The sequence below is a fragment of the Streptomyces sp. NPDC026092 genome, assembly GCF_040638605.1.
Taxonomy (GTDB): Bacteria; Actinomycetota; Actinomycetes; order Streptomycetales; family Streptomycetaceae; genus Streptomyces.
Window position 1 is genome coordinate 1 of the sequence record NZ_JBEZYN010000037.1, and the last position, 41,749, is coordinate 41,749.

Below are 41,749 nucleotides of genomic sequence, written 5' to 3' on the forward strand. Positions count from 1 at the left end.
ACCTGCTGGCCGCCGAGCAGCTTGGCGCCAAGCCGGAGGATTGCCTGGTCATTGAGGACGCGCCGTCCGGAGTCGAGTCCGGGCTGCGGGCCGGCATGACGGTGTGGGGAGTCAACACGCCGGCCCCGGTGGACGGCGTGCACCGCCATTTCGCGAGCCTCCGCGAGGCAGTACCCGACATCCTCGCCTTCGCGACGGGCTCGCACCGGGACTCCACGGTCTGAGCGCGCACCGGTGTCGGCGGCCCGCAGGACTGGAGCCTGTCTCTTGGAAGTGCTGTGCGTGGGGTGCTGCATGCTGGGTCGATATCCTGTGTCGGCGTCCGCGGCATGGTGTGAAACTTCGGGCCATGACCTCACCCGAGCTCAGTGACCTGGACTGTCTCCGGGAGATCGAGCGCCTTGCCAACCGCGTCAGTGTGGAGGCATCCAACGATGGATGGCTCTCGTTCCAGGCAGACCCGGGAGCGGCAACACCACTCCAGCGCAGCGGAACGCCGTTGCTCGGGCTCTGCGCCAGTACCACTTCGACGGGGATGGTTGTCTGGACGAGGACCGCCCTCTGGTCCGCCTCGTGCCCGCGGCCGGTGTTCCTGGCCGCTGAACAGGGGCGTGTGCGCTTCCTCAGGCAGCGGGGAACCGCGAGTCGCCCCCTGCTGTATGACCGAACTGTCACAAGATCTGCGCAGTGGAACATCACCGCCTCGGTACACGTCTCGGGAGGTGGCGGGGCTGCCGGCCCCCGAGAAACGTAGTGCGAGCAGGCAGGGCTGACCAGGATGACGACGGATGCAGTGACGGGCGGAGGCGCGGGGTCTCCGGAGCGCGAGAACGAGATGGAGACAGCGGGTGCGGCTGACGACCGTCGGACGCGCGCGAGTGACAGCGTCACGGGTGCGGAGCACCCCGCCGAGGAGCCGTCTGAGTCCGCAACGGCCCGCAAGCAGGTGGCGGAGGAAGCTCCGGACTCTCCCGACGACGCTGCCCTCGTGCAGGGCGTCACCGACAAGGACGACGCGCACCCCCGTACGGATGCGGGTGTGCTGAAGGCCGATCGTGGGGCCGCGAGACCCGCCGACGCCGGGGAGGACAGAGCCCGGCCCGGGGCTGACTCCCGCACGGAGGGTGTCCCCGTGTCCGCGGACGGACCCCACGTCCCGGGCCGGTCCGGCGTCGAGGACCCGCCCCGGGGCGAGGATCGGACCGGTTCCGAGGAAGCGTCCGGTGCCGTCCAGACGACCTCGGCGGAGAGCGGGACCGGATCGCCTGGTCCTGCACCCGCCCGGCCACTGGCAGCCCCGGCCGACGACGAGCCCGAATCGTCCCCCGGCACCGCCTCCCTCACGGAGCCCGGCACCGGCCCCTCCGTGGCTGACCCTCGACCGGCCGTGGACCAGGCCACCGCCGTCCTGCGCACGGTAGCCCCTGCTTCCGGACGGAGTGCCGCGCCGATCGGCGACGCGCGAGCGGCGGACGCACCCGGCCGGCCCGTTCCCTCGTGGGCGCGGTCCGCAGAGGGCGACCATCGAAGCGACGCCGTCGCCGTGCCCGCGACCGCGGACACCCCGACCGCGAACTTCGCCGTCCCTGCGGCCCCCGCACCGAGCCCTTCCGAGCCCACGGCCGTTGACGCACCGGCGACCGCGCACTCTGCCGACGCCCCGCTCGACCTCCTCGCCCAGCTCACCAACACCCCACCCCCGGCAGAGACTCCGCGCCGCACCGCGGCAAGGCGAGTGAAAGTGTGGGGCCCGCTCCTGGTGCTCCTCGCCGGCGCGGTGGCCGGTGCCCAGTTGCTGCGTCCGCTGCCCGAACCCCGGTTCGTCGCGACCGAGCAGAGGCACACCGTGGAAGGGCAGCTCTCCCTGCCCTGGCCCGGGGCAGGCCAGGGGGCCGTACGCCTCCCCGGTACGGGGACGATCAGCACGTTCGGCGAGCAGAAGCCCGTGCCGACAGCAAGCGTCGCCAAGATCATGACCGCGTACGTCGTGCTCAAGGACCATCCGCTACGCAAGGGCGAGACCGGTCCCACGATCACCGTCGATGCCAAGACCGTCGCGGAGGGCCAGTCGACGGACGAGTCCCGGATCACCGGGCTCACCGAGGGCAGCACCTACAGCCAGCTCGACATGCTGAAGATGCTGATGATCCCCTCCGGGAACAACGCGGCCCGACTGCTGGCACGCTGGTCCACCGGCAGCGGTTCCGAGGCTGCCTTCGTGGACAAGATGAACGCCGCCGCCCGCGAACTCGGCATGAACGACACCACCTACACCGACCCGAGCGGCCTGGACGCGGGGACCGTCAGCACGGCCATCGACCAGCTCAAGCTCGCCGAGGCGGTGATGAAGCACGACGTGTTCCGCTCCGTGATCGCCCTGCCGGAGGCCGAGATCAAGAACCTCTCCCAGCGGCTGATCAACAACAACACCCTCCTCGGCGCACCCGAGTTGAGCGTCCGCGGCATCAAGACCGGTTCGAGCACCCCGGCCGGCGGAGCGCTGGTCTGGGCGGGCTACAAGTCCGTCGGCGAGGAGACCCCACTGATCCTGGGCGCTCTGATGGACCAGCGCGCGGACGGCCCGGATCCCAACGCGACCAGGAGCCTGGCCCTGGTGCTGGCCAACAGCAAGAAGGTCATCGAGTCCGTCCGCGGCGCCCTGACCTCCGCACAGGTGGTCCAGAAGGGCGACACGGTCGGGTACGTCGACGACGGGCTCGGCGGCCGCACACCGCTCGTCGCGGCAGCGGACCTGACCATCGTCGCCGCCCCGGGGCAGACACTGCGCCTCACCCTCGGCACGAGCCCCAAGAAGGGTACGAAGGCCACGGTTCCGCGCACGGCCGCAGCGCGTACCGAGGTGGGCGTGCTGACCGTCGGCGAGGGAGCGGGGGCCAGGAGCGTGCCGGTCGTGGTCGGCCGCGAACTCTCCGAACCGTCCATCGGCACCCGACTCACCCGCACTGGCTGACCGGATCACCGCTCTCAGCGGAAGGGGACAGGGCTGGCGCGGCGATGACGACCAGCCCGAGGTCCCCGGCCGACCGTACGACAGCAGGGCACGTCCGCGTTCCCGCCCCAGGAAGACGTCGTCTTCGCCGCGGGCATGACCGCTCGTGGTGCAATGTCGCCCATGGCAACCCTTCTCGACATGGCACAGCTGTTCCGTTCCCTGCACGAACCAGGAACGCCGCTGGTCCTGCCCAACGCATGGGACGGCGCTTCCGCCCGCGTAGTCGCGGACGCGGGCGCTCGGGCGATCGCGACCACCAGTGCCGGGGTCGCATGGTCACTCGGCCACGGCGACGGCGACCACCTCACCCGCGAGCAGGCGCTCGGCGCGCTCTCCCGGATCACGGCCGTTGTCGACGTGCCTGTCACCGCCGACATCGAACGCGGCTACGCGGCCGACCCTGCCGGTGTCGCCGAGACCGTGCGGGGCGTCCTCGCCGCCGGAGCCGTGGGCATCAATCTGGAGGACACCCTGCGTCCCGTCGCCGAGCAGGCCCAGCGGATCGCGGCGGCCCGCGAGGCCGCGGACGATGCCGGCATCCCGTTGTTCATCAACGCCCGCATCGACACGCATCGCCTGCCGCCCGGTGACCGCTCGGCCTGGCTGGGCGAGACGCTCACCCGCGCACGCGCCTACGGGACAGCCGGCGCGGACGGCATCTTCGTTCTCGGGACACCGGACGCCCAGACCGTCCGCACGCTCGTCGACTCTCAACCGCTGCCTGTGAACGTCCTCGCCGGACCCGGCGCACTGCCCGTGCCCGAGCTCGCCGACGCCGGAGCCGCACGCGTCAGCGCGGGATCCTCCATCGCCGAGGCAGCGTACGGGCTGGTGGAGCGAGCGGCTCGCGAACTGCTGACGAAAGGCACGACAACCTCGCTGGAGGGCGGCTTCGACTACGCCGACCTCAACACCCTGCTCCTGTCCCGACCCGCGCGCTAAGTCCGAGCGGGCCACCGGAACTGGGCCCAGTAGAAGCGGTCATGGTGTGCCGTCGACAGCGACGGTTGATCGCCGCCGCGGAACCCATGGCGAATTCTGGGTGGTGGCCGGCGACGGCCCTGGCCCCGACGTCACCACGGCTGTGCCGTTGGGTGACTCGATTGGCCATAACGGCGAAGCGGTCGGCATCCCCCTTCATACGGAGGGATCTGTGACGGTTGCCCTCTCCGGGTGGGAGGGGGTACCTCCTGACGGGCGCGGCTCCCTGCTCGGAACCTGTGTGATCAACGCTGCCGACAGGGAACTTTCCCTGATCAACGTCGAGGACACCAAGGCAGGAGGTCGCCGACCGGGCGGCACGGGGCGGTGGGTCAGGTGAGGTGCACCCGGCGGGCCTCGGCGTGGGCGGTGATCCCGTCCGGGCCAACGGTGACCTCGGTGGGCCTCAGGCCCAGCGGGAGCGGCGGCAGTTGCCGGTGCTCGCGGGACAGGGCCCCCGCGATGGCGGGCGCGGTTGGATCGAGCGTGCGGCCAGCCAGAGTTGCGCTGTCCGCGTGCAGGGTGACCACGCCCGCGTCGAGGCGGGGTTCGGCCGTGATGACCAGGGGCATACCCAGCACGCCGCTCTCGATCCGCAGCCGGCCGCCGCCGGCGTCGGAGAGCCGCATCTCCCGGTCGCCGGCCGTGCCGAGCGCGTCGAACGGTGCGGTGAACGCGGCGTCGACCGAGTCCGCCGCGTAGCCGCCGGGCTGTTCGGACACCCGGTGGAGGTCGACTACGGCCTTGACGGGGATGCCGTTGGACGTTTGGGCATCTCCCGTGACCCGGACCTCGGGATGGTGCCCCCGGGCGGCGTGCATCAGGAACGGATGGCCGTCGATGGTGACCTCCGGCGAGGTCAGAACACCGCCCGGGCGGGTGGCGATCCGGTCGGCGAACTGCTCTTCGCCGAGCCGGCGGGCCAGGGCGTCGGCCGTGAGCAGGAGGGCTCCCACGAGTACGGTCACGGTCGCCATCCGCCGGTACGGGCGGCCAGTGCGGCCCCTGCGTAGGTTCCGGCGCTCGGGGGCGGGTGGGGACGCGGGCGCGTGCGGGGTGCGGAACGGCATGGGTCAGTACCTCGGGGTCGGGCCGGAGTCGGGGTGGGGTGGGGTGCGGTGGGGTAGCGGCGATGGTCGGGGCGGGGTTGAGGATTCGGGGGGTTCGGTCGCGACGGGGGCGGATCAGGGTGCGGGAAGGTGGTCGGCTCGGGAACCGGCGCCGGCCTCGGACGGTTGGGCCGCGGGCTTCGCCGTGTGGGCGCGAGCGCGCGGGGCGGGCGTGGGGGTGCCCTCTATGTCCACGCGCGGCAGGACCCGGTCGAGCCACGCCGGCAGCCACCAGTTGCGCGACCCGAGCAGCACCATGCTGGTCGGGACGAGGAGGCCGCGGACGACGGTGGCGTCCAGGGCCACCGCCGCGGCCAGTCCGATCCCGAACATCTTGACCACCGGGTCTTCGGACAGCAGGTAGCTCAGGAAAACGCAGAGCATGATCAGCGCAGCCGAGCTGATGATCCCGGCCGTACCGGTCAGCCCGTCCACGACCGCGCGCCGGTTGTCGCGGTGTCGCAGGTAGGACTCGCGCACGGCAGTCAGCAGGAACACCTCGTAGTCCATGGAGAGCCCGAACAGCACGGCGAACATCAGCAGCGGGACGTAGCCCGGGATCGGCACCGGCCCGTCGAGGCCGAGCAGGTCGGCTCCCCATCCCCACTGGAACACCGCGGTCAGCACGCCGTACGAGGCCGCGACCGAGATCAGGTTCATGGCGGCCGCCTTGGCCGCGACCACGGGCGCGCGGAAGGCGAGCAGGAGCAGCAGCCCGGCGACCAGGACGACGGTGGCGATGATGACCGGCATCCGGTCCGCGAGCCGGGCGTTCAGGTCTGCCTGGGCGGCCGTGGGCCCGCCTACGTGGGTGGCGGCCCCCGTACCCGCGGTGGCCTCGGGCAGGGTGGTCCCGCGCAGCTGCTCCACGAGGGCGACGGTCCGCGGGTCGCCGGGACCGGTGGTGGGGGTGACCTGCCAGAGGACGGTACGGCCGTCCGGGCCGATGCGTGCCGGGCCGACCGCCTCGATCCCGGGGGTCCGCGCGAGGGCCTCGGTGACCGGGGCGACGCGGTGATCGGAGGGGCCCTCGGCCGCGGTGGGCAGGGTCTCGGTTACCTGGACCGGGCCGTTCGCGCCCGGTCCGAAGGCCTCGGCCAGCTGCTCGTACGCGGTGCGGCTCGCCGTGCCGGTCGCCTTGTCGCCCGCGTCGAGTTGGCCGAATGTCAACCGAGCGGCCGGCGCTGCCAGGACGGCCAGCAGGACCAGGCTCGCGAGCAGGTAGCGCCAGGGCCGGTCGGCGACGTGCGCGGCGAACCGCCGCGCACGCGCGTGCACAGGCTCGGTGATGTCGGCGGCGCCCTCGATGTGCTCGATGTGCTCGTCGCGCTCAATGTGTTCGGCGCCGGATGGCCCGGAGCGAACGGCGGGCGAAGCGATCGGATCCGCCGGGCCCGGCGTGGGCCTCGTGGCCGCGGGCTTCGCCTGGGCCCGCCTGCCCTCGCGGCGCCCGCGCGTGCGGTGACCCAGGCGGTGGCCCAACAGGCCGAGCAGGGCCGGGAGCAGAGTCAAGGCGGCCAGGACCGCGACGAGTACGGCGATGCCGGGGGCCAGGGCCAGGGCATGCAGCAGCGGCAGCCCGCCGAGCGCCAGCCCGGCCAGCGCCGCCGCCACCGCGCCGCCGGCGAAAGCGGCGGCCTTGCCGGTGCTCGCCGTGGTGTGCCCGACTGCCTCCGGCACCTCGTGACCCCACGCCAGGAGTCCACGGAAGCGCGTGAGACAGAACAGGGTGTAGTCGATGCCCACGCCGAGGCCGATCATCGCCGCGATGGTGGCCCCGGACGAGGGCATGTCGAGGAGGTGTCCCACCAGCCCGATCACCGACAGCGAGACCACCAGCCCGAGGACCCCCACCAGCAGGGGCAGCCCTGCCGCGAGGATTCGGCGCAGTGTGAGGAAAAGGATCACCGCGGCCGCCGCGAGACCGATCAGCTCACTGTGTGCGGTGGACCGCTTGTCGACGGCCGCCGCGAGGTCGCCTCCTGCCGTGACCTCGATACCGGCCCCGCGCGCGGGTTCTGCGGCCGAGAGCACGGCCTCGCTGATCTCCGGGGTGATGTCACGCCCCGTCACGTCCAAGCCGACGGACAGGTAGGCGGTGTGCCCGTCCGCGCTCATGGCCGCGCCGCCCGAGGGCCCGTACGGCGTGGCGACCGCGACCACATGGTCCGCCGCGGCCACCTCGGCCGCGGCCGCCTCCACCGCCCGTCGCGCGGCCGCGGAGGTCAACTCCGGGCCGTCCGGCGTCGTATGCAGGACGATCGGCTGGTTGCCGGACGCGGGTCCGGGGAGGGTCTCGGCCGCGTCCCGGGCCGCCTGACTGTCGCTGCCGGGGATGACCACGGCCTCGGTGGTGACGCGACCCTGCAGGGCCATGGCTGCCACCACGGCGATCACCACGGCCGCCCACACGGCGAGGACGCGTACGGGTCTGCGGGCGCACCATCGGCCCAGGGCGAAGAACATCGTGCTGCGTACCCCTCCACGGATCCACGAATGAAGTTGCACTCTGAGTGCAGATTTACGGTTGCACTAGGAGTGCAATAATGTCAATCGGAGAGAGGAGCCCAGGTGGAACGGCAGGGTGAGGAGCAGGACCGGCAACGGCGGGGACAAGAGCCGGAGCAGGGTGCGCGGGAAAACCGGCGGCCCGGCTTGCCACCCGCCGGGACCAAGGACGGCCGGACCGAGCGCGGCCGGCAGACCCGCGAGAAGATCGCCGACGCGCTGCTCGCCCTGCTCGACGAGGGCATGACGGAGTTCCCCGCCGACCGGGTCGCCGAGTACGCCGGTGTCTCGCGCCGCTCGGTGTTCCACCACTTCGCCGACATGGCCCAGCTCGTGGACACCGCCATTACCCGCCGGCTGGAACAACTCGCTTCGCAGATAAGGCCGTTGCCCACCGAAGGGCCGCGGGAGGTGCGGGTCGCGGCGCTGGTCGAGCAGCGCTCCCGGATCCTCGAATGGATCACCCCGGCCCGTCTGGCGATGATCCGCATGGACAACCCCTCGGAACGGATCCGTCAGGTCACCGCGGACGCCTTCCGCGATGCCCGCGAGCGCTTGGAGGCAGTGCTCGCCGAGGAACTCGACCGGCTCCCCGCCCGGCAACGCAGGGACCTGGCCGACGGGTTGGACGCGGTGACCACGTGGGGCGCCTGGCACCACTGGCGGTCCACGGGACTCGACGCCGAACAGGCGCGGCACGCCATGGAGGCCACCGTGCTGAACCTGCTCGCCGCCGCCGACCCACCGGGCGCGCCCCGGCCCTGCGGGACGACTCCGCCTGACCACCCCGGCGTGCCATGAAGACGGTGACCGGGAAGACCATTGCGTACCCGACCACACCGCCGCGCTGACGATCACATGCTTCCGCGATCAGCGGCCTCGTCCGGTTCGACCGCGCCATCGCCGGGATGACCAGAGTTGAAGGACGACGATGCCGCCACGTTCGTGGACTTCCGACCGCCCACGCCCAGGTACCTCGCATGGGAAATCGCACGTCTGGGCTGTGACCCCAGCAGCATGCCGGCCAACGGCGTGGAGGGCTGGCTCACCGGATACACCGATCTCACCCTGGCCTACCAGGACGCCAACCCCAAGGCGACCCTCATGACCACGTAAGCGCCGCAGGGCCGGCCCTGGCCAGCGGCCCCGGCGTCCCACACCGGGCCTGCAACCGCGGTCGGGGACACCCCGTGCGGCTCTGGTAGAGGATCACGTTCACAATTTCCCGCATCGCGTACTTGCCCTCATGGCCGCCGACCGACGGATGTCGGGCCTTCAACGCCGCGATCACGAGTCCCACTGCGCGTCGGTGAGATCACTCGGCTACTGCTTGCGCATGCTCATGCCACAACCAAGCGGACCCCGAACGTCTGACCGGTGAGATGGCACAACATCACACCATCGAGCGACGACGAGCCGGACGGAAGATCACGTACCGCACTCTCACAACCCCAGTACTTCGCATACGGCATCCATGGTGGCTTCTGTCTGGGTCACCCTCCTGATGCGATCAGCCCTGGCCGTGGAGCCGAGCTTGTCGAGCACTGCGGCGTAAGTGATCAGTGCGTCTCTCAGGTCGTCCGCGTACTCGTGCGGCGCGTACGCGGCCAACTGCACGAACAGGGCGACCGCTTCCTCCAGCGCGGCCTCGGCCTGCGGGAGCCCGCTGCCCCGGGCTGCCCTCAGTCGGCCCGCTCCCCACAGCGCCTTGGCGATGAAGGGGCGGTAGACAGCCGGGTCGGCCGGAGAGAGGCGGCGCAGGTTCCCGACGACCTCGTCGGCCGCGGTGAGTGCCTCGTCGTACCGCTCACCTTTGACCAGCAGGCTGTTGAGCCTGTTCACGGACACGGCGAGATACGGCAGATGGGTCGCGGGATCCGCTGCCACCAGGCGCCAATAGACGGCCAGCGCCTCGCGCGCGGCCGACAACGCCCCGTCTTCCTCAGCGTCGGCCAGCAGACCGCTGAGGTTGACCAGGCTCTTGGCGAGGCCCGCCTGGTGGGCCTCGGAGCCGATTCCGGCCAGGCGCCGGTGGATCTCGACCAACTCGCGCAGGGGCACCAGCGTCTCCCGCAAGCGCCCAGCGGCCCGGAGCCGGGTGGCCAACTCCTCCAACAAGGCGATGAGACGGTCAAGTTGGGCGTCCGGATCGGCTTCGGCCAGTCGCCTGCGCACTTCGATCGCCGCCCGCAGGGCGGCCAGCACCTCGGGGCGCCGCATGCCCCCCAGCAGGGCGCACAGGTTGTCCAGGGCCAGCGCGTAGTCGGGCAGGTGGGCGGCGGGGTCCACATCGGCCAGTCGGCGGCCCACGTCGACCGCTTCCCGTATCACCTGCGACGCCTCGTCCAGACGTCCCAGGCGGGCGAAGACGGCACTCAGGTTGTTCAACGACTTGGCGAGGTCGGGCTCGTGCGTGTCGGGGTTGATCGCGGCCAGCCGGCGGAAGAGCGCCACGGCCTCCTCAAGCGTCGGCACCGCCTCATTCGGCCATCCGGCCTCGACCTGGTAGCTGCCGAGATTGTCCAGGGCCGCGGCGAGGCCGGGTTCATGGGCATCGGAGTTGGCAGTGACCAGTCGCCTTGAGGTGGTGACGACCTCCTCCAGGGTCAGGGCCGCCTCCTGCGGCAGTCCGAGTTCCCGCAACCACATCGCCCGGTGGCGCAGCGCCCGGGCGAGATCGGGCAGGTGGGCGGAGAGATTCCGCTCCACGACCAGCTGGAGAAGCTCGATGGCACTGTCGGCTGCCGCCAGCGCGTCCTCCGGCCGCTCCAGGGCGGAGAAGATCATCCCGAGATTGTCCGCCGCGGTGGCGACCGGGACGACGTAACGCTGTCGCGTGGCATCGTCGCCCTGGAGCAGGATGGCCGCCGCCTCCATCGTGACCCGCAGAGCCTCTTGTGGCCGTCGGTGCCGAAGAAGGGCGGAGCCCAGATTGATCAAGGCTCCGGAGAGAGCGCTGGGGTCGCTCTCCGGATCGGCCGCCATCAGTTCCCGCGAGATCGCCGCGGCCTCTTCGGCCACCACCAATTGCTCGATCTCCCTGCCCACGCCGGGCAGGTAGGCGCTGAGGTTGACCAAAGCTCCTGCCAGGCCTGCCCGGTGGGCCCCAGGATCGGCCTCCGCCAGCGAGCGGAACATGGTGGTGGCACGCTCCGCAGAGACCACCGCTTTGTCGGCCAGACCGGCATGGGCGTAGCGCGCGGAGAGCCGGCTCTGCAGGATCGCCCGGTCGACGGCGGATTCGGTGTCCGCCAGGCGGCGGTCGGTGAGGCGCTCCGCCACCGCGGCGATGCCCGCGTCGAGGTCGATGTGCCGGTTGGCGGGCAGGACCGTGTCGATCGATTCGAGGACGCCGAGCAGGCTGCCGTCCAGCACCTCGCCGTCCGCGATCCTGGCAAGGGCGCCGAGCGCGACCGAGCCCGCGTCCAGCGCGATCCGGGGATCGGCCTTCACCACCGGGTACAGGTACCCCTCCCCTACGTGCGGCCAGCGGTCCGCCGCCGCCGCGAGGTGGGCGACGGTCCGCGGCGCCCAGGCCGGCGCCGCGCCGTCGTCCCCGCGGCGCAGGACCGCGGCGGGAACGGCAGCCGCCCAGTCGTCCGACGGGTACCCGGTGATCGGACTGCCGGGCAGCATGAGAGCGACGAAGTCCTCTGCCAGGCGATCGGGCAGCAGCGGTTCGAAGGAGTTGACGCGTGCGGGGTCGCCGGGCGGGTAGCAGACGCCGTGGTCCAGGAGGATCCGCTCGGCGGGTGCGTGCGGCATCAGCCGTTCGATGACGCTCCTGGCGGTCCGCCGGTCGGCGGGTCCGATCAAGGTGGCGGCGAACACCACGCGCGCCATGTCCTTGTCGGGGGTCCGGAAGTCGAGGCCGTGCCGGGCATTCTCGTACAACTGGCGCCAGTTCTCGTGCTCCCGGTCCAGCAGGTAGACCGTCCGGCCGACCATGTCGGCGGGGGCACGGCGGCCGTGGGCCGCCGCGTCCACCGCCACCAGGGCGGCCATGTGCACCACCAGCGTCACCCCGAAGTCCGGATCGTCCAGGGCATCCGGAGGTGTGATCGCCCGGGGTTCGTCGATCTGCGGGTAGTGCCGCGCGAAGCACTGGCACGCCGTAGTGAACATGCGCTGGCGCGTGCTGCCATCGTCAGGCAGCGGCGGCAGGAACTGATCGGACGTGTCGATGCTCTCCCGGAACTGGCCGAGCTTTCCCCGCAGTGCCGGCCATCCGGTCGCCGACCGTCCGATCAGCAGGACCCTCGCCGGGACGGAGTGACGCAGGATGCGGTTGTGGAGCAGCCAGCTCAGGTCCGCCAGGGGCCAGCGGTCCGCATAGTCGACCAGCAGCAGGATCCCGGTGTGCCCGTCGGGACGCAGGTCCTCGCTGGCTTCCGCCGACGGGTGGGCGTCGGTGCCGTGCGCCGCGTCGACCACCTTCCAACCCGCGCCCAGGGACTCGGCGGCCAGCAGGTTCGCCAGGCGCGTCTTTCCCTGGCCGCCCTTCCCGTGCAGCCACCGCACCGAGAACCGCGGCCCGGTGTCCCGCCACGTGACCAGCTCCTCCAACTCGGCGGCGCGGCCCGTGAAGTCGACGATCTCCGCGCGTGCGTCGAGCATCCGGCTGGGCTGGGCCCGCAGCCACGGCGACTCCAGGCCCGTCCGCCAACGGTGGCCGAACAGCAGGTACACCGGCCTGCCGTCGCCGAAGACGTGGATGTCCGCGCCGATGCACCCGTAGCCGAAGCCGTTCTCGACGTGCACGACCTGCTGGACACCGGCCGATTCCCCGGACGGCACCTGGGTCATTCACTGGCCTCGGGCTCGTCGCCGAGGACGACCGAAGGTGCGGGCGGCTGCGCCGGTCCGTGATGGACGATCACATTGCCGCCGAGCGAGGCGAACACCTGCCCGTGGTCACGGGCGATGTTCGTCTGTCGCTGCTGCCAGACCTGTTGCGCCGACGGCAGTTGCTCCTGGATCTCGCGCACCAGCAGCTGAAGTTCCTCCGCCGCGTCGGGATGCTGCCGCAGCAGGGCCGCGAGCTGGAGCCGCCAGACCGGAACCAGGTCCTGACGGACCGCCTCCGCGTCGTCGGAGTCCGCCACCAACGCGGCGTGGCCGTCCAACTGCCCTTCGACGGCAACTCGTTGGACGTCATCGGCACGGCGGAACAGTCCGGCCATCCGTGCGCGCGCCGTCGACCAGCCGTCGGTGGCCATGGCAGCCACCACCGTTGTCGCCCCGGTCATGGCCAAGGCGGCCACCTCTTCGATCACGACGCTCCCTCGTCATTCGGAATCGGATCCGCTTTCGCGGCCACTCAACTTATCCGCACCTACTGAAAGTTGTCCCCCGCCTCGCCCTCCCCTCACTGCGCGACGGCACCGTGGGACGCCACGTCGCCGTCGAGCAGGGCGACCACCAGCGGGGCGAGCTCGGGCCGGGAGAACACCACGGCCGCGAGCCATTCCGGGGTTCTCGTCCGCGTCGCCAGCAGGCGCATGATGTGGCGGCGGCAGAGCGCGGGATCGACGGCCACGGCCGCGAGCACCAGCGTCCGCACCTCGCGCTCCTTGTTGGCCAGGCTCCGCGAACCGAGGCTGCCGAAGGCTTCCTCCAGCAGGGCGGCGGCCGCGTCCTGGTCGCCGTCGCGGCCCAGTGCCTCGGCACGGGCGGCGAGCACCGGGATCCGCGGGTTTCCGAGCGCATCGTCCGCGAGATGAAGCATCGCGTCGGCGCGGTCCGGACGGCCTATGCGCGCGGCCACCTCCGCCACGGCCGCCCCTTGCTGCGCCCGTACGCCCTTCGTCGCGTCCGTCCATCCCTCGGCGGCCCGCCGGGCCAGATCCAGGAGGCGGTCGACATGGTCGTCCCTCCCCAGGGCGGCCGCGATCTCCGCGACTCTGAGCAATGCCTGCGCCCTGTTCGGCTCCGTCACCGCCAGCGCCTCGTACTCGGCGGCGGCGAGATCTCCCCCAACCGCGCGCTTCACCGCCGGTCCCGACTGGTCGCTGAACATGTCGGGCATCCGGATCCGGTCGGCGAACCTCCCGGCCCACTCCGGTTCCCCGCTGCGCAGGGCCGCCGACGCCGCAACGGCGGCGGGGTCCTGCTCCAGGCCCCTCCGGGACCTGGAGACCGAGGTCTTGGACACAGACCGGGCCACAGTCAGCAACCGCTCGGCCAGAGCGAAATGGCTCGCCTCGGCGGCTCCGATCGTGGCCTGCTCGAGGGCGAAGACGTAGCTTCTCTCTCCAGCGTGCGAGGCGAACTCCCGGGCGAGGGCGTGGTCTCCGGCGCGTCCCGCACCCCGCCCCAGGATTGCCGCGATGCGGTGCACCGCATCGGCGTCGCCGTTCGAGTTGGCCAGCGCGAACAGCGGTCCCGCCTGGTCGAACCGACCGTGGTGGGCCACGGCCTCGGCCACTGCCAGGGTCTCCCAGAAATGGCCCGTGCCGGGTGCGCCGAGGTCCCGCAGGATCCGTTCGGCGCGGCCCGGACTCCCGCATCGGGCCAGGGCCACGGCGAGATCGACCCGGCCGTCCGAATGATGGCGCGGACGGTCGATCGGGGCGGCCGCCCGCACGGCGTGTTCCAGGTACACCGACGCGGCATCGGAGTTGCCGCCTTCATGTGCCGCCTCGGCGCAACGTATCAGCGCGGCCAGCCGCGCCTCCGGGTCCACGAGGCCGTCGAGCAGATGCCAGGCCTGAGCGGGGCGGTCGAGGAGCTGGTACAGATGCGCCACGCGGGCGGCCCCCTGCCGGCCCTGCCCGGCCGCCTCTTCCACCAGACGTAGGCAGAGGTCCCGATCGGGCACGCGCGCCGCGGCCTCGGCGAGGTCGAGCACGGCGAAGAACCGTTCCCGGACCGCTCGCTGCACGGTGGCGTCCGTCGCGTCCGGTACGGGAGCAGGCAGCCTGGCCAGCATCTTCTCCGCGACCCGCAGCAGCGCGGCACCGGCCTTGGTCCCCTCCTTGTGGGCGACCCCCCGGGCGAACTCGGCGTACACACGGATCTGCGCACCCGCACCCTGGGGCCGGGGAAAGGCGAGAACGCACTCCTGCGCCCCGCGCACCTGGGCCGAGCGGGCGGCGATGCCTACGAGGGTGTCGTCGCTTCGCCCGCCGGCGCTGCCGGCGAGGCCCTCGGCGGTCCCGAGAATCCGCAGGGCGTCGGCGCGGTCGCCGATCTCCAGGTGGGCCTCGGCCACTGCGGCCAGGGCCACGGCCATGAGATCCGTCCCGGGGCTGGGCGGTGCGACACAGGCGATGTGCTCCGCCTCCCGGAGCAGCTCCAAGGCCGTCGTCCGCGCACCGCAAGCGTGCGCGGTGCGGGCCAGGGCGGCCAGAGAAGGAGCGTTCCAGACTCCGCCGGCCGGATCGTCGAGGGCGATGGCCCGGGCCTGAGCGACGTAGCGGTGGGCGCGCTCGGTGTCCCCCCGGCGTGCGGCCGCCTCGGCCATGCCTGTGTACGCCCGGACGGAGTGCCAGATCACCGATGCCAGGCACTCGGCCCAGGACCACTCCCCCTGCTCGGCCCAGGCCACCGGGAGGGCAGGGGGGAAGCCGAAGCTCACATGCCCCGGACGTTCGGTCAGCCGATAGCGGCGCATGGCCAGGACGCACGCCTCGCCCAGGCTGTCCGCCTCCGTCGCGGCCAGGACGTTCAGGACATCGGTGATTTCCTGCCAGGCGGGGGCCGGGTGACCGGCCCGGCGTTGCCACAGCGCGATCCGCTCGGGCGAGGGGAGGACGGCGAGCGCGGCGATATCCGCGCCCGCGACGAGCACCGCGGGGTAATGGTCCAGGAGATACGCCGGGGTGTCGTCCGGCCAGGCCCGACGCGCGAACTGTTCGGCCCAGGCGCGCAGAGCGCCACGATGCCGCTCGGTCTCGGCGTGACCGATCGCGGCGACGGTCTCCCGGCGCAGTGCGTCGTCGGCGAGGTCGAACCGCTCCTGTGACGAGTCCGGGTCGCCACGCGACGCCAGTAGGTCGGAAGGGACCGTCCGCAGCACGGCCCGCGCCTCGTGCGCGTCCATGCCGCCGCCTCGCGCGGCGAGGACCGCTTCGAGGTCGTCCGCGGTCAGGGGGCCGCCGACGGCGAGAGCCCCCAGCACCGTACGGGCATCACGGTCCGCCAGCACGGTGGCGAGGGGGCTCGCGGACAGCCGGACGCGAGGGCAGCGTCGCTCGTCCCGCAGCGGGTGCGACCGGGGCACGGCCTCCGGAATCCGGGGCGGGACGCGACTGAGGACCAGAACGTGACCGTGGGAGCCCGTCGCGGCGGGCAGCAGGGCCGCGATCGGGGGCGACTCATGGTCCTCGTCGAGGCCGTCCACGAGCAGCAGCAGGTGTCGGCCGCTCGCCTCGGCCCGCGCACAGGCACGGGCCCAGAGGCCGTCGAACGTGCTCGGTCTGGAGCGCGGCGGAGCCCCCTCGCCCAAAAACGCCGTGAGCCGGTCGTGGACTTCCTGTCGAAACCGCCTTGTCTGTCCGCCGGAGGCGCCCGACGCGAAAAAGGAGACGACATCGACGTCCTCCGGCGGGTGAGCGACGAGCCTCTCGGCCAGAGCGGTCTTGCCGGACCCGGGCGGCCCGACAACCCAGCGGTAGGACTCGTGGGAGCGCGCGAACGCTTCGAGTTCCGCCAGTTCGCCGTCCCGGCCGCGAACGTCGTCCATCAACTCCCCCTCGCCGGGAGCCGCGGAGGACCACCCTCGTCCCCACGGTGACAGAATGCACTCTCAACGGCCAGGGCCAAGATCCCCGTACGGCCGGAAGCGGCAGCCCTGATCGCCCGCAAGTCGGCCTCGGACAGCGGCTCGGCAAGCCCGTGCTGATGGACCCGGGCGGCGACCGCGGCCACCCAGTGCTCGGGTTCGACGTCGAGGCCGATCGAGTCGTTCTCTTTGCAGATCAGTGGGTCAGTGCTGGATGGGGGTGACGGCGAGGTCGCCGAAGTCGGGACGGGCCGGTGGTGGCGGGTACCGGGGTCGGGTCGGCGAGCGCGGAGGGCCCGCACCCGGTGCGAGGCCATGTCTTGCGAGGAGGGTGGCTGAACGGGACCTGTCATGCATGGTGGTTCAAGTCGACGAGTGCAATCGCGGAACAGCCCCATACGGAACGTCATTCAAGCACCGCCGGAGCTCAGCCACCTGTTCAACAACTCCGCCATCTTCTGACGGGTACTCAGAGTGTGGAACGTGATTTCTTGTCCGTTTCGTCGTTGAGGTGGGGGCCAGGGTGCCCGGCCAGGCGGTGATGCGGACGACGGAGGGCGGCGCGCCGGATCGCGGCCCGCCTCCGGGTGACGGCCCTGGGCCTCGCGGGCTTCGGCCTCGCGCAGCTTGTCCTCGGCGGCCTTCTCGCGGGGCTCGACCTCGGTGAGCGCGGCCCGCTCGGCATCCCGCGTCGCCGTGACGAACTCCGTCAGCTTCTCGGGTCGCTGAAACCGAGGCCGTCGAGGAGCTTCTTCACCGCCGCCCGGCCGCCCTGGGTCTTCTCACGGGCCAGCAGCCGCGACAGGCCCTAGGTGACCGCGCCGGTTGCGGTGCCGTCATCGGGCTTGTTCGGATCATGCTCGGGCGAGGCTCCGAGGATCGGGTAGATCGGCCGCCCGTCACGGGGGTACCCGACCGGAGCGAGTGGGTTGGGGAGCGAAGGGCGCGTCATGCGTGAACCATCCACAGGTCTCCAGCGCCCCCACGCCGTTGATCAGTCCAGCGATCGGACGAAGTCGGCCACCTTCTTGGACAGCTGCCTCAAGGGTGTCCCGTAACTGCTGGTCCTCTGGCTGTGCTCACGAGAAGCGTCAGCACACGGCGTCGGGGCACGGTCGCGGCCTTCGACCTACCCGAACCAGCCGAGGAAATCCGTTGTCGTGCCGTCGCTGCCATCGCATGCTTCCGTGCGTGAAGACTGAAGACGACTCCACTGAGGCCGCCGTCACCTTGCCTGTCAGCGTGCGTGATCTACTGCCACAGGATCTGCCGGCGTGCACTTGGTCGGGCTCGGACACCCACCTGCGCCACGTGGAACGGGAACTGGTGCGCGCTGCGACGGGTGAGGTGGACTATCTCGCTGTATGCACTCCTGCGGATCTGCCGGTGGCGATCGGCGGCATCGACTACCAAGTCTCCGAGGGAGCCGGGGCCCTGCGGCAGCTCGCCGTGCTGCCGGCACTACAGTCCTGCGGCTTGGGAACGCTGCTCGTCCGAGCGGCCGAACAACGGATCCGGGACCGCGGGCTGCGCAGGGTCGCACTCGCTGTAGAGGAGGACAATCCGCGGGCGCGCGCCCTGTATGAGCGCCTGGGCTATGTCGCATACGGCCGTGAGCCGGACGTCTGGGACGAAGAAGGGCCCGACGGGTCGATCCGTCGCCACGAGACGATGTGCGTTCTCATGCGAAGGAATCTCTGAACCCGCCGCAGCGCCACTTGTTCAACAGAGGCAGCCAGGATGGTCCTTGCGTAGGTCCCGGATGTACCAGTCGAATCGTGTGACGTCGTTGCTGTGCGGTTGCTTGCGGGGAGTGAATCCTGCGCGTCGCGCGACTTCGGCGGATGCGGGATTCTCGGGATCGACCTGGATGACCGCCTCCTGCGCGCCCCCAGCGGCCGCGTACCGGGATGCCAGGAGGACTGCGCGGGTGGCCAAGCCACGGCCTCTCCAGGACGGATAGAGGCCGTAGGCAACGTTCACCTGGCCGGGAGCCAAGCCCTCTCCTGTGAACCGCAGGTCGGTCGTCCCCGCGAGCACCCTGGCGGCGCCTGCCCGGATACCGAAGGCGCGGAGCGGACCGGCAGTGTCCCACTGTTCCCGACAGTGCTGGAAGTACGCTTCAACGCCCTCGCGCGTGCCGGGACCTCCGTTGAGCCAGCGAACCAGAAGCTCGTCTTCCCCCGTGAGATGTGCCTCCACATCGTCCAGGCGCAACGGCGACAGAGTGATGACCCCGTCGGACAGCTCTATTTCATGCATCCACCGATTCTTGACGGCGAAGCTGCGTCGCGCCATTGGATTCGGTGGGACGTCGTAAGAGCTGCTCCGCCACAGGAGACGATCTTGGTGTGGCTGGTGTGATCACGGCGTCAGAGCCGTCTTGGATAGCCCCGTTCCCTGGGCTGAGTCCGCGCTGCTTCGGCAAACTGCTGACCGCACTGCGGCGTGAAGGCGCGGACACGGTCCGCAGAGGGCGACCGTGGAGCCTGTTGTTCGAGGATCGGGTCCTGCCGGTCACTAGTACTGGCGCACCAACCTGACGCTGCGGCAGCTCGCCCCTCTGTTCGGTGTCTCAAAATCAGCGGCCGGCCGCATCATCGACCACCTCTCGCCTGCACTTGGCTTCGTTCACTTCGGAGGGTTCTGGCTCAACTTCTGTGGACCCGTTGCGGAGCGTTACTGGTGACGGCCCCGGTGGCGTGCACCGGAGAGCGATCGTGCAGGCTGGACACATGGCCAGTCGCGTTGAGAAGTACCTCGCCCACCTTGATCGACTTTCCGGAGGAAGGGAGCCCCGTTTCTTCCCTGTTGAGTCGACCAAACAGGGGCTGCGGGGCGTGACGGAGATCGTTTACGACGACCTGCCGGACGGGCTTCTCACCACGCTCACCTACGGCTTGTCGCTGGCAGAACATCCGGAATGGCAGCACGGCTCGCCGGAACTCTGCCTCAGCGTGAACTCGACCAACGTGATCTGGGCCCACGCGGTGGGCTTCCTTGCAGAGCAGCTCCGTGGCACCTGCCCATTCAGCTATGGCAGCACCATCAACTTCGGTGAGCGAATGGTGCCCGAGTCGGAGATGACGGCATTCTGCGTGTTCGCGCCGCTGGTCCTCGACAGAGCCGACTACCTGGGCATCGACGTTGGCGTTCCAGGACACGAGGGTCACGACGTGATCAACATCCAGGGGATGTACCCCATCTACGAGGTGGAGCGGCAGTTCATCAACGAGCACGGGCTTGAAGCCTTCTGGAAGAGCGGTTGGGAGCCCACTGACGTGCTGCGTAGCCCCGCGATCTGATCTGGATGCCTTGATGGGCGACATCAGGCGAGCAGCACTCGTTTGCGTAGAAGTGCGAACCCAGCACGGCCGAGCATCTGACGCTTGAGCATCTTGATCCGGTTGACATGGCCCTCGACAGTGCCCGAGCTCCAGGACAGTGTCAGGCCGGCGGTGACGGCGTTGAGGTCGCGGTCGATGCCGGCGGAGAGGGTGTGAAGGCTCGGCAGGTCGTCCCGCCGGACGGCATCGAGCCAGTCCGGCAGGCGCTCGCCCTGGCGTTCGGTGAGCATGGTCGCGAAGGAGCGGACGTGCCGGGTGAGCGCCGCCCCCGGCATCCAGGCCTCGCTCGACGCGGGCATCGGCGCGCTGAAGGAGCCCTGGCGCCGCCCCCAGTTCGCCAACCTGCTCATGCACAGCCTCTCGCTGCGCGAGAAGACGGACCGGCTGCAATGGGGCGTCGGCACCGGGCAGGGCGGCATCACCGTCGCCCCGTACTTCTTCGAAACCGTGCCCAGGGAGCAGCGCTCCGCGTGGCTGTGGCACTACGAGCGCACCGTCGGCGCCCGGGGCAGCAACCCGCTGAGCGCCAGCGCCCGCCACCTCGGCGTGATCCTCTACTGGCCGACGGGTGTCACCCCGCGTGACCCCGACCACGGCCCCGCCGCGGTGCGCGGCGCTCTGCTCGACAACCACGGTGGCGCGTACCAGTTCCGCAGCCGCTACCAGGACGCGGACGACGTCCTCGTCGGCCTCACCAACCGCAACGACACCCACCTCGGCTGGAACGGCTACGAGACCTTCGGCCTCTCCCTGATCGCGCACGACGCCACATGGGCCCGTTCGACCGCCAAGGAGCAGACCCGCAGGGAGCTGTTCTCGAAGCCGCTCGTGGACGGCCGCCCCGAGCGGCGCAGCGTCGGCACCGACGACTCCCTGGGGCAGGGCCGGACCCTGGCGTCACGCGCGTACGGCGGGCAGGGAGGGGGGTTCGTCTCCCTCGACGGGCACCTCAACTACCAGCTGACCAAGGCGCGTCGGGACATCGCGGTCGACCTGCGGCCCGCAGGTCGCGCGGACTCCGTCATCGCCGTCCACGATTCCTTCTCCGACACACTCCCCCACCGCTACGACTGGCAACTGGCGCCGGAACCCGGTGTCGAGATCACCTTCGGTGAGACCGAGAAGGGAGCGGCGACCTTTCTGTTCCGCAAAGGCGAGTCGTGGCTCAAGGGTTGGGTCGTGAACCCGGTCGGCGCCGAACTCTCCGTCGACAAGGGCGCGTTCCGCGTCACCCGTACCGGCACCGACGCCAACTTCCGCATCGTGCTGGCCGTCGGCAGGGGCGCGGTGCCGACAGCGACCACCGAAGGCACCACCCTCACCCTCGGCTCCACGACGTACGACCTCGACGATCTGGAGGCCCACCGACCCGCGACAAGGTGAACACCGCCGTCCGAGAGCCGGTACGGCCGGGTGTCACCGCGGCCGGTCGTACTGGGTTCGGCCAGGGCTCCGATCCGAGCGCAGGATGTGCCGCAGGGAGTACGAGCGGGCCGGATCCACTGATCGTCGACGCCGCCGACACGCTGCTGGAGTCTGTTGAGGACTCCGCCGGCCTCTCGCCCGTTACCCGGGCCGGCGACCCCCGCAGCCATCCCCGACCAGACGGGCCACGGCCGAGGCGCCGCCGACGGATTCGCCCCCTGCCCCCTCCGGCCTGCCATGCCCACCGGCTCCGGCATCAGCCCCTGAGGAGGACCCCATAAAGGACTCGGCGCGAACGTCGCTGATCAACAGGCCCGGCGGCCAAGGCCGCCGGCCCTCCCCCTCAGTTCACCAGCCGAAATCGCTGGATACATGGTCTCGCCAGCGGCATCTGGCGGCGCACCACCTCGTCATGGGCCGCGGGCCCGATTCTCAGTCCCGAAGTGCCGCGACCGTCGGGCGCCTCGATCACAGCCGGCCGGGTCACGGCTCGCCATGCAGCCCAGATCAGGCGTGTCTGTTCGGTGAGGATCTGATCAGTCGCCCGCTCTCGAAGAACTCGCCCCCTTCGTCCGTCCTGAGATGTGAGCGACCCTCTACTGCCGCTCCCCTGCAGACCATCAGCTCGTCCGCCTGCGTCTGGTCAACGGGGGCAGATCTCCATCCGGCGCCCTTGGCCGTCGTTGTCGAGGTGGCGCTTGAGCCGCCGAAGCGGTTCAGGTTCGCCCGGCGGCGTTCCCCCTCGGCGCTGTTGACTCGTTCCAGGTTCGCTTTCGAGAGTTTGGACTTCCCGCGCATCCACCACTTGATCGTCTGCGGGTGACGCTCTCGTCCTTCAGGGCTTCGCGGCCGGCTGCACTGTCGAGGCTGCGAAGCCGGGCGGAGAGCCCACGGCGGGACATGACGGGCGAGGTGAACCCGGCGAGTAGACGATCCGGTTCAACTCCAGGATGAGGGCTTCCCCGCCTTTCATTCCCCGGGCGTTACACTCCCCGAAGTCGCCCCAGCGGCCCGACAATTCCGAAACAGCGCGGCGCGGGCGGCTGCGTAGGCATGGACGGGATCGGACTTGCTGCCGACCCGGCGCCCGTTCGGCGGTGGCGTGACCGCCGAGTGCGGCCGTGCCCCGCCCGTGTCAGGCGACCAGCTCGTAGATGCTCCGGGCCGACAGCCACAGGCCGACCAACAGGGCGAGCGTGACCACCAGCTGTTCCTGGTGGTGCTCCAGCCAGCTCCTCAGCGCGTTCAGGCGGGCGTTCGCGACCGTGGGCGACCACACCACGTACATCTCCATGACGATGAGGCTGAGCGTGGCCAGCAGGCAGTAGCCAGTCAGCGCGAGCCAGTCGTTGGGGGTGGAGAGGTCCGCGTCGAGTGCGGTCGCGGCACCCGCGGCCACCAGGCCCCACGGCTGCAGGAGCCAGGCCAGAGCGGCTGCTGTGAATGCCGACGCGCTGTCGATCCGGGCGGTCCACCGTGGCGGGCCGTGCGGGCGGGGCGGCCGGCGGTGCCGGTAGCCGCCGTACAGCACCAGAGCCAGGCCGATGGCGAGCTTCACGGCGATCCCGGCGGTCGAGGGCGCGCTCTGACGGGCCGGGGGCTGACCGCCGGTCAGCAGGACCACGACGGCGATCACCGCGATCAGGTTGGCCAGCCAGGACAGCAGGAACGCCAGCCCCTGACGGACGCCGCGCCGTGAGGCGAGCAGCAGGATGAAGGCGCTGTTGTGCAGGGGCCCCAGGGTGATCGCCGTACCGATCACAAGCAGGTCGAGGACCATCGGGCCAGCCGCTCCTTGGTCTCGAGGGTGTCCGCAACGTGGGGACAGGGGGCCGACCAGTGGGTTACCGCGTCGTGTGGGACCGCATTCCGACTTTGCAGGCGGCGGCCCGGCCGGTCAAGCCAGCCACGCCCGTTGCCCCCTGCCGGCCGCTCCGCCCCGACTCGGGCAGGTCAGAGGTCGCTGTCGATACCCGTGACGGCCGGCGGACCGAGGGGCGCGTCCGCTTCCGCGATTCCGGCGTCCTTCAAGGCGGCCGCGACCAGACGGGTGGCGTCCAGTTCGGCCTCGTAGCGGTCCCGCGCGTCGATCTCCAGGCGGATCGAGAAGGTGCCGTCACCGTTCAGCGTGAGGAGGTCCAGGCCCTCGCTCTCGCTCACGTCGGTGTGCTGGGACGCCAGCTCCCGTTCGAGGAAGTACGGGCCCTGGCAGACCGCGTGCGGCCTGTTCCGGGCTGGCAGCGACAGGGGGTGTCGGGCCGTTTTCTGACGATGTTGCAGGCACGGCCGATGCACGGTCCCTCCTTGTTTGCCTCCGTCGCCATGCTGGAGGCGGGCGGCTACGAGGTCGTCCGACGGGACACCAGCCGCCGTGAACACGAGGTGAGCGTCGAGACCACCATCGACCGGATTGCGGGCGACCTCGCCAATTGGCTGGCCGCCCGCGCTGACTAACACCTAATCGTCGTTATTGCTCCAGGGCCGCGGCGCACCCGACTCCCAGTGCTTCCCCGAGTGGCGGCGCGGCAGTGAGCAGAAGAAGCCGCCCTGCGGGAGCATGGTCCAGCTGTCCGGCCCAGGGTGCCGACAGGGAGGGAGCCGCTCTCCGTCCGGTCCCGTCGCCATGGCGGCGAGTAGGTCGGCTGCGGTTTCCCTGGTGGCGTCGGGGTGCTGGCTGTGCTCCCTGATGAAGTGGGCGATCTGAGTGAGGCGGCAGGGCCATGCCTCCATGCCTCCTCTCCAGTGGCTGTTGCAGGGGCATTGAAGCTCCCCCTCCGGAGGCTTGGGGCACGGGGTGGCAAGTTCCGCTATCGCGGCCCATCTCAACTGGGCGTCCATATACACATCCTCTTCCTGAAACGTGCTTCGAGACGAAGCGTCAGTAGAGTACGGCGGCCGTCACTCCGCCGTGGGCCGCACGTTCGGCATGGTCTGCCTGACGCCCGTCACCCCGGCGGCCAACTCCCGCCTCGAAGCCCTCGTCGCGGTGGGTGAACATCCCGTAGCCGACCTCGACGGACAGCAGGTGGCCGGCCGGACGCTCCGCGCGGGCTTCCTCGCAGCCCGAAGAAGCTGCCGAGCCGACCGACTACGCGCCGGCGGGCGTCGGCGTCGGCGTCGGCGTCGGCGTCGGCGTCGGCGTCGGCGTCGGCGTCGGCGTCGGCGTCGGCGTCGGCGTCGGCGTCGGCGTCGGGAAGATCCTGAAGAAGTGGAAGGACGCCCCGGTCACCACCTATGACAACGACGCCAACGGCAGGTCCGTCGACCTCCTCGCCGTCCACAACGCGGAGTTCCCTACGAGGTGCTGCTCGGGGACGCCAGCTGGCCTCCGGTGCTCCGCGGCCGCGTCGACAGGCCACGGGCCGTGCCGGGTCTGGTCGACCACTGCGCGGGCACCGGTCGGCTGCGCTGATCGGCCCGGACCGCCGGGAAGGGGGCCGGCCCGACCGCGACCCGCGCCCGACCGGGCCGCCCTCATCTCCCGCCGCCCTCCCGCAGACCGCCATCGGCGCCGACGTTCTGGACGACTGGGCATCCGCCTTCATCACCCAGTTCACCGCCCCGTACGCCCAGCGCCTCACTCTCAACCGTGACGGCCGCAGCGAGCACGTCCTGATCGACGCCGTCTCCGGATCGTGGGCCACACGGTCGAGGAACGCCTGCGTGGGCTGATGACAGACTCCTTCGCTCACCTGGAGTGCACCTCCGGTGCCCGTTCTGAGAAGGCCGTCGCGACGCTCGAGTACGGCTCACCGCGCGAGCTCCGTCGGCGCTACCCGGGGCTGGGCGCTGCCGACGAACCAGCTCGAGTACCCGCGTGACGCCGTACGGGAGGTCGGGGGCATGGAGCGTCAGGTGCGCAGCACGGCGTGGTCACCTTGGGACGTGGCGTGGGACCGTCCCCCTGGTCAGGGAGGACGGTCCTACGGTGGTCGGCGATCCCGCCGTCAGCCGATCTCGGCGCCGAAGGTCGAGAGCGCCTCGGTCACGGGCTGGAAGAACGTCTCGCCACCCGACGAACAGTCGCCGCTGCCTCCCGACGTGAGACCGATGGCCGTGTCACCGGCGAAGAGCGAGCCGCCGCTGTCGCCGGGCTCGGCACAGACAGAAGTCTGGATGAGGCCTTCGACGACATCGCCGTTGCCGTAGTTCACGGTCGCGTCGAGCCCGGTGACCTCGCCGTCGTGGACCTGGGTGGTCGAACCGCTGCGCTGCACCGGCATGCCGACCGTGGCATCGCCCGCCTTGGTGATGGCCTGAGCGCTGCCGTTGTAGAGGTTGACCTCGCTCGGATGCGGGGTGTCGCCGCTGTACTTCACCAGCGCGAAGTCGTTGCCCGGGAACTGGGATTCGACCATCGCGCCGATCGCCGCGCCGCCTGCCGAGTCCGACCACTCGCTGCCGGTATCACCGCAGTGCCCGGCAGTGATGAAGTGCGGCTCGCCGCCCTTCATCACGTTGAAGCCGAGCGAGCAGCGCCCACCGCCGGAGTGGATCGCGTCGCCGCCCGAGGCGAAGGTCTTGAACTCGCCCGCACTGCGCTTGAGCTCGGCCTTGCCACCGAGGTTCCTCACCACCTGCTGCAGTGTGGTGAGCTTCGCCCCCGAGACCGTGCGGTCGGCCGTGACGATCACTTTGTTACTGACCGGGTCCGTGGCCCAGGAGGTGCCCGGTATGGTCGCGTTCTCGGTCAGGGCCTTCCGTGCGGCGCCCAGTTCGGCGAGCGTGTTCTCGACCACCCGCGGCTTGGCACCCGCCGCCCGTACGGTCTGTGCGGCGTCCTCCGACACCACGTTCACAACGAGCGTCTTGGTGCCGGTCTCGTAGTACGCGCCCGCCTCTGCCGCGCCCAGGTCCGTCTTGAGCGAGAGAGCCAGTGTGCCGGCGGCCGGCGCGGTCAGCGCCTTGACGGAGAACTGCTCGGTGCTGTCGGTGGCGTTCGCACTCTGGAACGTGATTCCCGCGATGACCAGAGCGGCAGCCGCTCCGCCTGCGACGGCAGTCCTTCGCGTGGTGATGCGACGGTGCTTCAAAGTGACCTCCTGTGGGGGGCCGTGCCCGGACGAAGTGGGGGTCCGGGTACGGAGGATGACCCGCCGCACTATTCCGATGCGTCGCAGTCGCACACAAGAGCGTGCCGCCGGACGCACAGGCGACAACACGGGTGCGTTTACAGGTTCTTCACCGACAGCGGACCCGCGCGCATGACCGGACGGAACTCTCGCGCATCGCGTCGCGGCCGCCCCGCAGACGCCCGAGCCTGGTCTCTTGTCCCTCACGGAACCTTCTAGAACGCATCCGCCGCGCCCGGTCCTCACGCTTCGCTTCGGGGGCGACGTGAGAATGCGATGGATTCCTCGGATCGGGCGTAGGTTTGGGCGGCGAGTGCGACCTTCCGGGCGGGCGTGGGGCATATCCCAGGACATCTGTCAGCAGCGGCGCGTCCACCGCCGCACAGCCGAAGGCGGCGCGGGTATCGAGGCATCCTGGGACGGGTTCGACACCACGTAGGGGGATCCCCGCAGGCGCGGGGTGTCGTCGAAGCCCTTGAGGTAGGGCCGCTGCTCAGGTTCGTGGCGGAGTGGGCTGCCGACCACGTCAGGCGTCCTGATCCTCACTCACCGGGGCCGGCCGCGCGTCGTGTCACGGGGTTTGTCCGCGCAAGGAGGTGGAAGAGTCGAATCCGACGTGTTCGGCTGAGCCGCGCCCGGCGACCGGTCGTCCTCGACGCCTTTGACCGAAGGGGCCGCTGATGCGCCTGTACGCTCAGACACCTGTTCGTCGGAACCGTCAGGTGCTCGTGGATCTGATCGCCGTACTCCTGATCGCCGCGGTGGTGTGGTGCGCCCTCACGGTCCGCGAAGCGATCATGCTTCTGGCTGAGCCGGGGCGGAAGGTCGAAAGCTCGGGCGACAGCTTGGCCACTGAACTCGGCAACGCCGGCGATGCGGCATCGGACGTGCCGCTCGTCGGCGGCCTGCTCTCGAAACCGCTCCAGTCCGCCGCTGACGCCAGTACCGGGATTGCCGACGCCGGTGAATCTCTGCAGCATGCCGTCAGCCAGGTGGCCACCTTGACCACAACGGTTCTGATCGTCGTCCCGGTGGCCTTCGTACTGCTGCTGTGGCTCCCACCGCGGCTGCGCTGGATCCGGTGCAGTACGGCCATCCGACGACTCGTCGACGCGCCCGGAGGCGTTGACCTGCTCGCCCTGCGTGCTCTCACCGGCCCGCCTGGCGACCTGGCCGCGCTCCCGGTCCCTCCAGGCGGACTGGCCGACGCCTGGCGCCGGGGAGACCAGCTCGTCATCGCCGACCTCTGCAAGGTCGCACTCAGGCAGGCAGGCTTGCGGCCCTGACGGGCACTTCCCGCTCAGAGCGACCCTGCCTGGTCCCAGCGGTCCGCGGCCGGACGCCCGCGCTCGCCCGGCGCTGAAGCACTGGATGGGAGAAGCGTGCGACGGCGGGCCACCCCCCGCACAGTGCCATGCGAGGACGTGGGACCCCGGGGCAACGTCCCGCGGGCTGGGGCTCCTACGGCTCCACCATCTTCGCCGTCGAGTCGGCCCCCTGGGGCGACGGCCCGAGGATGGGCACGACGCGGGCCGACGTCGACCGAAGCACCGCGTCCGCGAGGCGTTGACGTACACGCCGGTCGAGTTCGCCTCGGCGAGGTCCCAGCGGCGGCCGAGCCGTCGCTGGGGTCTCACCCTGGACCCGGGGCGCAGGCCAGGCACAGCAGCCGGTGGCGGTTCGAGCGGGCGGGTTGGGACGGCCCGTCGTGCGAACCTGCCGTGACCGGACCGTCGTACGCGACCTACACCAGGCTGCCGCCCTGGGCGTACTCCAGAACCGCGCAGCCAAGCAGTGCCTGGCCGGCGGTCCAGGCGCGTCGGTGTCGGGCGACCACCGAGACGGCACTGCACTGCAGTCTCACCGTCGTAGCGGGTGCGACGGACATGGAGTTCTTGAGCCGGTTGGTCGTGCGCTCGGCCAAGTTGCAGCGTGTGCAGATCTCGCTGTCGAAGCCGGTGGGCGCCTGGCGTTGACCAACTCACCACCCGGGACCCGGCCCCTCACAGTTCTGTGGTGGCCGCGAACCGAGGTGACGTCCCGCGACAGTGCTCCCTCATCAGCGGTCTACGGGAACAAGTCGCACTTCCTGGAGCTGGTGCACGAGCACAGCCTGTCCGGGCGGCACTCGTACGCAGTCCCCCGGGCACCCCCGTCGCCGAGTCCGGCGGCGGGGAGGCCCAGGGGTCGCCGGAACGCCTCAGACGAGGCTGGCCAACAGCTCCGCGAAGACCTGCGGCCGGCTGAAGTAGCCGACGTGCGAGGTGGCCAGGGCGCACACTTCGAACGGGTTGTCCGGAGTCAGGGCGTCAGCTTTGCGGATCATGTAGTCCTGGACGGCCGGAGGGATGCTCCTGTCCTCGGTGAGTCGGACGAAGGTGTGCGGGACGCGTCCCCATCCGTCCGCCCGGACGACCGCACCTGGCTCCAGCACCGCGTAGTTCTCGTCCGGGTCCATGGAGTCCAGCAGCACCCGGAACTGGTGGTCGGTGGAGTCGGCCATGACCGCGTACTTCAGTTCTGCGAACAGGTGCGGGTCGGCGTGCGCGCTGCGCCAGTTCAGCCGAACCACGCCCTGATCCTGGCCGTCCGCGTGGGGCACGGTGATCCGCGCGGCCAGGGCGTCGAGCAGGTTGTCGTCGACCACGTCCCACGGCTCGGTGAGCACGGCCGGGTCGCTGAGGCATACCGCCGATAGGTAGACAACGCGGTGAAGGAGTTCTGGCGCGGCGTTGGCGACGGCGCTGATGGTCAGACCGCCGAGGCTGTTGCCGACCAGCACGACGGGTCCGGTCGCGGTCAGGCGCCGCAGGACTCCCAGCACGTGGTGCACGTTGTCCTGCAACGTGACACCCCGCATCGGCGAGGGGGCGGCGGCCAGCTCGGTGATGTCCTGCGGCAGGCGGTAATAGGCGGCGGGTCCGTCAGCGGCGTCGCCGTGACCGGGCAGGTCGACGGCATGCGAACGGTGTCCGAGCAGGGCCAGTTCGTTCTGCAACGGGCCCCAGGCCCGAGCGTTGCTGGAACCGCCGTGAACGAATACGAATGTGGGGCGCATGGTTGCGCGCATGGTGAAGATCCTCGTCATCCTGAGGCGAACGGTGGACGTGGGACCTGGTGTCGGCGAAGGCCGACACCACGGTCAGAGCGCCGACCGGGTACGGGTTGCCTGCCAGTTGTGGATGACGGAACACATGGTCGTGATCGTAACGCGCCCAGGGCGGACCGACGAGAGGATTCGGCAACTCAGCGGCGCATCGCGACTGGTTGGCGGTCGGGAACTGGCCGGGCGCGGTTCCGGGCTCGCAGGCGTTCGATCTCGGTTCCGCGTCCGGGGCTTGGTTGTCGAACCAGGATCGTGCGCAGCACGATGCCGCCGTCGACGGCAGTCCACCGGCAATGCCATGTGACCTTTGACGGTCCGGTGCGTCCAGTGGAGTTGGTGGCCGATGGCGGCCGTAGCCGGCCTCCAGCATGGTGTGGACCCTGGCGTAGCTGACGCGGATGCAATGGGCGGACCGGTCGCTCTTCCAGGGCGAGGCTCGTCCCCCACGGGCGGTGCGCGTTCGTCGGATCCCTTCTCAACCTGTACGGGACGCGCCATCACTGGCGGTGGCGGGAAGCGGCCCGTTCGGCGACCTCGCTGAGGTTGTGCCACAGATGTCACCCGTCAGCGACCTGGACCGCCCGGCCTGCCCCGGCTGTGGTGCCCGCCAAGGGCCCGGCACGTTTCGGCAGATCACCTCGATCCCCGGTCATTGCCCCAGCCCGCTCGGCCAGGCTTGACGCCTCCCGGTCAGCCAGCAGGTCAACCAGCCACCGGGGCTCGCGATCGACCAGCACCGTGCCGTGGACGCGGCCCTTGCGTGTCGCGTACTCATCGACGCCGACCACCGCCTGAGCGGAGCCGGACGAGGCGGACCAGGCAGAGCCGCCCACCCCGTCCATGGGCAGTTACTGCAGGCCCGGGCGCTGGTGAGCGGCGAATCCCCGGGTGTTCGGGGCGCCACTGGGGGTCAGCGCTCGGGCTTGGGGGGCCGCGGCATCAGCGCGGCCGCCGCCTCGTCCAAGTGACCTTCGTGTTCAGGAAGGCCGAGACGATACGGCTTCCCGTACGCCGAGGGCTGGGACGTGCTGGCGACAACGGTCAGCGGCCTGTTCACCTTGTGGGGCCCCTGCCGCTAAAGCGTGTTACAGAAGGATGTGATCTGGGCATTTTCCTTGTATGTGTGGGGTGTTGAGGGCTGAGCCGTTGTGGGTGGAGACGTTCACGGGGCTGCGGATGGACCGGTTCGTGAAGCTGGTGAAGGTGGTCCGGGAGCGGGGCGGAAACGGGCCGGGCGGCGGCCGGCCGTGGTGCCTGCCGCTGGAGGACCGGGTGCTGCTGGTGGCTGTCTACTACCGCACCGACCTCACCATGCGGCAGCTCGCGCCGCTGTTCGGCGTCTCGCCCGCGACGGTCTGCCGGGTCATCCAGCGGCTGCGGCCGCTGCTCGCGATCGAGCCGGCCTCTCGGCCCGCTGACGCGGTCGAGCGGCTGTGGATCAGTCCCGGCCGGGACCTGCTGCCAGGCGAGGAAGAGGACAACGCCGAGCACCGACGGGTGAGGGCCCGCGTCGAGCATGCCTTCGCCCGCATGAAGCACTACAAGATCCTCCGCGACTGCAGGCAACGCGGCACCGGCCTCCACCACGCAGTCCAAGCCGTCGCCCACATGCACAACCTCGCACCCGCCGCATGATCAGACCCGCCGCAAACCCACACCGACCTGCTCGAACACAACCTTCTGCAACACCTTTTTTAGGGCCTGTTGCGAAAGTGGATCAAGAGGCGAGGTCAGCCTCGGAGGATGTCTGGTCTGGCCAGCCTCGTGACAGTGCGAGGCGGCCGGATCGGAGGGCCTCGCGTTGTTCGGTGACCCATTGCGTGACCTGGTCTGCGGAGTCGGTGATGGGCTGGTCCGTGGTGTCGATCAGGTGGGTGGACCATCGCCGGTCGTCGGCCGTCCACTCGGTCCAGTGTTGCCAGGCCATCTCCGACCAGCTGTCGTTGATGATGACGTCGGGTCGGTATCGGGGGTCCCGCGCGTGCTTGCGGTGCCAGTCGGCCCATCCGAGAAAGGCGTCGACCGCCGGCGGGTCCCACCGGCCGGGGTCGCGGTGGACGAGTCGCCGGCGCCGGATCTCGTCGGACACATCGACCAGGCATACCGCGATGCCGTCCAGCAGTGGTGCCGAAGGCACCGCCAGGACTTCCCCGAGCGGGGACTGGCCGGTCAGCAAGAGATCAAGTCCGCGGTCCTGGTACTCCAGCGCACGACGCACCCACATCTCGGTCGTGCGGTTGCGCCATTGACGGTCGGCGCCTTCCGGCACGCCGAGTTCGTCGAAGTCGTGCACGACGAACTTCTCAAGTCGTTCGCCCACGGCGTTGGCGAGCGTGGTCTTGCCCGAGCAGCTGGAACCGGTCAGTTTGAGCAACATCGTGCCAGGGTGGCAGGTGAGGCGGATCCTCCCCAACGCGTTCTTCTGGGGTTTTCTGCCGCAGACCGGACTAGTCAGAGCCATTCGTTGATGGCTGCGACCCGCACGGTCGCTTCGAAGCGGACGGCGAGTTTGTCGTCCCTCGTAGCGACGGCCCGGTGCCTCTTGAGCCGGTTGATTCCGCACTCGACCGCGTGTCGCTGTTTGTAGTCGTCCTTGTCGAACTTCGAGGATGGCCGCCGCGCGATCCGCGCCCGAGCCGATTGCGGACCCGGTCCGCGGGGACCGGGATCGATGGCGCGGCGGATCGGCGACCGCAGGCCGATCAACACCGGTGTCCAACGTGCCCCTGATCGGTCACCGGTCACCGCACGCGACATCCGTCACGTGTCGCTCGGGGCATCGGTCACAGGTGGCGGCGTCCCCGTCAGCCGATCGGTCGAGACCCACCAACGGGTTCGGTTCCCGGGCAGGCGACTCGGCGTTGACCCGGTCGGCAGTCGGCCACCACGCGGGCTGGTCGCCGTGGCGCGTCGCCCAACAGAGCCGGACCCCGCTGAACAGACACGGTGGCGGCCGAGGCTGCAACGCCGGGTCGCGGAGAACCCGGAGTTCCGCAGGTCTTGCCGACGGGAGGAAAGTCGGCGTGCGCGGCCGGATCTCGTGACTACCGCTCCGGCACTGAGCGAAGGAGATGGCGGAGTGCGGCTCCCGCTTGATGCGTCGCGGGCGGCCGTGTGACGCGCGAGGCGGACGGTTCGGCTGGGGCTACAGGGGTACGACCCACCTTTCCGCGCCAAAAATGAGGGCGTTCTGGGGGTGTTTGTTGGCCGGGGGCTGCCCTGCCCTTTCGTACGCGGGCTTCTAGCATTCGAGCACCCCCGCCCGTACCGGTGGGGCGCCCCAGGGGACAGGCCTGGCATGTACATGATGCTTCAATTGTTGCCGGTCGCACCACCCCTGCCCGTACCGCCAGCGCCCCGGATCCACCGCACCAGGTCCGTGACGGCCGCCCGCCCCCGTGGCGTGCCGCACCCCCCAGCCTCGCGACCGGGCGCATCCGTGCGTCCGCGCTCGCCCGGCACCCACAGCACTGGATGGGAGAACCATGCGAGTTCCGCTGCTGGTGAGCGGAGCGGTTGCCGCTCTGTTCGCCTCCGCCCTGCCCGCGCAGGCAGGCCCCGCGTCGATCACCGACCCGCCCCCGGACAGGATCGTCATCGACATCGCGACGGTCAACGGCTCCGGCTGTCCCCTGGGCACCGCCGCCGTCGCCGTGTCCGAGGACAACACCGCCTTCACCGTCACCTACAGCCAGTACCTGGCGCAGGCGGGCGGCAACTCCTCGCCCACCGCGGCCCGCCAGAACTGCCAGCTCAACCTCCTGGTCCACGTACCCCAGGGATTCACCTACGCCATCGCCAGCGCCGACTACCGCGGCTACGCCTCACTCCAGCCCGGCGCCAGCAGCACCGAGAAGGCCTCGTACTACTTCCAGGGATCGCCGAACACCGCGTCCCGGACACACACCTTCCGAGGCCCCTACGAGGACAACTGGCAGGCCACCGACACCACCGACTGGGCACAGCTCGTGTGGGCGCCCTGCGGTGTGCAGCGGAACTTCAACATCAACACCGAACTCCGGGTGAACGCCGGCACCTCCAACCCGGCCGCCACCAGCTACATGACCATGGACTCCACCGACGGCGACATCAACACCGTCTATCACCTCGCCTGGAAGGAGTGCGCCAAGAAGTGAGAGCAGCGCCCTGAGAGGTGAGTCGACACCCTGGGGCCCCGGACGGACATCTTTCGGTCCGTCCGGGGCCCCAGGGCCGCACCTCCAGAATTGACCCATGATTCTGCGCCTTCAATGCACCCTTCTCCGGGTCTTTATCGGGTCTAGATTTAGTGGTGTCGCCGGGAACACCGGTCGGCAGAACCGCTCAAGACCCAGGAGTCACCATGACGTTCACCAGCGCCGCGACGCCCGTCCTCGTCCGCGCCGACGAGGCCGAGACCCTGCAGGACGGAGCGACCAGCCTCATCACGCTGCTGGCCGACGCGAACGCCACCGGCGGCGCGGTGACCGCCAACCGCGCGACGCTGCACAAGGGATCGCCGGGGGCTCCCGCGCACTTCCACACCCGGGCCACCGAGATGTTCTACGTGCTCAGCGGGTCCATGCGGATCCTTCTCGACGACCAGGTCCTGACCCTTGGCCAGGGCGACTTCCTGACCGTCCCGCCGACCGTGCCCCACGCCTTCGCGCCGGCCCCCGACAGCGAGGCCGAGATGCTCGTCGTCTTCACCCCGGGCATGGACCGGTTCGACTACTACCGGCTGCTGGAGAGGGTCTATCGCGGCGAGGCCTCGGTACAGGACATCCGCGACAGCTCCGAGCAGTTCGACAACCACTACTTCGAAAGCCCCGTCTGGCAGCAGGAACTCGCCCGACGCTGAATCCGCAAGCCCTTTGGCGGGGTTCAGGGTGGGGGTGGGAGGATCCGGCAGAGAGCCTCGAGGGCGGCGGCGTACGCGTGGTCGGGCGGGGTCGCGTAGCCGACGACCAGCCCGTCGAACGGCACGGCCTGGGTGTCAGGGTGCCGGAAGCCGACGAGGCCGTCGAGGGCGAGACCGAGCCGGGTCGCGGCGGCCACGGTGGCCGCCTCGGTGCCGGGAGGCAACCGCAGCACCGCGTGCAACCCCGCGGCGATCCCCGTGACCTCGATGTGCGGCGCGTGCACGGCGAGCGCGGCGAGGAGACGGTTGCGGCGGTCGCGGTAGCGCTGGCGCATCTTGCGGATGTGCCGGTCGTGAGCACCGGAGGCGATCAGGTCCGCGAAGGTGAGCTGGTCCACCACGCCGGTCCAGCGCTCGCGTTGCCCCTTCACCGCCAGGACCGGACCGAGAAGGTGCTCCGGCAGCACCATCCAGCCCAGTCTCAGCGCGGGCGACACACTCTTGCTGGCCGACCCGACGTACAGCACATGCTCGGGGTCCAGCGCCTGGACCGCGCCGACCGGTTCACGGTCGTAGCGGAACTCGCCGTCGTAGTCGTCCTCGATCACCACACCGCCGCGCGCCCGCGCCCAGTCCACCGCCTCGTTGCGCCGCCCCGGATCCAGTGGCCCGCCGACCGGAAACTGGTGGGCCGGGGTGAGCAGCACCGACCGCACGCCCCGGTGCCCGTGAAGTTCGTCCGTCCTCGTGCCGCGCTCGTCCAGCCCGAGCGGCACCGTCCGTACGCCGTCGGCCGTCAGCAGGGCGCGGTGGAACGCAAGCCCGTACGCCTCCACAGCGAGCGTCCCGCGCAGGACACCGCCGCCGAACAGCAGCCTGAGCGCGTCGGAGAAACCCGAGCAGATCACGATGCGCTCCGGGCCTGCCCGTACGCCCCGGACACGGGCGAGGTAGTCCGCCAGCGCCGTACGCAGCTCGATACGGCCCTGAGGATCGCCCGGCCCGAAGGCGTCGTGCGGCGCGGCGGTGAGCGCCCTGCGGGTTGCGGTCGACCACGCGTTCCTCGGGAACGAGGAAGCATCCGGCGGACCTTGCGTCAAATTGTGGGTGGGTACGGCGAATCCCCCGGACAGCGGCTCCTTCGGCACGCGCACCCGCCTGGCGGGTGCGGCGCGCTCGGCGACCCGAGTGCCTGAACCCTGCCTGGCGGTCAGCCAGCCCTCGGCGACCAGTTCCGCGTACGCGTCGGCGACCGTGTTCCGCGCGATGCCAAGGTCCGCCGCGAGCGACCGGTAGGGCGGCAGCCGGGCCCCGGCGGCCAGCCGCCCTTCCTGGATCGCCTCACGCAGAGCCTGAGCGAGAGCCGCGCGCCGAGAACCCGCCCCGACCAGCTCCAGGTGCAGGTCCGCTCCGAGGCGCTCGGCCAGGTTGACCCATGATCCGGTCACTTGATTGCACTTCCTTGGGGGTCTGTAGGTTCCCAAGGTTAGTGACCGTGATGGCGAATCCCACCGCCCGTCGAGTCGACCTGATGCGCCCGCGTCGGCCGTCAGCGTCGCAGCAGGGCGCAGACGAAGTCCTCCTGGACGGCGCGGACCTTGGCCAGGAGTTCCGGCTTGAGGCTCTTGCTGGTCTGGGTGTTGATCGAGAAGGTCAGGGACCGCCTGCCGTCCGCCGTGCCGGCCGCGAACTGGGTGTAGCCGGGGAAGTTGCCGGTGTGACCGTAGACCGTGCCGCACCGCGTCTTGTAGCGGAAGATGGCCAGTCCGCCCGCGTTGACGCCGGGGCCGGCGGGCTCCGACGCGGCGCCGGGGATGAAGGTGCGCTGCTGGTTGCGGGTCTCCCGGGACAGGAAGCCGGGTCCGCCGGCCCAGGCACGGATGAAGGCGTTGAGGTCGTCCGGTGTCGAGACGATGCCGCCGGAGGCCCAGACGCCCGACGCGCTGAGGACCTCGCTGATGTCCTCCGGCGGGGCGGGCGGGGTCACGTCGTAGCCGTGCAGGTACGGCCTGGGCAGCCGGTAGCCCTGGGGCAGGCTCGTCCGCTTCAGGCCGAGGGGCCGGTACACGAGCTGTTCGAGCAGCTTCTCGTAACGCTGTCCCGTGACCGCCTCGGCCATCAGCGCGACAGCGATGTTGTCGGAGTTCGAGTACGCGTACCGCGATCCCGGCGGGAACAGCAGGTCCTCGCCGGCGACGAAGTCGAGCAGCCGGCGGGAGTCGAAGTGGTGCCTGGGGTCCTCCTGCAGGATCTCGAGGAACGCCGGCGCCGTCGAGAAGTCCGGCAGCCCGCTGGTGTGGCTGAGCAGCTGGCGCAGCGTCACCTGGTGCCAGGCGGCCGGGAGGGAGGGCAGTACCTCGCCGATCGTGTCGTCGAGGTCCAGCTTGTCGCGGTCCACCAGGCGCAGGGCGACCGCTCCGCTGAAGGCCTTGGCGACGCTCGCGATCCGCATGTGGTCGGTGGTACGGGGCGGGCGGCCGGTCTCGGTGTCGGCGACGCCCGCCCGGTAGACCGCCGTCCGGTCGCCCTGCCGCATCAGCGCGATCACTCCGGGCGGGCCTCCTGCGGTACGGACGAGCTCGTTCAGCCTCTTCTGCAGACCCCTGTCCGAGGGTGGCGGCGGCGTGCCCGTGGCCTGCGCGGGCTGGGCCACGACGGTGAATGTGGTCGCGGCCAGGGCAGCCGCCAGTAGACGCAGACGTACGTGCGAGCGGGAACGGTCTCCACGGTGTGCCGGCACGGGGGCTCCTTCACGGTGATGCCGGATGGCCATGCACCCGGTCAGGGTGTCCGACCCAGCATCAGACGCGGCTCCGGGACCTGCCTGTCCGATACTCCATCCGGCGCAGACACCTCGTGGGGACGACATGAGTAGCCGAGGGGGCGGGACGGGGTCCCTGGCGGGCAGCTCCTGCGGGGCCGACCGAGCCCTCGCTTCCCGGGCCGGCGGGCCCAGCGTCGTGGCACCTCAGTGGGCGGCCTCCTGTCGTCGCCGCGACGCAGGGCCGGCGGCTTCGGTGCGGGAGCCAGGATCGATTGTCAGTGGCGGGTGAGACGGTAAGTGCATCAAGTCGCAGGACGGGGAGTAGTCATGTCGGGAAGTCAGAACTACATCAATCACGTCGCGCTCGTGCTGGATGCCAGTTCATCCATGTCGCACCTGAGCCGCAAGGTCGTCGAAGTCGCCGACCAGCAGATCGCCTATCTCGCACGGCGCTCCAGGGAGCTGGAGCAGGAGACCCGAGTCACGGTCTACGTCTTCGCGGACGCGGTCGAATGCGTCATCTACGACAAGGACGTGCTGCGGATGCCGTCCCTGAAGCAGATGTACCGGGCCGGCGGCATGACGGCCCTGCTCGCGGCGGCGCTGAAGTCGCAGCGGGAGCTGGCACAGACCGCCCAGCTGTACGGCGACCACAGCTTCCTCACGTTCGTCCTGACCGACGGTCAGGAGAACGCGAGCCACCGCTGCCCGGACGCCCCCGCCAGGGATCCGCGTGAACTGGTGAAGGCCGTGTCCGAGATGATCGGGACGCAGGAGGACAACTGGACTCTGGCCGTTCTCGTCCCGGACCAGATGGGCAAGCGCGAGGCCATGCAGTGCGGCTTCCCCAAGGAGAACATCGCCATCTGGGACGCCACGAGCACTCAGGGCCTTGAGGAGGCCGGGCAGGTCATCCGGGAGGCCACCGAGAAGTTCATGGTGGGCCGGGCCCAGGGCATCCGGGGATCGCGCGCGGTGTTCTCCACGGGCGCGGAGGCCGTCAACAAGGACACCATCGAAGCCGCCGGTCTGACCCCGGTGAACCCCTCGCAGTACCAGCTGATCCCGGTGGCGCGTGACGCGGCGATCCGGGAGTGGGTCGTCGAGTGCGGACACACGTACCGCACGGGCGGTGCGTTCTACCAGCTCAGCAAGGCGGAGAAGGTCCAGGCACGCAAGCAGATCGCGGTGCTGGAGAAGAAGACGGACCGGGTCTACACGGGGCCGCAGGCCCGCGCCCTGCTCGGCCTGCCGGACACCGAGGTGCGCGTCAAGCCGGACCACAACGACGACTTCACGATCTTCGTGCAGAGCACCAGCGTCAACCGGAAGCTCGTCCCCCACACACGGCTCCTGCTGATGATCTCATGACCTGACGCATCGACAGCTGTCGCGCCCCATGTCGCCGAGCCCGCGTTGACCGCCACCGGACGAGGCCGCGCCACGGTGTGGTCGTGCGCGCCGCGCCCAGGCCGACGAGTCGACGCAGGTACCGGGGTGTCCCGAGGTTGACCACTGAACGTGCCGCACTGCCGGACAGTGCGGCACGTTCGGCGCCCGAGACTCCCCGCCCCCTTCCCCGCTCCGCCGCCCGACGGCAGCACCCCGAACGGGCGGACGTCAGGACAGAGACCCGCGCTCGAAGTGCCGTACGCGAAGCGGTTCGACGAGATACTCGTCCTCGCCCGGCAGAACCACGGGCTGCTCACGCCAGTGCTCACCGGCATAGTTGACCAGGTCCTCCTCGCCGCGCCATCGACTGACGTACAACAGCGAGTCGGGGGGCGCGAGCAGCACCTCATGATCCACCAGGCCCGGATATCGGCCGGGGAACTCACGCACCGCCGAAACGATCATGTCCCGGAACGCCTCGAAACGCTCAGGACGTACACGTGCCTCACTCACCCTGACAATCATGACCGTCAGCCTGTCACACAGCATTCGGTACACCCCGCGCCTTGCCCCGATTGGCTCGGCGCTACGCGTTTGCGGGGACAACCTCATCCCCGGCATGGCGGGAAGTTGTCCATGGGTGACCTGAGATGTACTGGGCCCGGGACCGGCCCGCCACGAAAATGACCGCGTGCGTCGCACCGCGCGCACCCCACGCACTCCCCCAGCGGAAGGCCGGGTCCGCGGCTGTCGGCCGCTCCGCCTGGCAGCTCCGGTCCGGGACCTGAGAGAGACTCACGTGTACCTTCGAGAAATCTGGCGGTTCCCCGTCAAGTCCATGCGCGGGGAGCAGCTCAAGAGTGTCGAGCTGACCGACAACGGTCTGACCGGTGACCGGCACATCCACGTCCGGGACTCCCGGGGTCTGCTGACCGCCCGGGTACGTTCCCGGCTCCTCGGCCTGTCGGCGACCACGGCACCCGACGGCAGCGTGCTCGTCGACGGGCACCAGTGGGACAGCCCGGAGGTGGAAGAGCTGATCCGCGGCGCGGCCGGACCCGACGCGGAAGCGGTCCACTACACCGGCCGGGAGAGGTTCGACGTCCTCAACCTGACCGTCATCACCGACGGGGCCGCCGAAACCCTCGGCCACGACCCGCGCCGGCTCCGGTCCAACCTGGTCATCGGCGGCGTCCCCGGCCTCACCGAACGCGACTGGCCCGGCCGTACGCTGCGTATCGGCGACGCCGTCATCGGCGTGCTCAAACTGCGCTCCCGCTGCGTCATGACGACGGTCGACCCCGACACGGGCGAGCGCGACCACAACGTCCTGCGCGACATCCACCGGCTGTACGACGGAACCTTCGCACTGGACTGCTGGGTGGCCTCTCCCGGCACCGTCACCCAGGGCGACGAAGTCCGGCTGACCGACGAGCAGTGGCCGGAGCCGGTCCGCGGCGGCTGGATCGTCGGAGCACCCTACGTCGTCGCCTGAGCCCTGTCTGCGTACGGGCCCGTTCGTCGATCGCTGCGTCTCCTTCTGCCAACAGACCCGACGTACGGCCGCGGCAGCCACCGCGGTCCGGCTCAAGGGTGCCGGCGGCAGTGCTCCGCGCCAACGGGCCGCCCCACGATTGATCGCGGGGGCCGCGACATGAAGAAGGCCGCGACTTCCGGTCCGTCGAAGTGTGTAGTGCGCTCTCATCCGGCAGGTCGAGGTCGCGCCCCCACGCCCTATCTAGGGTGGTGCGTAAGCAACAGCCCTGCACGGCAGGGACGAAACGACCTCAAGGAGATCGGCCACCGTGACTCCCGCCTCGAAGAACATCGTCGAGGGTGCCCTCTGCGCCGTCATCGGAGTCGCGTTGCGCTTGTTCACCGAGGACGTCCACATTCCCGTCTTTACGCTCACGAAGGTGGGCCTCGTGCTGATCGCCATCGGTGGCATACAGATGGCCTACGGCGTGTACCAGTCGTTCAGGGCGCGGAGGGTGGAGTAGCGGACGGCGCTTGCCGACGATCACGCGTGTCCACACCGGTAGGGCAGGTCAGGCGCCGCGCTCAACCCTCGGCGGAAGCGACCTTCGCGGTGGCACGCACAGCCCGCTCCTCTGCGTCTGCCAGCCAGAAGAAGACCGGTGGCAGGCAGAGCTCGATCACCGCCAGCGCTGTTTGGAACCAGTGGGGCCAGCCGTACAGGGAGAGCGAGAGCACTCGACCCACTCCGCCCAGGAGGAGGATGCCGGCCAGCCACCGCACAGCCTGGGCCGGGATCGGACGCTGCCGCGCAGCCCACAACCAGGCCAGTCCGTAGCCGACGAAGGCGGCTCCCATGAACCGGCCCCAACTGTCGACCGTGGCACCGGCGGAAGTGGCGCCGGGGAGCGCCGCGTTGCCGAGCACCACATGGAGCAGTCCGATCGGGACGCATGCCCAGCCCATGAGTTGTGTGAGGGTGCGCAGAGTCCTGGCCATCGTTCCTCCGAGGCGTCTCGACGGAGCTTGGTTGACATGCGTCCACTACCTTGCGCGCGCTAGTAGACCTCTGTCAACTAGACTTCGTTCGTGCCTCCACGCCAGCGACTCACGCCTGCCGACCGCCGCGCCCAACTGCTCGGCGTCGGCGCACGGCTCTTCGCCGCGCGCCCATACGCCGACGTGCTGATGGAGGACGTCGCCGAACAGGCCGGTGTCTCCCGGGCCCTGCTCTACCGTCACTTCCGCAGCAAGCACGCCCTCTTCGCCGCTGTGTACCAGCAGGCGGCGGACCAGTTGCTCGCCAGCACACGGTTCGACCCCACCCAGTCCCTGGTGGAGCAGCTCATCCAGGGAATGGACGTCCATCTCGACTATTTCGTGGCGAACCGCAATTCCGTCCTCGCCGCGAATCGGGTCCTGGCGGGCGACCCGGTGATCCAGACGATCATGACGAACGAGTTGGACGCACTCCGCGCGCGGCTGCTGGCGGTGCTCCCGCTCGCGGACGACAGCGTCCGGGAGGCGGTGTCCGGCGTCCTGAAGAGCTGGCTGGTCTTCGTCCAGGTACTGTGCGTCGACTGGCTCACCCACGAGACCTGCACCCGCACCCAACTGCGTGACGTCTGCATCGGTGCCGTCCTCGGAGCCCTCCGCCCTCTGCTCACCGAGGACCCGGCCCCGGATTGGCGGCCACAACTGCGCTCCGCGGACGCCTAAGTCTCCTCCCGTATGTGGCCGTGAGCTGGGAGGTCGGTCGGCGGTACTGTCGGCCGATGGAGTCTGAGTGGCTGTGGTTGTTCCGGACTTGAGGAGTGCTGGTCGAACGGGAACCGGCGGCGACTGTGAAAATCGCTGTCCGATCACCGGAGCACGGTGATAGACACCCGGCGTGGAAAAGAATCTTGAGTTCCCTGACCTGTTGCGACTGATAGATGAACGGTCGACCGCCTTCCGCGCCGTGGTCGCCGCCGCGCCCGGTCTCGACGCGC

At 70.2% G+C, this 41,749-nt stretch carries 33 protein-coding genes and 3 pseudogenes; 17 read left to right on the top strand and 19 right to left on the bottom strand.

What is annotated here, in order from left to right; translation table 11 throughout:
- The 3 genes from AB0F56_RS35130 to AB0F56_RS35140 all read left to right on the top strand — a co-directional run.
- The coding region (locus tag AB0F56_RS35130) for an HAD-IA family hydrolase (protein WP_362017265.1) at window positions 1-224 on the top strand (224 nt) is incomplete at its 5' end.
- Between the two features lie 1,319 nt (window positions 225-1,543).
- Window positions 1,544-2,971 carry a serine hydrolase gene (locus AB0F56_RS35135; protein ID WP_362017267.1) on the top strand — a complete coding sequence of 476 codons (1,428 nt, stop codon included), beginning with the start codon at window positions 1,544-1,546 and terminating at the stop codon, window positions 2,969-2,971.
- A gap of 162 nt (window positions 2,972-3,133) precedes the next feature.
- Window positions 3,134-3,955, top strand: a complete 822-nt coding sequence (locus AB0F56_RS35140; RefSeq protein ID WP_362017269.1) for an isocitrate lyase/phosphoenolpyruvate mutase family protein — start codon at window positions 3,134-3,136, stop codon at window positions 3,953-3,955.
- A 371-nt stretch (window positions 3,956-4,326) separates the two neighbouring features.
- Here AB0F56_RS35140 and AB0F56_RS35145 read toward each other — a convergent pair whose 3' ends face one another.
- Both AB0F56_RS35145 and AB0F56_RS35150 read right to left on the bottom strand, forming a co-directional pair.
- The gene (locus tag AB0F56_RS35145; protein ID WP_362017271.1) at window positions 4,327-4,962 is read right to left on the bottom strand and encodes an LmeA family phospholipid-binding protein; all 636 of its coding nucleotides are present in this window, start codon (window positions 4,960-4,962) and stop codon (window positions 4,327-4,329) included.
- Window positions 4,963-5,178: 216 nt separating this feature from the next.
- Window positions 5,179-7,569: an MMPL family transporter gene (locus AB0F56_RS35150; protein WP_362017273.1), complete on the bottom strand. Its 2,391-nt coding sequence runs from the start codon at window positions 7,567-7,569 to the stop codon at window positions 5,179-5,181.
- Window positions 7,570-7,758: 189 nt separating this feature from the next.
- Here AB0F56_RS35150 and AB0F56_RS35155 point away from each other — a divergent pair, with 189 nt between their 5' ends.
- A complete protein-coding gene (locus AB0F56_RS35155; RefSeq protein WP_362017275.1) occupies window positions 7,759-8,412 on the top strand; it encodes a TetR/AcrR family transcriptional regulator in 654 nt (217 codons plus the stop codon).
- Between the two features lie 382 nt (window positions 8,413-8,794).
- Here the strand turns inward: AB0F56_RS35155 and AB0F56_RS35160 are convergent.
- The 4 genes and pseudogenes from AB0F56_RS35160 to AB0F56_RS35175 all read right to left on the bottom strand — a co-directional run.
- Window positions 8,795-8,955: pseudogene (locus AB0F56_RS35160) on the bottom strand (transposase); the annotation flags it as partial.
- Window positions 8,956-9,054: 99 nt separating this feature from the next.
- Entirely contained in the window at window positions 9,055-12,300 is a 3,246-nt protein-coding gene (locus AB0F56_RS35165) for a tetratricopeptide repeat protein (RefSeq protein WP_362017277.1), read from the bottom strand.
- A gap of 113 nt (window positions 12,301-12,413) precedes the next feature.
- A complete protein-coding gene (locus AB0F56_RS35170; RefSeq protein ID WP_362017279.1) occupies window positions 12,414-12,887 on the bottom strand; it encodes a hypothetical protein in 474 nt (157 codons plus the stop codon).
- A 92-nt stretch (window positions 12,888-12,979) separates the two neighbouring features.
- A complete protein-coding gene (locus AB0F56_RS35175) occupies window positions 12,980-16,297 on the bottom strand; it encodes a hypothetical protein (protein ID WP_362017280.1) in 3,318 nt (1,105 codons plus the stop codon).
- A 1,218-nt stretch (window positions 16,298-17,515) separates the two neighbouring features.
- On the opposite strand from AB0F56_RS35175, the gene AB0F56_RS35180 reads away from it, so the two are divergent.
- A complete protein-coding gene (locus tag AB0F56_RS35180; protein ID WP_362017282.1) occupies window positions 17,516-18,037 on the top strand; it encodes a GNAT family N-acetyltransferase in 522 nt (173 codons plus the stop codon).
- 21 nt (window positions 18,038-18,058) lie between these two features.
- Here AB0F56_RS35180 and AB0F56_RS35185 read toward each other — a convergent pair whose 3' ends face one another.
- On the bottom strand, window positions 18,059-18,598 hold the full coding sequence (locus AB0F56_RS35185; protein ID WP_362017284.1) for a GNAT family N-acetyltransferase: 540 nt from the start codon (window positions 18,596-18,598) through the stop codon (window positions 18,059-18,061).
- Between the two features lie 89 nt (window positions 18,599-18,687).
- Here AB0F56_RS35185 and AB0F56_RS35190 point away from each other — a divergent pair.
- Both AB0F56_RS35190 and AB0F56_RS35195 read left to right on the top strand, forming a co-directional pair.
- Window positions 18,688-18,959: pseudogene (locus AB0F56_RS35190) on the top strand (transposase family protein); the annotation flags it as partial.
- 112 nt (window positions 18,960-19,071) lie between these two features.
- Window positions 19,072-19,641 carry a suppressor of fused domain protein gene (locus AB0F56_RS35195; RefSeq protein WP_362017286.1) on the top strand — a complete coding sequence of 190 codons (570 nt, stop codon included), beginning with the start codon at window positions 19,072-19,074 and terminating at the stop codon, window positions 19,639-19,641.
- 23 nt (window positions 19,642-19,664) lie between these two features.
- Here AB0F56_RS35195 and AB0F56_RS35200 read toward each other — a convergent pair.
- Window positions 19,665-19,934, bottom strand: a pseudogene (locus tag AB0F56_RS35200) (transposase); the annotation flags it as partial.
- Between the two features lie 4 nt (window positions 19,935-19,938).
- Between AB0F56_RS35200 and AB0F56_RS35205 the strand changes: the two are divergent.
- A complete protein-coding gene (locus AB0F56_RS35205) occupies window positions 19,939-21,066 on the top strand; it encodes a hypothetical protein (protein WP_362017288.1) in 1,128 nt (375 codons plus the stop codon).
- A gap of 1,177 nt (window positions 21,067-22,243) precedes the next feature.
- Here AB0F56_RS35205 and AB0F56_RS35210 read toward each other — a convergent pair.
- The gene (locus AB0F56_RS35210; RefSeq protein ID WP_362017290.1) at window positions 22,244-22,888 is read right to left on the bottom strand and encodes a GAP family protein; all 645 of its coding nucleotides are present in this window, start codon (window positions 22,886-22,888) and stop codon (window positions 22,244-22,246) included.
- A gap of 173 nt (window positions 22,889-23,061) precedes the next feature.
- A complete protein-coding gene (locus AB0F56_RS35215) occupies window positions 23,062-23,268 on the bottom strand; it encodes a hypothetical protein (protein WP_362017291.1) in 207 nt (68 codons plus the stop codon).
- 144 nt (window positions 23,269-23,412) lie between these two features.
- On the opposite strand from AB0F56_RS35215, the gene AB0F56_RS35220 reads away from it, so the two are divergent.
- Complete coding sequence (locus tag AB0F56_RS35220; RefSeq protein WP_362017325.1) at window positions 23,413-23,562, top strand: hypothetical protein; 150 nt, start codon at window positions 23,413-23,415, stop codon at window positions 23,560-23,562.
- 491 nt (window positions 23,563-24,053) lie between these two features.
- Here AB0F56_RS35220 and AB0F56_RS35225 read toward each other — a convergent pair whose 3' ends face one another.
- Window positions 24,054-24,389: a hypothetical protein gene (locus AB0F56_RS35225; RefSeq protein WP_362017293.1), complete on the bottom strand. Its 336-nt coding sequence runs from the start codon at window positions 24,387-24,389 to the stop codon at window positions 24,054-24,056.
- 666 nt (window positions 24,390-25,055) lie between these two features.
- The gene (locus tag AB0F56_RS35230) at window positions 25,056-26,141 is read right to left on the bottom strand and encodes a S1 family peptidase (protein ID WP_362017295.1); all 1,086 of its coding nucleotides are present in this window, start codon (window positions 26,139-26,141) and stop codon (window positions 25,056-25,058) included.
- Between the two features lie 719 nt (window positions 26,142-26,860).
- On the opposite strand from AB0F56_RS35230, the gene AB0F56_RS35235 reads away from it, so the two are divergent.
- A complete protein-coding gene (locus AB0F56_RS35235; protein ID WP_362017297.1) occupies window positions 26,861-27,466 on the top strand; it encodes a hypothetical protein in 606 nt (201 codons plus the stop codon).
- A gap of 914 nt (window positions 27,467-28,380) precedes the next feature.
- Here the strand turns inward: AB0F56_RS35235 and AB0F56_RS35240 are convergent.
- The gene (locus AB0F56_RS35240; RefSeq protein ID WP_362017299.1) at window positions 28,381-29,250 is read right to left on the bottom strand and encodes an alpha/beta hydrolase; all 870 of its coding nucleotides are present in this window, start codon (window positions 29,248-29,250) and stop codon (window positions 28,381-28,383) included.
- Between the two features lie 1,155 nt (window positions 29,251-30,405).
- Here AB0F56_RS35240 and AB0F56_RS35245 point away from each other — a divergent pair.
- Entirely contained in the window at window positions 30,406-30,921 is a 516-nt protein-coding gene (locus AB0F56_RS35245) for a transposase family protein (RefSeq protein WP_362017301.1), read from the top strand.
- A gap of 82 nt (window positions 30,922-31,003) precedes the next feature.
- Here AB0F56_RS35245 and AB0F56_RS35250 read toward each other — a convergent pair whose 3' ends face one another.
- On the bottom strand, window positions 31,004-31,663 hold the full coding sequence (locus AB0F56_RS35250; RefSeq protein WP_362017303.1) for a hypothetical protein: 660 nt from the start codon (window positions 31,661-31,663) through the stop codon (window positions 31,004-31,006).
- Window positions 31,664-31,737: 74 nt separating this feature from the next.
- Window positions 31,738-31,995 (bottom strand): hypothetical protein, encoded by a 258-nt coding sequence (locus tag AB0F56_RS35255; RefSeq protein ID WP_362017305.1) that lies wholly within the window; start codon window positions 31,993-31,995, stop codon window positions 31,738-31,740.
- A 776-nt stretch (window positions 31,996-32,771) separates the two neighbouring features.
- Here AB0F56_RS35255 and AB0F56_RS35260 point away from each other — a divergent pair.
- Together AB0F56_RS35260 and AB0F56_RS35265 are read left to right on the top strand one after the other, a co-directional pair.
- Complete coding sequence (locus tag AB0F56_RS35260; RefSeq protein WP_362017307.1) at window positions 32,772-33,422, top strand: DUF4360 domain-containing protein; 651 nt, start codon at window positions 32,772-32,774, stop codon at window positions 33,420-33,422.
- A 206-nt stretch (window positions 33,423-33,628) separates the two neighbouring features.
- Entirely contained in the window at window positions 33,629-34,126 is a 498-nt protein-coding gene (locus tag AB0F56_RS35265; protein ID WP_362017309.1) for a cupin domain-containing protein, read from the top strand.
- Window positions 34,127-34,149: 23 nt separating this feature from the next.
- On the opposite strand, the gene AB0F56_RS35270 is transcribed toward AB0F56_RS35265, so the two are convergent.
- Complete coding sequence (locus AB0F56_RS35270; protein ID WP_362017310.1) at window positions 34,150-35,574, bottom strand: PLP-dependent aminotransferase family protein; 1,425 nt, start codon at window positions 35,572-35,574, stop codon at window positions 34,150-34,152.
- A 101-nt stretch (window positions 35,575-35,675) separates the two neighbouring features.
- Window positions 35,676-36,899 (bottom strand): serine hydrolase domain-containing protein, encoded by a 1,224-nt coding sequence (locus AB0F56_RS35275; protein ID WP_362017312.1) that lies wholly within the window; start codon window positions 36,897-36,899, stop codon window positions 35,676-35,678.
- 318 nt (window positions 36,900-37,217) lie between these two features.
- On the opposite strand from AB0F56_RS35275, the gene AB0F56_RS35280 reads away from it, so the two are divergent.
- The gene (locus AB0F56_RS35280; protein WP_362017314.1) at window positions 37,218-38,261 is read left to right on the top strand and encodes a vWA domain-containing protein; all 1,044 of its coding nucleotides are present in this window, start codon (window positions 37,218-37,220) and stop codon (window positions 38,259-38,261) included.
- A gap of 249 nt (window positions 38,262-38,510) precedes the next feature.
- Here AB0F56_RS35280 and AB0F56_RS35285 read toward each other — a convergent pair whose 3' ends face one another.
- Window positions 38,511-38,807, bottom strand: a complete 297-nt coding sequence (locus AB0F56_RS35285) for an antibiotic biosynthesis monooxygenase (protein ID WP_362017316.1) — start codon at window positions 38,805-38,807, stop codon at window positions 38,511-38,513.
- A 274-nt stretch (window positions 38,808-39,081) separates the two neighbouring features.
- Here AB0F56_RS35285 and AB0F56_RS35290 point away from each other — a divergent pair, with 274 nt between their 5' ends.
- Together AB0F56_RS35290 and AB0F56_RS35295 are read left to right on the top strand one after the other, a co-directional pair.
- Entirely contained in the window at window positions 39,082-39,777 is a 696-nt protein-coding gene (locus AB0F56_RS35290) for an MOSC N-terminal beta barrel domain-containing protein (protein WP_362017318.1), read from the top strand.
- Window positions 39,778-40,087: 310 nt separating this feature from the next.
- Window positions 40,088-40,282: a DUF5708 family protein gene (locus tag AB0F56_RS35295; RefSeq protein WP_362017319.1), complete on the top strand. Its 195-nt coding sequence runs from the start codon at window positions 40,088-40,090 to the stop codon at window positions 40,280-40,282.
- A 61-nt stretch (window positions 40,283-40,343) separates the two neighbouring features.
- On the opposite strand, the gene AB0F56_RS35300 is transcribed toward AB0F56_RS35295, so the two are convergent.
- Window positions 40,344-40,757, bottom strand: a complete 414-nt coding sequence (locus AB0F56_RS35300) for a DUF4345 domain-containing protein (RefSeq protein WP_362017321.1) — start codon at window positions 40,755-40,757, stop codon at window positions 40,344-40,346.
- Window positions 40,758-40,847: 90 nt separating this feature from the next.
- On the opposite strand from AB0F56_RS35300, the gene AB0F56_RS35305 reads away from it, so the two are divergent.
- Entirely contained in the window at window positions 40,848-41,477 is a 630-nt protein-coding gene (locus AB0F56_RS35305) for a helix-turn-helix domain-containing protein (RefSeq protein ID WP_362017323.1), read from the top strand.
- The last annotated feature ends 272 nt before the right edge of the window (window positions 41,478-41,749 follow it).

What these genes read in the sequence shown, in the direction of transcription:
- AB0F56_RS35140 (WP_362017269.1), top strand. Translation starts at nt 3,134, where the DNA reads ATGGCAACCCTTCTCGACATGGCACAGCTGTTCCGTTCCCTGCACGAA.
- AB0F56_RS35150 (WP_362017273.1), bottom strand. Translation starts at nt 7,569, where the DNA reads ATGTTCTTCGCCCTGGGCCGATGGTGCGCCCGCAGACCCGTACGCGTC.
- AB0F56_RS35175 (WP_362017280.1), bottom strand. Translation starts at nt 16,297, where the DNA reads ATGGACGACGTTCGCGGCCGGGACGGCGAACTGGCGGAACTCGAAGCG.
- AB0F56_RS35180 (WP_362017282.1), top strand. Translation starts at nt 17,516, where the DNA reads ATGCTTCCGTGCGTGAAGACTGAAGACGACTCCACTGAGGCCGCCGTC.
- AB0F56_RS35185 (WP_362017284.1), bottom strand. Translation starts at nt 18,598, where the DNA reads ATGCATGAAATAGAGCTGTCCGACGGGGTCATCACTCTGTCGCCGTTG.
- AB0F56_RS35195 (WP_362017286.1), top strand. Translation starts at nt 19,072, where the DNA reads ATGGCCAGTCGCGTTGAGAAGTACCTCGCCCACCTTGATCGACTTTCC.
- AB0F56_RS35210 (WP_362017290.1), bottom strand. Translation starts at nt 22,888, where the DNA reads ATGGTCCTCGACCTGCTTGTGATCGGTACGGCGATCACCCTGGGGCCC.
- AB0F56_RS35235 (WP_362017297.1), top strand. Translation starts at nt 26,861, where the DNA reads ATGCGCCTGTACGCTCAGACACCTGTTCGTCGGAACCGTCAGGTGCTC.
- AB0F56_RS35240 (WP_362017299.1), bottom strand. Translation starts at nt 29,250, where the DNA reads ATGCGCGCAACCATGCGCCCCACATTCGTATTCGTTCACGGCGGTTCC.
- AB0F56_RS35245 (WP_362017301.1), top strand. Translation starts at nt 30,406, where the DNA reads ATGTGTGGGGTGTTGAGGGCTGAGCCGTTGTGGGTGGAGACGTTCACG.
- AB0F56_RS35250 (WP_362017303.1), bottom strand. Translation starts at nt 31,663, where the DNA reads ATGTTGCTCAAACTGACCGGTTCCAGCTGCTCGGGCAAGACCACGCTC.
- AB0F56_RS35260 (WP_362017307.1), top strand. Translation starts at nt 32,772, where the DNA reads ATGCGAGTTCCGCTGCTGGTGAGCGGAGCGGTTGCCGCTCTGTTCGCC.
- AB0F56_RS35265 (WP_362017309.1), top strand. Translation starts at nt 33,629, where the DNA reads ATGACGTTCACCAGCGCCGCGACGCCCGTCCTCGTCCGCGCCGACGAG.
- AB0F56_RS35275 (WP_362017312.1), bottom strand. Translation starts at nt 36,899, where the DNA reads ATGGCCATCCGGCATCACCGTGAAGGAGCCCCCGTGCCGGCACACCGT.
- AB0F56_RS35280 (WP_362017314.1), top strand. Translation starts at nt 37,218, where the DNA reads ATGTCGGGAAGTCAGAACTACATCAATCACGTCGCGCTCGTGCTGGAT.
- AB0F56_RS35285 (WP_362017316.1), bottom strand. Translation starts at nt 38,807, where the DNA reads ATGATTGTCAGGGTGAGTGAGGCACGTGTACGTCCTGAGCGTTTCGAG.
- AB0F56_RS35300 (WP_362017321.1), bottom strand. Translation starts at nt 40,757, where the DNA reads ATGGCCAGGACTCTGCGCACCCTCACACAACTCATGGGCTGGGCATGC.